Consider the following 57,671-nt stretch of genomic DNA (forward strand, 5'->3'; position numbering starts at 1 on the left):
CGTTGTCGTAGACGGGGAAGTCCGAGCAGTGTCGCCGGCCGGTATGTCTCTCATGCGATCTCTCGGAGCGAGGCCGGGGCACGTGGTCTCTCGTGCCGAACTGTTGGCCGCCCTTCCGGGCAGCGGCGACGACACACACGCCGTCGAAACCGCCGTCGCACGCCTGCGTGCGTGCCTCGGCGCTCCCAAAGCCGTTCAAACCGTTGTGAAGCGAGGTTATCGTCTTGCACTCGATCCCACCGAATACGCAGAGCTCTAGCGACGTCCTGGTTCTGGTAGCGCACGGCACACGAAGTGCGCGGGGCGTGGAAATGATTGCGGCACTGGCCGAAGCGGTCAGTGCCCGGGTAGGTGCAACTCGGGTGGCCTTTGTCGACGTCCTGGGTCCGTCGCCGTCGGAGGTTCTCCGCGACATCCCCGGCCGGGCAGTTCTCGTGCCCGCGTTCCTGGCGTCGGGATATCACGTTCACACCGATGTGCGACGCGAAGTGGAAGGCAGTGGGCACCAGGGCGTCACCGTCACGCCTGCGCTCGGTCCTGATCCCGCGTTGGCCAGTGTCCTGATGCGCCGATTGCGCGACGCCGGTTGGCGCAGCGGCGACGCGATAGTCCTTGCCGCAGCAGGATCTTCCGATTCGCGCGCCCTGCGCGATGTCGAGCGCGCCGCCCTGATGTTGGCGGAGCAGGCCGACACGCGAGTCGATATCGGGTATATCGCAACCGGAACACCCAAGGTGGCGGATGTTGTTGCAGCAGCCCGAGTTCGCGGCGCGCGCCGCGTGTTCATCGCGTCATATCTTCTTGCGCACGGATTGTTTCACGAACGTCTTGGTGCGGCAGGCGCTGACGGCGTCACCGAACCTCTCGGAGTAGATCCCGGTGTCGTGGACCTTGTGGTCGACCGGTATTCGGCGGCTCGCCGCGGCGTGGCGGTGATCTGAGACTGCTCGGGACCAGTGCGCCGTCGACGTCGTACCAGGAATGGTGAGCCTTATCCCAGCAGAACGAGTTCGGCCACGACGTTGTCGGGTGCTGATGCGGGCACAAGCGCAAACGCTGCCTTGCTTATCAAGCCCGCCAGATGTGAGGTGCGAACCGAAGGGTCTGCGTGCCAGCGGCCGTCATCGGTCTGCGTGACCGGAAGTAGTCGCACGGCATCGGAACTGACCTCGGCGGCATTCGCGACAATTCCGAGCAACGGAGGCAACGGAGTTCGCCCGGTGAGCGCACTGACAATGGTGGGCAGCATTGTCAACAGTGTGGTCACTGCTGCATAAGGATTTCCGGGAAGGCCGAGCACCACCTTTCCGGTGGGCAGGACTGCCGTGATCTGTGAACCGCCCGGACGCGACGCGACCCTGCCGACAACGGTGTGGGCGCCGAGACGGTCCAGGGCAGAGCGCATTTCGTCGGCAGCGCCGCCGCCCGTCGCACCGACGATCACGATGAGATCGGCGCCGTCGTCAGCACCGAGAGTGGTCTCGAAACCGTCTGCGGTATCGCGTAAATGGGTGTCGGAGATGCATGCCGCGCCGCATCGCCCGAGAAGAAGCGGGAGGATGCCGCCGATGGAATCGCGTGTCTGGCCTTCGCGCAGTGGCCCGTCTCGTCGGATTTCGTCGCCCGTTGTCACGACCCGCGCACGCACCGGGCCGCGAACCAGGCCTTCGACAACTTCACCGCTGGTGGCCGCGGAGACGAGTACCGGTGTCACCGGTGTACCTGCCGGTGCGATGGTGAAACCGACGGTCCAGTCTTCGCCCTGCGGCCGAGCGTCGTTGCGCTGCGGTGTGTTCGGCAGCAGCGTCAGTAACGTGGGAGTGCCGTCGGCGACCACGTGTTCGTCCCGGATTACTGCGCTTGCGCCGGTGGGGAGGTGTGCGCCCGTCGCGATGCGGATTGCTTCACCGTCTGCCAACTCGAGAGTGGCGTCGGAGCCGGCGACGCGTACTTCCTGGCGAATCCGCCAGGGACCGTCACCCGCAACGGCATAGCCGTCCATCGCGGAGACGGAAGATCGTGGTAGATCGCCCTGTGCAACAAGAGGTTCGGCGAGCGTCGCACCGTAGCTTTCGGCCAGCACTGCTCGCTGGGGGCGCAGGGGTGTGAGCGACTCCGCAATCGCTGCGCGGGCCCCCGCGATTGTCAGTCGAGGTAGCTCCCGCGCCCGTTCGAGATCCTCAGGAGTGTCGCAGTCGGCTGTCCCACTCACGTGGAGCGTCGAGAATCCTTGGGTCAGTAGCTTCTTCATCGGCTGATTGTCGAGACCGGCACTCTCCCGAAGTGTCGCGATGCGCTCACGTAGTTCATGGAATATCCAGGCGGACAACAGAAATTGCGTTCGGTTGTTCTCGTCGACCGCGCACGTCACTGGGCCCAGGTGTGACGTTGAGTCGATCAGGGAGTCGACGACCCCGCGACTGACGTGTGGCAGATCGGCTGCCAGGACGACCACTACTGCGTCGTCGGCTAGTTCAACGGCGTTCAATCCTGCCCAGAGTGCCGAGACCGGCCCACCGCCGATCGGCGACTCCTGGGTTTGCACGACCCCGGTGTCGAGGTCGTCGCGATGCGGTCCGACCACCACCGTCGTGCCTAAATGTGCTGTTGCAGCGAGTGCAATGTCGAGCAGACGGTGACCGTGCACCACAAGTCCGGGTTTGTCGACACCACCCATCCGGGTGCCGCGTCCGCCGGCAAGTATCAGCGCACAGGTAGGCGGATGGGCGTTCATGCGTCCATGCTGCCTTACGGGAAGGTGTGCCGTGCGCGCGCCATGTCGATCCGGCCGTCCTTGATCGGCACGCCCTCCAATTCCAGCTTCGCAATCTGTCGATGCGCCAGGTGAGTTGCGGGTTTCCCGGATGCACCCAGAACCCGATGCCAGGGGAGATCCGAGGAGTCGGTACGCATGATCCACCCGACCGTGCGTGGGCTGGAAAGCCCTACAGCATCGGCAATATCGCCGTAGGTGGCGACACATCCGGCGGGTATGGACGCGACGAGTCGGCGGACTTCTTCGATCTGTTCGTCTGTGGTGGCGGCCATTGTCTGAGTCTCAGAGTAGTTTGCGGATCAGGGCCGCAACCTCGTCGGCGCGCACGTGCGGCACCATGTGGTCGCAGTCGAACTCGACGCTGGTCAGGTTCGGGCCGAGGTGCTCGGTGATTGCCGTGCGGAACTCGTCGGTGACGTACGGCGGTTGCACCTTCATAGCTTGGACGATCACCGTCGGCATGGAACTCGGTGGCAGTACCGATGGCCGAGCGAGTTCTCCCCACGCCGTGACGACGGCGGGAGTGGAGAGTCGCCAGTTGACGCGTCCGTTGTCGAGGTGGATCAGATGCTCTTCGAATTCCTCGTCCAGTACCGCCGTGGGAACTTCTCCCCATGAGCCGTGAACCTTTTCCGAACGCGCCTCGGCTGCATCCGTGTAATCCGGTGAACCGATGGTGAGTTCGGCCACTCGGCCCATGAACTCCGGATCGAGTCCGATAGCAGGATCGAGCAATACCAATCCGCGGACGCGGTCCGGTGCAGTCGCCGCGAGATGCAGCGCCAGAGCGCCGCCGAACGAGTGGGCAACGATCAGGACCGGGCCGGACGCATGCTCGTCCAGGGTATCGATCAGGCTGGCAACATGCGCCTCGATATTCCACGGGGGAGACCAGGTCGAGCGGCCGTGACCACGCAGATCGGGAGCGATCCAGCGAGCGTCGGGGAGCTGATTCTCGGCCATCGACTGCCACCGTCGGCCGTGGCCGGTCAGACCGTGCAACGAGAGTATCTCCGGCGCACCGGCCGGGCCGTACAGATAGGTGTGGAGTGCGGGCACAGGCCAATCTTGCCCGACGCGGGCGATGTGTGCCGTGTCGGTGCCCTCTGATGGAATGCCTGGGTGAGTGAGACGATTGTGGCGCCACCGCCGGCGCGCACCAAGAACACCATCCCGCGGGCGCGGTTGGTGCACCGGGCCGCGCCCTCACTCGTTCCGCGGAAGTGGGACGCCGCCGCTGCGCAATTGTTCGCGGAGCCCGCCGACGATCCGTTCATGCTGGCCTTCGGCGGTGAGCAGTGGAATCCCTGGCAGGTGCTCGGCGGTCCGGGAACCGGCAAGTCGTCACTACTGGTCGATCTGGCGGTTGCCAAGATTTCCGGCGGCGAAGACCCGGAATCCGTTCTGGTCCTCACACAGTCGCGTCGGGCGGCAACAGCGGTGCGCGAACAGATCACCGCGGGCCTGTTCGGGTTCGAACGCGAGCGTGGCCCGCAGGCAACTCGGGAACCGCTGGTCCGCACCGTGCACTCCTACGCGTTTGCGGTGCTGCGGTTGCAGGCAGCAGCGCACGGCAACGCTCCGCCGCGTTTGATCACCGGGGCCGAACAGGACGCGGTGTTGCGTGAGATGTTGCGCGGCGACATCGAGGACGGCGCGCGGTACTGGCCGGAGCGACTGAGGCCGGCACTGGGCATGAACGGGTTTGCCGTCGAACTGCGCGATCTGATGTTGCGCGCCAACGAACGCGGCCTCGGACCGGAAGATCTGATCAAGCTCGGCAAGCGTAAAGGCCGTCCGGAATGGGTGGCTGCCGGACGATTCGCCGAGGTGTACGAGCAGGGAGTTCTGTTGCGCGCGTCCGTGGGAGTCGAAGCCCCGGAGGCGACGGCGCCGGCACTTGATGCCGCCGAGTTGATCGGTGCTGCGCTCACCGCGTTTGCCACGGACCCCGAGTTGTTGCGATCCGAGCGCGCCCGCATCCGTCACCTCCTTGTCGATGATGCTCAACACTTGGATCCGCAAGCCGCGCAATTGGTTCGGCTGATCGGAACCGGAACGGCAACGACGGTGATCGCCGGCGACCCGGATCAGTCCGTGTTCGGATTCCGCGGGGCTGATTCCCGTTTCCTGCTCGACCTGGCGGACAAGGGCGACGAGCGGGCAGTCATCCTGCCCACTACGTACCGCAACAACGCCGACGTCGCGGCCATTGCGGCGAAGGTCGCCGCACGATTGCCCGGCAACCTCGCTCACCGGATTGCGGTACCCGCCGACCTGTCGGGTGACAATCCCGCTCACGCGTCGGTGCGAGTCTTGGGCACCACAGCCAAGGAAGCGGCAGTGGTCGCGGACACCTTGCGGCGCGCGCACCTCCTCGACGGCATTGCGTGGTCCGACATGGCCGTCATCGTGCGTTCGGTTCCGCGAACCTTGGCTCCGCTTCGACGTGCCTTGCTGGCGGCAGGCGTCCCAGTCACCACCGCAGCCACCGAACTCCCACTTGCCCGTCAACACGGAGTGTCCGGGCTTCTCCTGCTACTTCGGGCGCTCGGGCGAGACGGGTTCACCGGCGACGACGCCTTGGCGCTCATGTCCGGCCCCGTCGGCGGCGCCGAACCGGTGACACTGCGGCGGTTGCGGCGCGGTCTGCGCCGCATCGAACTTGCTTCGGGGAAGGATCGCGATTCCGCAGAACTGTTGCGGCTCATCCTGATCGACGAGGACCGAGCGCAATCCAAGCGATTGACCGCAAAGCTGACCGACGTCGAATCTGCCGCGCTGAATCGAGTGCTGTCGGTATTGCGCAAAGCCCGCGTGCCGCTCGATCGTGGACTCGGCGTCGAGGAAGTTCTGTGGGCGGCGTGGCAGGCCACCGGGCTCGAACGCCGCTGGGCGGCCGCGTCGGCGCGCGGCGGTCCGATCGGCTCGCAGGCAGATCGCGACCTCGACGCAGTAGTTGCGCTGTTCGATGCCGCAGCCACTTACGTGGACCGCTTGCCGCGTTCGCAGCTCGCGGGTTTTGTCGACTACCTCACCAGTCAGGAGATCCCCACCGATTCGCGCTCGCGCTCGGTGATCGCGCCGGATGCGGTCACTGTTGTCAGTGCGCACGCAGCGGCCGGACGTGAGTGGGCTGTTGTCGCGGTGGCCGGTGTTCAGGAAGGGCTGTGGCCCAGCTTGCGGGCACGCGGTTCGCTCCTTCGGACGGAGGCGCTGATCGATTTGATCAACGGTGTGTCGGACGGCAGCGATTCCGCCGAAGAGCGGTTGTCGAGAACTGCGCCGCTGCTGGCCGAGGAGCGTCGACTCTTCCTGGTGGCATGTTCTCGCGCACGCCGCCGGTTGTTGGTGACAGCCGTCGAATCCGCCTCGGGTGATACCGATCTGGTGCCGTCACGATTTGTCGACGAGCTTCTGCGCGGCGATCAGTTCGATGACGACGGCGCAGGTGAACCGGCGGTGCCCGCTCCCGAACCCGGTGACACCCGGGTGTTGTCCTTGCCGGCGTTGGTCGCCCAATTGCGCAGTGTGGTCTGCGATCCGGACCTCGCCGCGGGCGATCCCGAGAAGCATGCGCGTGCAGCTCGTCAATTGGCGCGTCTGGCCGCAGCGGGAGTGCGCGGCGCGCACCCCGATCAGTGGTACGGCACCAGCTCGCCCAGCACTGTCGAACCGTTGTGGCAGCCGGAGGACGGCCCGGTGGCGCTCTCGCCGTCCACCATCGAGTTGCTCGAAACATGTCCGCTGCGTTGGGTGTTCGAACGTCATGGCGGTTCCGATGGCGACACCACCCATGCCATCGCGGGCACGCTCGTCCACACTCTCGTTCAGGCACTCGCCGGGCGTATACCACCGGATCAGGTCGAGAAGGCACTCGAAAATGCCTGGGAATCAATCGACTTGGGTTCGCAGTGGTACTCGCGCCGGGAACTCAATCGCACCCGCGAGATGCTGGCCACGTTCACGGCCTGGATGAGTTCCACCCGCGGCGAACTCACCGAAGTCGGTGTGGAGGTCGCGGTCGAGGGCATTCTCGAACCACGGGAGGAGGGGGAACCGGCCGTCAAGCTCCGCGGCCGCATCGATCGACTCGAGCGCGACACCGAGGGGCGTCCCGTCGTTATCGACGTCAAGACTGCGCGAAACCCGGTCAGCAACGACGCGGCGCAGTCCCATGCGCAATTGGCGGCCTATCAGGTGGCGGCAGCGGAAGGGGCGATAGCGGGCGAGCCGGCGACGCAACCCGGTGGGGCCAGGCTGGTATTCGTGGCGAAGTCCAACAAGAAAGACGGTGCGACGCAGCGTGTTCAGCCGCCGCTGACCGCCGAGGCCGTCGAGATGTGGCGTGATGTCATCCACAATGCCGCTGCCGCAACGCAGGGGCCGCAGTATCTGGCCCGGGTCAACGACGGATGCCGCCACTGCCCGGTGCGGTCCAGTTGCCCCGCCCACGACGAAGGACGGCAGGTGAGTTCCTAGATGGCATCCAAGGCGCGGCGACCCAAGATCAGCCCGGTCGATCTTGCGCTCGCTCTCGGCCAGCACCCACCGACGCCGGAACAGGCAGCGGTCATCGCCGCACCACTGGGCCCGACGCTGGTTGTCGCGGGCGCCGGCGCCGGCAAGACCGAAACAATGGCTGCCCGCGTCGTCTGGTTGGTGGCCAACGGATTTGTCGACCCCGAGGCCGTGCTGGGTCTGACGTTTACCCGAAAAGCCGCGCAGCAGCTCACCACTCGCATTCGCAAGCGACTGGCCCGGCTTGCCGGTTCCGATGTTCTGCGCGCCCTCGACCCCACCGGGGGAGTGCGTGCGCGAATCTTGGCCGGCGAACCCGAGGTCAGCACGTATCACGCGTATGCGGGCCGGTTGTTGTCCGAACATGGTCTGCTTCTGCCTATCGAACCGTCGGCGACTCTGCTCTCGGAGACGGAACTGTGGCAGGTCGCGCACCGAGTTGTCAGCGGCTGGGACGGTGATCTCGATACCGACAAGAATCCGGGGTCGATCACCGAAACCGTTCTGGCACTTGCCGGTCAACTGTCCGAGCACCTTGTGGACCCAGATCAACTGCGCGGTGCGCACGCGGAACTCGACGCGTTGATCCACACGTTGCCTGCCGGGCCGAAGCAGCGCGGCGGACCGAGCAAGGAACTGCTCGGATACCTCGAGGTCCAGCACAAGCGTGTCGAACTCCTGCCGCTCGTTGCGAGATTGTCCGAGACGTTGCGGTGGGAAGGAGCCCTCGACTTCGGTAGTCAGATGTCTCTCTCGGCGCGCGTTGCTTCGGGGCACCCCGAAGTGGGAGAAGCAGAACGGAGTCGCTTCCGGGTGGTGCTCCTCGACGAGTATCAGGACACCGGTCACGCTCAGCGTGTGTTGCTGTCCTCGTTGTTCGGCGGCGGCACCGACGCCCGCCTGGCTTTGACAGCCGTCGGCGACCCGATGCAGTCCATCTACGGGTGGCGCGGCGCATCGGCAGCCAACCTCCCACGCTTTGCGACGGATTTCCCACTCGCGAACGGAAACCCGGCTCCGACCCTCGAATTGTTGACAAGCTGGCGCAATCCGCCGGAGGCACTCGAACTTGCCAATCTCTCGTCTGCGCCGCTTCGTCGACGCGGCGTTGCCGTCAGCACCTTGCGAGCCCGGCCTGGGGCAGTTGCCGGCGATGTCCGGCTCGCATTGTTGCCTGACGTCGAGCAGGAACGAGAGTGGGTGGCGCAGAAAATTGCCGAGCAGTACGACGCTGCGCGCGCCGATGATCGACCGCCGCCTACCGCAGCGGTGCTGATCCGTCGCAATGCCGACGCCGCGCCGCTGGCCGAAGCACTGCGAGCAGCCGGCTTGCCGGTCGAGGTGGTCGGCCTCGGTGGACTCCTGCACACACCCGAAGTTGCCGACGTCATTGCGATGCTGCGGGTAGTAGCCGATCCGTTGGCGGGCAGCGCCGCGGTGCGCCTGCTGACGGGGGCGCGCTGGCAGATCGGTGCCAAGGACGTTGCCGCACTGTCGAAGCGATCTCGGGAGCTTGCGATTTCTGCGGGTTACGGTACGGCGGGTGCCGTCACCGATTCGGCTGCGTTGGCCGAGGCCGTGCAGGATTCGCTGCCCGGTGAGCAGGCCGAGCAGGCGGGGCTGGTCGATGCGATCTCGGATCCTGGTCCGGCCGAGAACTATTCGGCGCTCGGCTATGCGCGAATCGGCGCCGTGGCCGGTGAGCTGGCCTCGTTGCGTGAACGCATCGGACAACCGCTCACAGAATTGGTGGCAGAGGTCGAAAGGGTGCTCGGCATCGGAATCGAGGCCGGTGCACGGACGCGACTCGGTGTGCTTGGTACCGCAGGTCGTGAGCACCTCGACGCCTTTGCCGATGTTGTTGCCAACTACGCGACGCGTCCCACCGCCAATCTCACCGGTATGTTGTCGTTCTTCGCAGCCGCCGAACAGATCGAAAAAGGGCTGACGCCCGGCGAAGTGGAGGTGGCGCCGGATCGGGTCCAGATTCTGACGGTGCACTCCGCGAAGGGACTGGAATGGGAAGTTGTTGCCGTTCCGCACGTCAGCGACGGTGTGTTCCCGTCCTCGACGGCGTCCGGTTCGTGGCTGGGTGCGCTTGCAGAATTGCCGCCTTCGCTGCGCGGTGACCGTGCCGTCGACGCAGATTCGGCCGACGGTGTTCCCGTGCTCGACCTCGAGAATGTCTACAACCGCAAGGATCTGCAGAACGCGATCGACGCGCACAAGCAGGCTCTCGGAGATCGCCGACTCGACGAGGACAGGCGCCTGTTCTACGTTGCCCTCACGCGAACCGAACGGGCACTGTTTATTTCGGCGCACCACTGGGCCGAGTCGGGAGCCGATCCCAAAGGACCGTCGGAGTTCCTGGCCGAACTGCACCAGACGGTTACCGAAACCGGGGACATCGGCGTTGTCGAGACCTGGGCGCCCGACCCCGAACCCGACACCGAGAATCCGTTGGCATCCACACCGAGAACTGCTCAGTGGCCACCGGATCCGCTCGGTTCACGGCGCGGCGCGGTGGAGGCCGGCGCAGCCGCTGTACTGGCAGAGCTGGCGAAGCCCACTGAAACCAACCCTGACGACGCTGAAGTCGACCCTGAAGACGACCCGGAGAATTGGGCGTCGGATGTGACGGTGCTCCTGGCAGAACGAGAGGCCCGCGCCAATGCTCGTGCCGAAGTGATTCTCCCGGCACAACTTTCGGTGACACAGTTGGTCGACCTCAAAGCTGATCCCGACGAACTCGCGGCTCGATTGCGTCGGCCTCTTCCGTATCCGCCCAACCCGCTGGCCAGGCGAGGTACGGCATTCCATGCGTGGATCGAGCGACGCTTCGGCGCAACACGGTTGCTGGATCTCGACGAATTGCCGGGCGCCGCCGATACCGGAGCCGGCCCGGAAACCGATCTGATCAAACTGCAGGATGCGTTCCTGCGTTCTCCGTGGGCTAACCGCAGTCCCGTCGAGGTGGAGGTCCCGTTCGAAACCTCCATCGCCGGAACGGTTTTGCGCGGCCGAATCGACGCGGTGTTCGCGGACTCGGACGGCGGCTGGACGGTCATCGACTGGAAGACCGGAGCTGAACCGTCCGCCGCCAACGAAGATGCTGTGGTCATGCAGTTGGCCGCCTACCGCGTGGCGTGGGGCGAATTGATGTCCGCGCGCGCCCGCGCGTCGGGACGGAAGGAAGAGTTTCCACTGCACAAGGTTCGCGCGGCATTCCACTACGTGCGGACCGGCCGCACCATCTCGCCCGAGAACCTGCCGGACGGTGAAGCGCTGGCGCACCTCATCCGCACGGCAGGAGCCCGCGAGGACAGCTCGAGCTAGCCGGCGTTACGACGCGCCTTGAGAGCTTCGGTCACCAAGGGGATTTGCACTGGAAGGCGCGCGATCGAACCGACCTTCTGCGCAGTGGACGTCTTGTTGCTGCGGCACCAGTCCACTGCCATCTGAATGTTGGCGGGGAACACCGCAACAAACAGCGCTGCTGCCAGACCGGCTCCCAATCGGCGAGTTTTCGGAATGGCCAGAGCGGCCCCGATTGCCAATTCTGCGACACCGGATACCTGGGTGTATGTACGGGCTTCGCCGGGGAGTTGGCGGGGGACGGTGCTGTCGAAGAACGATGGCGCAACAAAGTGCATGGTTCCCGCGCCGAGCAGTAGAGCGGAAAGTCGAAGTGCGGCGGCCTGGCTGGATGTCGAACTTTTCGAAGACATTGACCTACCCTGCCTTACAGAGCCTGTGCGTGCCACTACTGTGGTGCGTCTGCGTAGTTACTAGTGAGAGAGTTGCAAGTATGGCCGGAAAGCTCCGGGCGCGTTTTTCCAGGTCGGAATCATTGGCCGACCAGCCTGACTTTGCCCTTGTCGGGGTGCTGCGGATTCCGCAGCTGCAGACCAGTCCTGCCCGCGCTATCTACAAGCGCGTTCTGGTTGCGCTCGGCGCGCTCGCAGCCGCAGTGCTCATCGTGTACATCGATCGTGCGGGGTATCGGGACGCGCAGGACAACGAGCTCTCGCTTCTCGACTGCATCTACTACGCCACAGTGTCGCTCTCGACCACCGGCTACGGCGACATCACGCCGTTCACCCCGTCGGCTCGTCTGGTCAACGTTTTGTTGATCACGCCACTTCGTATCTTCTTCTTGATCGTGTTGGTCGGAACCACACTGTCAGCTCTGACCGAGAGTTCGCGTCAGGCGTTCAAAATTCAGCGTTGGAGGCAGCAAGTGCGTAATCACACCGTCGTCGTCGGATACGGCACCAAGGGGCGCACAGCAATTGAAGCCATGATCGGTGACGGTGTTTCCGCATCCGAGATCGTGGTCGTGGACACGGACCGGGCTGTGCTGGACGCCGCTGAGGCCAAGGGCCTGGTGACCGTATTCGGTTCGGCAACCAAGTCCGACGTTCTTCGTCTCGCCGGGGCGCAACGGGCAAATTCGATCATCGTCGCGACCAACCGCGACGACACAGCGGTGCTCGTGACGCTCACCGCCCGCGAGATTGCGCCGAAGGCAAGAATCGCCGCGGCTATCCGGGAGGCGGACAACGCGCATCTCCTGCGTCAGTCGGGTGCGGACTCCGTGGTCCTCTCGTCGGAAACCGCAGGCCGACTCCTCGGCATCGCCACCACCACGCCAACCGTCGTCGAGATGATCGAAGATCTCCTGACACCCGAGGCTGGATTCGCGATCGCCGAGCGTGCTGTCGAACGTGACGAGGTCGGCGGATCACCGCGTCACCTGTCCGACATCGTGCTGGGCGTTGTTCGCGACGGGCGACTGGTCCGGGTCGGTTCACCGGAGGTCGACGCTGTCGAGGCAGACGATCGCCTGCTGTACATCCGTCGCGTTGTCAGCTGATAGCTGGAACCCGGTATTTCGGCGCCCAGTAATGTCGTCAGCGTGAACGACTTCCAGCTGACCGAAACGCCTCTGCTTTCCCGCTCGAGTGTCGGCCGCGCCGAGGAATTACGGTCCGACGCAGCCGCACTGACCGCGGGGTGGAGTGACGCGTCGCTCTTGCGAGTCAACTCGCGCGGTCAGGTGAAGGTGTCAGGCGGGCAGTTGGTGTTCGGCGAGGCCACCGACCTGGGTGCGGAACCTGTCCGCGGCGCAGTGTTTCTCGGAATTCGTGACAACAAGCATGTATGGGCTGTGCGCGTGTCACTCCTTGCCGGAGAACTGTCGGATCTGCGGATGTTGGGCGGAACGCTCGACGACGCGGACGCAGGTCTTCTGACGGGCGCGATCGCCATTCTCAACTGGCACGACAGTGCCGGATTCAGCTCGATCGACGGGGCTCCGAGTGAGCCGACGATGTCCGGGTGGTCACGCATTTCGACGACCACCGGCCACGAAGAGTTCCCGCGCACCGACCCGGCAGTGATCTGCCTGGTGCACGACGGCGCAGATCGAGTACTGCTGGCTCGCCAGCCGACGTGGCCGCCGCGACGATTCTCGATCCTGGCAGGCTTCGTCGAAGCTGGGGAGTCACTCGAGACGTGTGTGGTGCGCGAGATCAAGGAAGAAGTGGGCGTCGACGTCCACAGCGTCCGGTATCTGGGTAGTCAGCCGTGGCCGTTCCCGCGTTCGGTGATGCTGGGATTCACGGCGATCGGCGACCCCGCCGATCCGCTGGTGTTCGCGGACGGCGAGATCGCCGAGGGAGCGTGGTTCACCAAGGAAGAGGTGCGATCTGCTCTCGAACTGGGGGACTGGGCGTCCGACGCCGACGCGCCGTTGCTCCTACCCGGTTCCATCTCGATTGCGCGAGGAATGCTCGAGAGCTGGGTCAAATAGAGCCCTACAGTCCGAGGGCCTGCTTCACCTGATTGAGCGACGGGTTGGTCGCGACACTTCCGTCAGCGTACTTCACCGTCGGGACGATGTGATTGCCGTCGTTGACGCTGCCGACAAATTCGGCTGCCGACGGATCGTTCTCGATGTCGATTTCGGTGTACTCGATGCCCGACGCGTTGAGCTGGGTCTTGAGGCGGCGGCAGTAGCCGCACCACGTGGTCGAGTAGATGGTGAGGGCAGGAGCTTTTTCGGAAGTAGTCACGGCGCATATAACACCACGAGTTCGGTTGTTGTTCCGTAACCGGCCGTGTTCGCTTGCCCACATACGCTCGGGCACGCGGCGGCGCTGTCGGTACGTCCTGCCATGATGGTGCTCATGCCTGCGGACACCGGACTGGACCCGGAACAATCAGCCGCCGTGCTCGCTCCACGCGGCCCGGTATGTGTACTCGCGGGTGCCGGAACAGGCAAGACACGCACGATTACCCGGCGAATCGCCCACCTGGTTGCCGACGGTCATGTGCAGGCCGGGCAGGTCCTGGCGGTCACGTTCACCGCGCGCGCAGCCGGTGAAATGCGCGGCCGACTGCGGGAATTGGGTGTTGGTGGCAGCGGCCCCCAGGTACAGGCGCGCACGTTCCACGCTGCTGCGCTGCGGCAACTCAAGTACTTCTGGCCGCAGGTGATCGGCGATACCGAATGGCGTCTGCTGGATCGTAAGTTCGCTGTTGTCAGCAGCGCCGCAGCCCGGGTTGGTTTGCCGACCAGCACCGAAAGCGTGCGCGACCTCGCGAGTGAGATCGAGTGGTCCAAGGCGTCGCTGATCGCGCCCGAGGATTACCCGCGCACCATTGCCAAGTTCCGCCGGGAGGCACCGGCCGATCCGGCAAAGGTGGCGCAGGTTTATGCGGCGTACGAGGAATTGAAGGCGCGCGGCCAGGACGGCATGCTGCTCGATTTCGACGATCTCCTCTTGCACACCGCTGCTGCCCTCGAGGAGCACTCGTCCGTGGCCGACGAGTTCCGTGAGCGCTACCGCTGTTTTGTCGTGGACGAATATCAGGACGTCACGCCGCTGCAGCAGCGGGTTCTCGACGCGTGGCTCGGCGACCGCGACGATCTCACGGTGGTCGGCGACGCCAACCAGACCATCTACTCGTTCACCGGAGCTACACCGAATTACCTGCTCGACTTCTCGCGGAAGTTTCCCGAGGCAACAGTGGTCCGGCTCGAACGTGACTATCGCTCCACACCCGAGGTCGTCTCGCTGGCCAACCGGGTCATCGGCGCTGCCACCGGGCGAATCGCCGGTACCCGATTGCAACTCATCGGACAACGCGCGCCGGGTCCCGAGCCCGAGTTCGCGGAGTTCAACGACGAACCGTCCGAGGCACTCGCGATAGCCCGGTCGGTGAAACGTCTGATCGCCGCAGGCACACCGGCGGCGGAGATCGCGATCCTGTACCGGATCAACGCGCAGTCCGAAGTGCACGAGCAGGCACTCACCAAGCTCGGCATCCCGTTCCAGGTGCGCGGCGGCGAGGGTTTCTTCACTCGTACCGAGGTTCGTCAGGCGGTGACGGCGCTGCGGCAGGCCGGCGGTCGTGACGACCTTCCTGAAGGGGCAGACAGCGGCTCAGGACTTCTCTCGCTGGTCCGGGCGGTACTGGCACCACTCGGACTGACCAACGAGGAACCAGCCGGTACGCAGGCGCGCGAGCGCTGGGCGTCACTGACCGCGCTCGTTGCGCTCACCGAGGAGCAGTTGGTGCACGATCCCGAACTGACGCTTCCCGGTCTCTTGCAGGAGTTGACGGCGCGGGCCGAAGCGCGGCACCCACCGACGGTCCAGGGCGTCACGTTGGCGTCGTTGCATGCCGCCAAGGGCCTCGAATGGGACGCCGTTTTCCTCGTGGGTCTCAACGACGGCACCCTCCCCATCCAGCACGTGCTCGGCGATTCCAACTCCGCCCCCGATGAGGCAGCGGTCGAAGAAGAGCGTCGACTGCTCTATGTCGGTGTCACCCGCGCCCGTGAGCATCTGCACTTGTCCTGGGCGTTGGCGCGCAACGAGGGCGGCCGGAAATCCCGACGCCGCTCACGGTTCCTGAACGGGTTGATCCCCGAGGACTCGCCGGCCTCACGAATTGCCGCGCCCGCGCAGTCTGGCAAGAAGCGTCAGCGTTGCCGTGTCTGCGGAAAACCGCTCATGGGAACGTCGGCCACGATGCTCGGTCGATGCGAGAATTGTCCGTCCAACATCGACGTCGAATTGCTCGAGAACCTGCGTGCGTGGCGTCTCGACAAGTCACGCGAGAAAAAGGTGCCTGCCTACGTCGTGTTCAGCGACAACACGCTGACTGCGATCGCCGAGCAACGACCACAGGACGCTCGGGGCCTGGTGGCCATCAATGGAATCGGACCGAAGAAACTCGAGGACTACGGCGAAGACGTCCTCATTATTTGCAAAACTGCAGGTCAAAAATAGGTTGTGCAGTTTCCGAGAATTCTCTAGTCTGGTTTCCAGTGCTACGGGGAGACTCGTGCGCTGAAAATTATCCGGACCGATCAGAAATGGAGGTGGCAAAAATGACGAACATGATTTCGTACCCCGTGCGTGAACAGTTCGCTGTTGCCGCCGCCCAGCTGCACCCAGCAGCAATCAGGTCCGTGTCTCTAAGCCATCGAGAAAATCCTCGATAGGACACATCCGTTCACTTACGGCCACGGACCCCGCATTACGCGGACCGTGGCCTTTGTGTTGGATCCCGTGCTTTCCGGTTTCCCGCTCGGTTGTGGTTCGCACCCATCGAACCCATTTTTTGCGACACGCCTGTCGCATCCAAGCTAGGAGAGACGAGTTGTCTACCCAGACATGTCGAGCCGTCACATTCATCGAGATCGCTTCCACCCGCCACGACCTGCCGTGCCGCGTATCCGATCCCGATCTGTGGTTCGCGGAGTCCCCGGCAGAACTCGAAAAAGCCAAGGCGCTCTGCGCGCAGTGCCCCATCCGCTCCCTCTGCCTGGGTGCAGCTCTCGACCGCGAAGAGCCGTGGGGAGTGTGGGGCGGAGAAATCCTCGACCACGGTGCCGTCATAGCAACCAAGAGGCCGAGGGGCAGACCACGTAAGCAACTCGTGTGCGCCTGAGGAGCCGGTTACACCTGTTACACCTGTGGCTCCGCAAATCCCGGCAGCCACCGGGTCAGGATCTCCATGTACGGGGCGTACGCGTCCAACTGGGCACAGATGCCCACCGAGCCGAGGAGGACTCGGAAGATCATCAGGTACTCGGGCGGCAAGTTGAGTGCCCGGGCCGTCCGGAACTGCGCGCTGTTGAAATCGGTCGCAGTTCCGGCGGCTCGTTGAAGCCAGGTTCGAGTGAAGTGAAACGACTCGGTCTGAATCGGATCGGTGAACGGACGTAGGTAGTCGGCGATTTCCTGTTCGGTGACGGTGCGGCCTGGAATGACAAAACCGTTGGCGCGCAACAGTTCCGTCAGTTCGTCGAATCGTTCGTCGACCGCCAGTCTGACCATTGTTCCCAAGACGGTGGGTAGCCCGCCCGGGAACGGGGCCGCCGCACCGAAATCGATGACACCCAACCGGCCGTCGTCGAGCAACATGAAATTCCCGGGGTGCGGATCGCAATGCAGCAGGCCGACGCGCGCCGGTGATGCGAAGTGGAACTCGGCGAGCAGCGCACCGGCTGCATTGCGCTGGTTCGGCGTTCCGCTCTCGATGATCCTGGTCAACGGCGTTGCCGTCATCCATTCGGTGACAACAACTTTCGGTGCGCTGGCAACAACGCGCGGGATGAGGAACTGGGGATCGCCCTCGAATTCCGCGGCGAATGCGCGCTGGTTGTCAGCTTCGATCCGGTAGTCGAGTTCTTCCTCGGTTCGCGCGGTGAACTCCTCGATGACCGGACGCACGTCGACGCCGGGCATCACCGATCCGAACAGTCCCGCAAACCGAGCGAGAGTTTTGAGGTCGGCACGCAGGGCTTCGTCGGCGCCGGGGTACTGCACCTTGACGGCCACGTCGCGTCCGTCGGACCACACGGCCCGATGGACCTGCCCGAGGCTGGCCGATGCGGTGGGGGTGTCGTCGAAGGATTGGAACCGATCACGCCACTTGGTTCCCAGTTGCTGATCCAACATCTTGTGGACCTGCTTGACGGGCAACGGCGGCGCGGCGGCCTGGAGCTTGTTCAGGGACTCGCGATACGGCTCCGCGAATTCCTCCGGAATGGCCGCTTCCATGACGCTGAGCGCCTGGCCCAGCTTCATGGCGCCGCCCTTGAGTTCACCCAAAACCGAGAACAACTGCTCCGCGGCCCTGGCGCTGAGCTGGGCGTCGATCTGGTCCTTGTCACCACCGGCGAGCTTGCGTCCGAAGCCCATTGCGGCCCGCCCGGCCATCCCAATCGGAATGCTTGCGAGTTTGGCAGTACGGGCAGAGCTTTTGCGCGGGATGTCGGACACCCCACCATCATGTCTGACGGATGCCACCGGCGCCCGTCACGGGTGCGAGGTAATGGCAACTGCACGACGTTTGTCGAGGCCAGCGACGTGTCGTGATGCGATATGGGACAAGATCGATCTCGAGGGTAGAGAACAAGCTGACCGGCGCCGTCGCTTCGGACGCACTGATCGCCGACTCGATCTCGGACAGAGCGAGCGCGGTGGTCGCATGAATCATCGCGGGATCGGCGTAACCGGCGCTACCGAGCAACTGCGCCGCCAGGTGCAGCCAGTCCGGATCATGGGCCGCCCGGGTGATGTCGGCGCATCGCAGACAACTCGAGTGCCCGGGCAGCACCAATGGCCCGACAACGCCGCAGCCGTCGCGCAGGTGAACGGCAAGGTGGGGTATGCCGTACCGGACGAGGTCGGCACATAGACGAGGATCGGTGACCACGTCATCGGTCAGGACAACAAGTGCATTCCGCCACCCGGCAACGACGTGGCTGCTTCGGTAGCCGTGTGAGCGATGGACGGAAGAGCTGCCGTGACGCAGAGCCTGGGCTATGGAGTCGGACAGCGGTCCTTGCCCGTGGACGCGAATCGATCCTGTGTCGGCGCGCTCGCCCCGACTTGCCCGGAGGTATCCGCCTGCGGTGAGTTCGGCGAGCAGTTCGGTCATCACTGCGGCGCTGATACCGCGCCCCGTCGCAGTCCACATGATGGTCGCGATACTCGTGTGTCCGTCCATCAAGCGGAGTAGGGCTTGCAGGTCCCTGCCGTCGATTCCGTCAGGGGGAGTCAGGACCACAGCTTTCCCCGGGCGCCATCCGAGTTGAAGCCGGCCGTCCGGGCGCAGAAGAACAACGATCCGTGGATCCCATTCGGGACCCACGGATCGTGTGGTGTTCGGTGTGCTCATTCACCGATAGTGACAGTGAGCTGAGCTCTCCGGATCGCGAAAATCGTAGTTATCCACAGGCTTTCGAAGCGCTGACCTTGCACTTCAGCGTGGATCGCAACTTTTCGGTTTACTTGTCGTCCTGGCCGTCGTCAGCCGGCTTGTCCGATTTCGGCTTGTCTGTTTTTGTCTTGTCCATGGCTTCTTCGGCGGCCCGTTCCTTGGCCAGCAGAGCCTCGAGCTGAGCCATCGGATCGTCGAAATTGCCGGACTCGCCACCACCGGTGACACGTTCGATGAACGAGGTCGGGGCATCGAGGTCGCTGGAATCAGGCAGCAGATCCGGGTGCGACCAGATACCGTCGCGGGCTTCCATTCCGGCTTCGGCAGTCAAGCGCTGCCACAGAGTTGCGGCTTCGCGGACCTTGCGCGGACGCAGTTCGAGTCCGACGAGTGTTGCGAACGTCTGCTCTGCCGGTCCGCCGGTGGCGCGTCGACGGCGAAGCGTCTCGCTCATCGCGGCAACACCGGGCAGGCGTTCACCGAGTCCGGCGGTGACTACCGTCTCCACCCAGCCCTCAACCAGAGCCAACAGCGTTTCGAGGCGCTCGAGAGCGGCCTTCTGCTCCGGAGTGGTCTGCGGTTCGAAGGTGCCCTGTTGCATCAGGGCTTCCAACTTGGCGGGATCGGCCAGAGCCGACGGGTCGAGATCCTTGGCGAACTCCTCCATCGCCGAGAAGTCCATGGTGATCCCGCGGGCATATTCCTCGACGGTGGAGAGCACTCGCTGGCGCAACCACGGCACATGGCTGTACAGGCGATGGTGAGCAGCCTCACGTGCGGCGAGGAACACCAGGATTTCCTGATTGGGCTGTTCCAGCCCGTCACTGAACGACTGAACGGCCGCGGGAAGAAGAGCGGCGGTCCCTGCCGGGCCAAGGGGGAGGCCGATATCAGTGGAGGACAACACTTCCTTGGACAACTGGCCGAGAGCTTGGCCGAGCTGTGAACCGAATGCGAGTCCGCCCATCTGCGTGAGCATTCCCATCATCGGGCCGGCCATCTGAGCGGCCTCGGGCGGCAGGCCCTGAGCCCACATCCCCGACACCTTCTCGGCGACCGGATCGCACAGGCGCTTCCAGGTGTCGATGGTGTTGTCGAGCCAGTCGTTAGCTGTCCACGCAACGGTCTTGGTGGCGCCGGCGGGCAGCGTCGTTGCAGCGTCCAGCCACAGTTCCGCAAGGTGGGCCGCGTCGGCGATGGCCTTGACGTTGCCCTCGGTGATCGGTGTGACAGAACCGATCTGCTGGCGCGCGAGTTTCTTCGCGACGTCGTAATTGACAGGACCCGATCCGCCGGAACCCATCGACGAACCCATGCCACTGAGCATCTGGCCGAATTGCGTCAGCATCTGCCCGAGTTGTGCGGGGTCGAAACCTTCACCGCCCGCACCGAATCCGAACGGCATGTCACCACCCCCGAACGGATTGCCACCGGCCGCGTTCTTGTCACGGTCGGGATCGTCGTCGGAGTTGGAGAAGCCGAACGGCATGTTGCTCATACCTCAACGGTACAAGGGTTGGAGGCCTCGAGTAATGCGCGCTGTCACGCTGATGGCGAACAGCGGAGGCAATGGCTCTACCCTGGACAAGGTGAATCGACGGATCGTGACTCTCCTGGCCGCCCTAGCTCCCATCGTCGTCTTGGGCATCGTCGGATCGCTCGTCACCGTTCCGTACGTCGCGCTCGGGCCGGGACCGACGTTCAACACGCTGGGCACAGTCGACACCACCGTCGACGGCAAGCAGGTCACGAAATCCGTGGTCGACATCGAGGGCACCGAACTCGATCCGACAACCGGCAACCTCAATATGACCACCGTCTCCGTTCGTGACGGCCTCAATCTCTTCGAGGCTTTTGGTCTCTGGGCCAGCGGCGAGCACGGATTGGTTCCCCGCGCCGAGGTGTATCCGCCGAGTAAGACGAAGGAAGAAATTCAGCAGGCCAACACAGCTGACTTCCAGCAGTCCGAGAACAGCGCGGAACTCGCGGCACTCAACTTCCTGGGCAAGCCAGTCGCGTTGACCGTCACGAAGGTCACTCCCGACGGTCCCGCCAGTGGTGCATTGGCCGAAGGTGACACGCTGGTGAAGATCGGTGATACCCCCGTCGACACCGTCGGTGCGGTGCAAGAAACCGTTGCGGCGATAGCGCCGGGCACGCAGGTGCCGGTCACCGTGATTCGCGGCGGTGCCGAAACGACAGTGCCCGTGACTGTCGGAGCCCGGCCGAACCAACCCGAACTCGGATACCTCGGCATCACGCCGGAAGAGGTTCCCGACGTTCCGTTCGACGTGACGTTCAACCTTGCCGACATCGGTGGACCGTCAGCCGGCCTGATGTTCACCCTCGCGCTGTTGGACAAGCTGACGCCAGGTGAACTCAACGGAGGTCAGTTCGTCGCGGGAACCGGAACCATCGATTCGGACGGCAGCGTGGGGCCCATCGGAGGAATCCGCTTCAAGCTCATCGCAGCCGCGGACGCCGGTGCTTCGACGTTCCTCGTCCCTGCGCAGAACTGCGACGAGGCAAAACAGAACGCGCCGGACGGGCTTCGACTGGTGAAGGTCGACAACCTGTCCGGCGCGGTTGACGCACTCGACAGCCTAAACTCGGGCGGCGAAGCACCCAGCTGCTAGTCCTCTGCTAGTCGTCTTCGACTTCGTCCAGCGTCGCGTACAACGCATGAACGATGTGAGGAGCCAAACCGTCGTACGTCAGAAGCGCCGGCTCGGCGTAGGGATCTGCGTCCTCGTCCGGGCGCATCTGCAACAGCGACAGGGACGGGCCGTCGCGGAGGACGCCGACAAACAGGCGTGCCGCTCGTCGGTCCGGGTGCGCGTCGGCCGTCAGTCGGGCAATTTCGTCAGCCGCGTGTTCGTCGGTCAAGACCGGCTCGACGGCATGGTCGAGATCCGATTCCGCGGCGGGCGGCAGAACCACGATTTCCTGCACGAGGATGCAACCCTCGACGGAGTCGGGCCAATTGGTCGTGGCCAGGAACTCGTCGAGTGCGCGTGATCCGCCGATGATGTCGTCGGGGAGTGGCTCCTGTTCGATCGGGGTGTATTCGGCCCCGTCCTCGAGTTGGTCGAGCAGGCCCGGTTCGGCTGCGGCAAGCAGCTCGGTGGGTACCAGGGCATACAACTTGGGTGGCTGATCCCAGCCTTCGGCGTCGATGTGGTCGACAACTTCATGAACGCACCGGGCTAGTGCCTTCGGTGACCTGTTCGGATTTTCTTCACTCACCCGTTCATCCTTGCACCTCGTGTTGTCACGCCGTGACTGTTGTTACGTAGAGTGGTCCGAAACGGCCAAGTCCACTCGGACATGGCTGCACTGATCGATGCACTCGGTTGCGGCGCCTCGGCGTCGCCGAATCTTGGAGCGTGGCACGTGGGCATGCGGCCCCCCGCAGGTTTACCCTCTCTGTCCAGACGCAGTCGAATCCTGTTGGGGGTAGCCGTAATTGTTGCGGTACTCCTGCTGATCGGTCCGCGACTGATCGGCATGTACACCGATTGGTTGTGGTTCGGCGAAGTCAATTTCCGAGGTGTTTTCACCAAGGTTCTCCTGACCCGCGCGCTGCTCTTCCTCGTCGTGGGTGTTGTGGTCGGTGCCATCGTGTGGTTGGCGATGATGCTCGCGTACCGCTCGCGTCCCGTTTTTGTTCCGGTGTCCGGTCCGAATGATCCGATCGCGCGCTACCGCACCACCGTCATGTCGCGTCTGCGTCTGTTCGGTGTGATCATCCCGATCGCAATCGGACTGCTGTCCGGGTTGATCGCGCAGGCCAACTGGGTCACGGTCCAGTTGTTCTTCAACGGTGGTTCGTTCGGGATCTCCGATCCGCAGTTCAACCTCGACGTCGGTTTCTACACGTTCGATCTGCCGTTCTACCGCTTCGTGCTGAACTGGCTGTTTGTCGCGGTTCTCCTGGCGTTCGTAGCGAACCTTCTCACGCACTACATCTTCGGCGGCATCAAACTCGCCGGTCGCGCGGGAACGTTCACCACGGCTGCTCGCATCCAATTGGCAGTCTTGGCAGGAACTTTCGTTCTGCTCAAGGCAGTTGCGTACTGGTTCGACCGGTACTCGCTGCTCTCGAGCGATCGTAAGGAGCCAACGTTCACAGGCCCCGGTTACACCGACATCAACGCGGTGCTGCCGGCCAAGCTGATCCTGCTGTCCATCGCAGTGATCTGTGCGCTGGCGTTTTTCGCGGCCATCTTCACGCGGGATCTCCGCATTCCGGCGATGGCTGTCGCTCTGCTCGTGCTGTCGTCGGTTCTGGTCGGTGCCGTGTGGCCGATGATCGTCGAACAGTTCTCGGTCAAGCCGAACGCCGCAGACAAGGAAAGCGCATACATCGAGCGGAACATCGCCGCCACCAGGCAGGCGTACGGCATCACGGACGACAAGGTGACCTATCAGCCGTATTCGGGTGACGGCACCGCAATTCCGCGCGACGTTCCGGCGGACGTCACGACCATTGCAAACGCACGCTTGCTGGATCCCAACATTCTTTCGCCCACGTTCACACAGCAGCAGCAGCGTCAGAACTTCTACGGATTCCCGCCGTCGCTCGACATCGACCGCTACGAGGTCGCGGGCGAAATGCAGGACTACATCGTTGCGGCGCGTGAACTCTCGCCCAACAACCTGCAGGGCAACCAGACGGACTGGATCAACAAGCACACCGTCTACACACACGGCGACGGCTTGGTGGCAGCGCCGGCCAACAGGATCACCGCTCCGGTCCTCGATCCGACCAAGGAAGCAGCCAACAACAACGCGGGTTACCCGATCTACACGGTAAGCGACATCGCGTCGTTGGCCGCAGGAACGCAGGTCATTCCGGTCGATCAGCCACGCGTTTACTACGGCGAGGTCATCGCTCAGGGCACCGCGGACTATGCGATCGTCGGTGGGGCGAGCGGCTCCGAACCGCGTGAGTACGACACCGAGCAGACCAAGTACACGTACACCGGATCCGGTGGTGTCGATATCGGAAACTGGTTCAATCGGTTGGCGTTTGCCGCCAAGTACACCGAGCGCAACATCCTGTTCTCCGGTGCGGTCGGCTCCGATTCCAAGATCATCTACAACCGTGACCCACGCGATCGCGTCGGCCAGGTTGCTCCGTGGCTGACAATGGACGGCGACGCCTACCCGGCTGCTGTCGACGGCAAGATCGTCTGGATCGTCGACGCGTACACAACGCTCGAGAACTACCCGTACGCGCAGCGCAGTTCGCTCGAGGGCCTGGTGGCCGACAGTGTCGACGCCACCACTGGCCGACTCCTCCCGAAGAAGGAGGTGTCGTACATCCGTAACTCGGTGAAGGCCACCGTCGACGCTTACGACGGCACGGTCACGCTGTACCAGGTCGATGACAACGATCCCGTCCTCAATGCGTGGAAGGGTGTGTTCCCGAACACCGTCCAGCCGCAGAGCGCGATTTCCGACGACCTGCGTGCGCACTTCCGGTACCCGGAGGATCTGTTCAAGGTCCAGCGCGAGATGTTGGCGAAGTACCACGTCGACAACCCGACCGAGTTCTTCACCAACAACGCGTTCTGGTCGGTACCCAACGAGCCGACGGTCGAAGGTTCCAACCAGAACGAGCCGCCGTTCTACGTGATGGTCGGTGATCAGGAGACCGGTGAGCCGGCGTTCCGCCTCATCAGCCCGATGGTCGGCTTCCGTCGTGAGTTCCTCTCGGCTCACATTTCGGTGGATTCGGATCCAAAGAACTACGGCAAGATCACCGTCCTGCAGTTGCCGACGGACAAACAGACGCAGGGTCCGTCGCAGTCTCAGAACTCGATGATCTCGGATCCGCGAGTGGGTTCGGAGAAATCGATCCTCGAGAGAACCAACACCATTCGATACGGCAACCAGTTGGCGTTGCCGATCGCAAAGGGCGGCATTCTCTACGTCGAGCCGATGTACACCGAACGCAGTAACGCCAGCACGTCGTTCCCGCAGCTCTCTCGCGTCCTGGCCAGTTACCAGGAACCGGGTGTGTCCGGGCGTGTTCGGGTTGGCTACGCGTCGACGCTGGCCGAGGCTCTCGGTCAGATCTTCGACAACGGCGGTGCTGCCGGTGTGGCAACGGCTCCGGGCGGAACGGCCGAGACCGCCCCGACTCCGGATACGAGCACGGAAACCAATCCGACGCCCGGCGCCCCGGCCCCGGCTCCGACCGACACCGCGGCGGTTGTCGCGGAACTCGATGCAGCGCTGGTAAATCTGCGAGCTACCCAGCAGAGCGGCGACTTCGCTGCATACGGTGCGGCGTTGGATCGTCTGCAGAAGGCAGTTGACGCCTACCAGGCGCTGCCGAAGTAAGGGTTGTCGTAGCAGAACGCGAAGGCCCACCATCGAAATCGGATGGTGGGCCTTCGCGTTTGTGCGTTGTACGCCGGTATCAGCGCAGTGCTGCGAGCACCTGCGGGTTGGTGTCGGCGAGCTGCTGGAACTGCGCGCCGAAACCGTACTGGTCGGCAAGCGCGCGAGCGGAGTCGTAGGCCTGCTGTGCTGCGGGCTTGACCTCGGCCGGGATCTGGATTGCGGTGATGGGTGCTTCGACGACGGCCGGTGCTTCTTCGACGACCGGTGCGGGCGCCGGAGCCTGCTCCTCGGATGCGACGGTCAGGTGCCTGCCGCAGCTGGGCCATGCGCCCGGGCCCTGGGACTGCAGGGTGTTCTCGGCAACGCGGATCTGCTCTTCCTTCGACGCGTTTGCGGGGGAGCCGGAGCCGCCGTTGGCGGTCCAGGTGCTCTGCGAGAACTGAAGTCCGCCGTAGTAGCCGTTTCCGGTGTTGATGTTCCAGTTTCCGCCGCTCTCGCACGCTGCGACGCCGTCCCAGTTGTGGGTGGCTGCGGATGCGGTGCCGGTGGAGATGGTGAGGGGTACTGCAACGAGGGCGCCGGCTACGGCCAATGTGCCTACTGCACGCTTGCTGATGCTGGTGTAAGACATGGGGTAAATCCTCTCCGCGCTCGCTGACAACGGCGGGCCTGCGGGTCGAGGTGATGCTTTCGTCCCGGGCGCTTCTCTCTCCGTGTCTCTGCCCCTCGAAGGTTTCGGGGGTTCCGATCCCGCGGGGCAGAGTCAGGCAGCGGCGGGTCGGCGTTCGCCCGGTTGATTCGGGCCGGGATCGACCGTACGGGAGTTGCTTTCAAGGTTCACTTCACGGTTTTGCGAGCTGACTGTTCGGTATCGGTTCGAAAAATCCGGACAATCGCCAGGTCAGATCCCGGCGATGCGGATTCGAGGTGTCTCCGTTACACGTCTGTTATGTGTTGATGGTCACGGTGAAATTGTGAAGCCGGTCACCGAAAATCGTGGTTCGGGGCTCGGATGTGACTCTGGCGCAGGCGATTTGCATTCTGTTCACCGGCTCGTGTAGTTTTATCCATGCATCGCGGGGTGGAGCAGCTCGGTAGCTCGCTGGGCTCATAACCCAGAGGTCGCAGGTTCAAATCCTGTCCCCGCTACTAAAGAAAGAACCGCCGCACTGGAATCCAGTGCGGCGGTTCTTTTTTGTCAGTGTGTGTTGGTGTGTGTCGGTGTTCAGCAGCGCGTCGTACGGACGAGTAGTCCGGCGACGTGAGCGCTCGCGGCGGCGCGGGCAGCAACAGCGTCACCGGTCTCGATGGCCGAGACGATCCGGGCATGCTCGGCCACGGCGAGCCGCCGGTTCAGATCCGAACCCCACATGTCCGTCCGAAACAGATGCGATTGACCATCCAGGCGGTGCAGAGCGTCACGGAGTGGGTCGTTGGCCGCTGTTTCCCGAATCAGATTGTGGAACTCGAGGTCCAACGCGGAATCGCGACGCCGATCCGGTGCGGTGTTCAACAATTCACGTTGTTCCTCGACCATCTTGTTCAGTTGGGAGACGACGTCGTGAGTGGCGCGGGTTGTAGCGCTGAAAGCCGCAAGGCCGTCCAGGACCTCCCGGACCTCGAACACCGCGCGCAGTGAGTCCGCATCGAGCGATTCGACCTTCGCACCGGCGTTGCGGGTGTGTACCGCGATGCCTTCGTAGATCAATTGCTGAACGGCCTCGCGAACCGGCGTTCTACTGACATTCAACTTGGATGCGAGTGCGGGGACACTGAGCGGCGTGCCTGGGGCGAGTTCGCCGGAGAAGATGAGCTCTCGCAGAGTCTCGTGTACCGACTCGGTCAGCGGTGCACGTTCGGTTGTGGTCATGATTTCTTCTTCGTCATGGATTTCGTGGTCCCCTTGCACAGTGCTGACATTACCCGGCCGCGCGTACTCGTTCGGCTTCTCGCAAGTCCCCACCCGGGGCAATCCCACCTTTCAATCCTGCGACCTTGGCCGCGATGTTCTCGGCAATCGTGATCGGCGGATACCCGACCTCGCCGGGCTGCAGTGTTCCCGGTAGCGCCTCGATGACGGCGTCGTAGTTTCCGTCGAAAAAGAATGCGGCAGAACGCCGTCTGATGATCCGACCGTCGACGATCGGCGGATCGACGCGGTGAATCGTGGACCGCCAGCGGTCGTTGGTCCAGCGAGCCATCGCGTCGCCGAGATTGATCAGCAGGGCGTTGTCCGCTGGTTGGGCGTCATGCCAGAGATTGTCGGCGCCCAGGATCTGAAGGCCGGGCACCTGATCTGCCCAGAGGATGGTCAGAATCCCGAAGTCGGTGTGAGCGCCCATACCGGTCATTTCCCCGGGCATCGCGATCTCGCTTTCGGGGAGCGCGTAATTGTTCATTTTCAACGCATTGATCGAGTGGTCGAGCATGGAGTCGAAATATCCTTGCTCCAATCCCAGCGCATCGGTGAACGCGCGCATCAGGATTGCAGCCAAAGTCTGTGCGTGGGAGAAGTATTGCTCGACAGCAGGCCTGAATCCAGGTGCCGCATCCGGCCAGGTGTTGGCGGCGTAACTGAATTCGGGGAGGTCGAGGTCCGGGTAGTCGGCGGCCTCGGTTCCGACGACGACGGCTTCGTAGAAATCGTTCATCATATTCGCGGACGCGACACCCAGGCTCATGCTCAACGACTCCGACTTCGGCGGAGAGTATCCACGGTTCTCGGACGACGAGCGGGCGTACGTCTTCTTCACGTCCAGGGGCAGGGCGAAGAACTCGTCCAGCGCGCCGGCCAGTCCGTCGATCGATTCGCGTGGAATTCCATGTCCCACAATCTGAATGAAGCCGACTTCGCGGCAAGCCCGGTCCAGGTCGGTAGCGACGGCAGCGCAGGCAGCGTCGTAGCGCTCGGCCGGCGAGTTCATGACGTATGGGCTCATGACGTAGGGGCTGATGTCGATGGTGGGAATCTCGAAGCTCATGTCAGTAGGTCCTTGTTTCGATGGGGAGTAGGTCGATCAGCGGCCGGACGTGTGCCACTTACCGACCAGAATGCGGGAGAGGTATCCGAAAGCGGAGAAGACCAGGACACCGAACAGTGAAGCAATGACGATCGCGCCGATCAGATCCTCGGACTGAAGTCGGCTGCGGTAGACGTCGAGAAGGGTGCCGATGCCGGGTTGTCCTTTTGCGAAGAACATGTCGCCGATAATGGCACCGACCACAACAAGTCCGGACGCGGTGCGGATGCCGGTGAGAATGGCAGGCATCGCCGCTCGCAGTTCGAGCTTTACCAGCCGATCCCAGCGCGATGCGCGTCCGAGGGTGAAGAGTTCATGCAGTCCCCGGTCCACGGACTGCAAACCGAAGTGGGTGTTGGTGATGATGGGGAACGCCGCGATCAGTACACACACCAAGGTGCGGGCAGTCATGCCGTAGCCGAACCACAGGCCGATCAACGGGACTATCGCGAGAATGGGAATGACCTGAAGCACAACGGCATACGGGTAGACGATCCGCTCGATCCACTTGGCCTGACTCATCAGTACACCCGTTCCGACGCCGATTGCAACGGCGACGACAAATCCCACCGCCGCGACCTGCGCGGTGACGGCCAGCGCTTCGAGCATCGGACCGAGGTGTTTCCAGTCGAGTAGCGACTGGGTGAGCACCCGACTTGGGGGCGGCAGCATGAACTGGCGTTCGGGTGAGAGGACCAGGTTGCTCACTATCGACCAGAGCGCGAGAGCGCCGGCCAACGAGAGAAGGGGAAACGCGATCATGCTCCCGATCCTCTTCAGGCGTTGCTTCCAGAGCTGCGTGGGTAGGGAAGTTGCTGTGGTGCTTACTACTTCGCGGCGAAGTGTCAGTGCTTCGGTCATCGGAGGCTCCCGTGCAGACTGGCCGAAATTTCGGCGACGTATTCGGTGAAACGGGCGTCGTACCGCAGTTCCGGGCTGCGTGGGTAACCGAAGCCGATGTCGACGACAGAATGGATGCGACCAGGTCGCGCGGTCATGATGACAACCTTGTTGGCGAGATACACCGCCTCGGACACCGAATGCGTGATGAACATAGCGGTGAATCCCTTGTCCGCGTATAGCCGTTGAAGTTCGACCTGCATGTCGAGGCGCGTCATTTCGTCGAGAGCACCGAACGGCTCGTCCAGGAGCATGACCTCCGGAGCCAAGGTCAGAGCCCGCGCGAGAGACACTCGCATCTTCATGCCGCCGGACAGTGCATTGGGCAATTGCCCCGAGAAGTCTCGTAGACCGACAGCGTTGATGGCTTCGCCGGCGCGTTCACGACGGAGGGCTTTGGACACGCCGCCCAACTCGGCTGACAACTCGACATTGGATTGTACTGTTCGCCAAGGTAACAGCGTCGGCTCCTGGAAGATGAAGCCTACCGATTCGGTGTCGAGGGCAACGGATCCGCTGGTAGGACGCTCGAGGCCGGCTGCCATGCGCAATAGTGTCGACTTGCCGCAGCCGGACGGGCCGACCACGGCCACGAAGTCGCCACGGCGCACATCGAGATTGATGCCGTCCAGTGCCACCGTGCCGGTGTCGAATTTCTTCACTACATCGGTGAAGGCCATCTGCATGGACGTGGTCAGTCTGCGTGCGTCGGTGTCCTGCATCGTGTTTGCGAGTTTCATCCGTGCCTCCGGATCGTGTGATGCATGCAAAATATCTGCGTTCTGATGGGATTGAGTGTGGATTGCATGTATGTCGGGCGGATTTCTCAGTGTTAATTGATTGTGACATTGCAGGTGAATCGGTTATCTCGAATGATTAACCTGCGAGAAACAAAGCGGCATCTGCATGTAATCGAAGTGCTACAGACTCTGCTCATCCCCAATCTGCATGCCAGTCAGAGTCACTGCAGTCAGAGTCCCTTCATTTCGAGGAGAACCCGTGAATTCCAAACGCACAACCGTGGGAACCGCCAGTATTGCCCTCGCATTGCTCGCTGCATTCGGGTTGAGTGCATGCAGTTCGAGTGACGCCGACACGGCGGTTGCGTCGGAAGCGCTCGAGCCCGCTGCGGATGCGCAGACACTAGCCGGCGTGTGTCCGGAAAACGTTGTAGTGCAGCTGCAATGGCAGCCGCAGTCGGATATGGGTGCGCTGTTCGAGATGCTCGGGCCGGGATACACCGTCGACACAGACGACAAGTCGGTCAGTGGCACTCTGGTCGCGGGCGGCAAGGATACCGGCGTCGATCTCACGCTTCGGGCAGGTGGCCCGGCGATCGGGTTCCAGTCCGTCAGTTCTCAGATGTACGTGGATGATTCGATCACGCTGGGTCTGATCCATGGTGACCAGGTGATCGCCGCGTCGGCGAGTCAGCCCGTCATGGCGGTGACTCCACTACTCAAGTACAGTCCGGCAATCGTGATGTGGGACCCTGCGTCGCACCCTGATTGGAAGAGTGTTGCCGACATCGGCAAGACCGATGCAAGCGTCGTGGTGTCCAAGGAACAGTTGTTCCCGCAGTGGCTGGTTGCGAAGGGGTTGTTGAAGCAGTCTCAGCTCGACACGAGTTACGACGGCGCACCGTCGCGCTTCGTCGGCGACCCGACCATTGCGCAGCAGGGATTCGCGAATTCCGAACCGTACACGTACGAGAACGAGACGCCGGCCTGGGACAAGCCGGTTTCCTTTGACCTGCTGAAGGATTCAGGCTTCGACATCTATGCGTCCAATGTGTCGGTCCGCGCTGACAAAGTAGAATCGCTCTCGTCCTGCCTGACCAAATTGGTTCCGATCATCCAGCAAGCGAGTGCCGACTACATCACCGATCCGGCTGCGGCCAACAGCGCGATCGTCGACGTTGTCTCCCAGGATATTTCGTTCAGTCCCTACACCGAGGGCGAGGCTGCCTTCAGTGCTCAGATGTTGAAAGACGAAGGGCTGATTGCAAACGAGGCTGACGGTTCGGTAGGAACCTATGACATGGCCAGAGTCACCCGAAACGTCGCTGACCTGACGCCCGATCTGGTGGCCGGCGGTGCAGCGATTCCGGATTCACTGACCGCAGAACAGATCTACACCAACAAGTTCACCAACCCGTCCATCGGAATCCGCTGATCAGGAGACTGGAAAAATCATGACGTACGAGATGACCGAACTCAACCGTGAGAGCCGTATGGGCGGCCTCGGTACCGAAACAACCGATCGCGAAGTGCGACGGATCGATCTGTCCGACTTCGAGAACCGCCGCAGCGAGATAGCGGACGAGTTATGGTCGGCTGCAACCGATATCGGATTCTTTCAGGTTGTCAACCACGGAATCGACATCGGTGAGGTTCGCAAGGCGTTCGCTGCCACGGAGAACTTCTTTGCGCTACCAGATGAGGTCAAGGCCCGGTATCCACTCAAGAAGGGATTCAATTCCGGCTGGGAGAGCATGTCGCAAGTGCGGCCGTCGATCGGGACGCCCGATCAGAAGGAGTCCTACCAGGTAACCCGCCCCCACATGGGTGACCTGTGGCCCACCGACGACGAACTCGAGGGCTTCCGCGAAACGATTCTCGATTTCGAGGCACGGTGCTGGGGCGTCGCGATGGCCCTGCTCTCGTGTTTCGCAGACAAACTCGGATTCGAGCGGGACTTCTTTGCGAAAGCCCACGATCCGTCGGTGACCAGTTACCAGAGCACCCTCCGGTTGCTGCACTACTTCCCGCTCGCTCCCGATGCCGATGTCGCAGGAATGTGGCGCGCGGGCGCGCACACCGATTTCGACTGCCTGACCTTGCTCTTTCAGCGCGACGGTCAGGGCGGGCTGCAGTTGTGCCCTGGTAAGGAGATGGAGGCCCAGGAATGGACGTCGGTGGAACCCGCCGAGGAAGCGATCACCTGCAACATCGGTGACATGCTGATGCGATGGAGCGACGATGTGCTGCCGTCGAACTTTCATCGCGTCAAGAGCCCAGGCCTGAACGACTACCGGGGCCCTCGATACAGCCTGGCTTTCTTCGCGCAGGCAAACCGCGACATCATGATCGAAGGTCCGGCCGGGAAGTATCCGCCGATCACCGCCGAGGATTATCTCTACCAGCGCGTGAATGCCAATTTCGCCCGCTGAGCCGACCGAAGATGCCGACCGAAGACACGGAGAAAACGATGAATACCGCACCCGCCAGCATCACCATCACCGACGTCACCGTCTACAGCGGCAGGCAATGGCTCGAAGGTCGAGACGTCGTGGTGACGGACGGAATTGTCACCGCGATCGATGCGTCGCGCGGTACGTCGGCTCTCGGTGACCCGAAGGCCGGAAGTGTTGACGGATCCGGCGCTTACTTGATTCCCGGATTCGTCAACACGCACACGCACATTCAGCAGTCGCTGATGCGGGGGATCGCGGAGGGAACTCCACTACTCGAATGGCTGCTTGCCGTTGCCGAGGAATCCGTGCTGATCACCCCGGAAAAGGCGTACACCGCAACAGTTGCGGCCAGCCTTGAGGCCTTGCGGAGCGGTACCACCACATTGGTGGAACACATGTGGCCGCACCCGTCGAGCGAGGTACACGACGCTGTCATCCGGGGATTGCACGACACCGGGATTCGCGCCCTGCTGGGGCGTGGGGTGGGGGATCGATCGGACCCGACGCGTAAGTGGGGCTTCGATCCGCGGCTTTTGCAGCCATTGGGCGACGTCCTCGATCACACCGATCAGATCATGCGAGACGTTGCCGGATCGCGCATCGATGCGGCTGTGGCAGTGCCGAATCCGAGATCGCTGACTCCGGAGGGAATGGCGCAGGTGCGTGAATTCGCTCAGGCGCGCGGACTGACCGTATCGATACACCTGCTCGAGACACAGACCGACAATATGATGTGTACCGAACATACGGGGATGGGTGCGGTCGACTTTCTCGACGCGAACGATTTCCTGTGGGATCGAGTTCTCGCGGTTCACTGCGTCGAACTCGATGATCGTGGTCAGAAAGTGCTGGCAGAGAGAGGAGTTGGCGTCTCCTACAACCCGGTGAGCAACATGCGACTCGGTAGCGGGGTCGCACCGGTGCCGAGCTTCCTGGAAGCCGGCCTCGCAGTGGGGCTGGGGGTGGACGGCGCCGCCAGCAACGACACGCAGGACATGCTCGAGACCTTGCGTACCGGTGCCTACGTGCAGCGGGCCACCCGAGCGCGTGCGGACCTACTCGGTTTTGGTGCCATGATCGATATCGCCACCGGCGGCGCCAACAGTGCTCTCGGCTTGCCGCCGAGATCAGGCGGTGTGTCTGTCGGAGATGTTGCTGATCTCACCATGATTCGGTTCGAGCGAGACTTCGGATGCCTGCCGGTGCGCGACCCGGGTGCATCCATTCTCACGACCGGCACCCGGCAGATCGTCGACACCGTTCTGGTTGCCGGCGAGGTTGTCATCCGGGACGGGCACTCGACGCGGGTGGACGAGGCTGAGCTGATCAGTGCACTGTCGGCCTAAGTCTTGTCGACGTCCATCTCGATCAGTACTCGGCGCAACAGCTTTCCCGTTGCGTTGCGGGGGAGTTCGTCGATGAACAGGACTTCACGGGGTACCTTGTATCGCGCCAAGTTGGAGCGGACGTGAGATTTCAGATCTTCGGCGTTCTTGTCTGCACCGGGGGCGATCACAACGAAGGCGCGCAGCCGATGCCCGAAATCCGCGTCCTCCACTCCGATCACCGCAGCTTCCAGCACGTCCGCATGATTAGCTAGGAGGTTCTCCACTTCGAGGGGATATACATTTTCACCGCCCGAGACGATCATGTCGTCGTCGCGGCCGTCGACGAACAGCAGGCCGTTGGCGTCGAAGTGCCCGACGTCGCCGGTGGAGAGGAGTCCGTTGATGCGCTCCTTGTCGCGGCCGTCGGTGTAGCCCTCGAAGCTGAGGCCGCTCGAGACGAAGATTCGTCCGATCGTGTGGGGGGAGTTGATCTTCTGATTGTTGTCGTCGAACAGTTCGACGTGGCACGTGACGGGCGCCCGGCCGGCAGTACCCGGCGCGATGGTGAGATCTTCGGGTGTGGCGACAGTGGCGACCGCTACTTCGGTGGAGCCGTAAAGGTTGTAGAGGACGTAACCGAATGCCTCCGTCACTCGTTTGCAGAGATCAGGTGAGAGGGACGACCCTGCGGAGAAAATGATCTTCAGCTGTGAGGTGTCGTATTTCGACAGCACTTCGGGGCCGAGATCGATGATGCGGGTCAGCATGGTCGGAACCACGACAAGGCTGTCGCACTTGTGTTGCGCCACAAGCTTGACCGTGTTCTCGGGATCGAATTTCCGGTGCATCACGACGGTTTGTCCCAAGCCGAGGGCGAGCGCGAACTGGGAGACACCGGTGCCGTGGAAGGCCGGCGCCGCCATCATCATTGTCTGCCCGCGGCGCAGTGGTACCCGGTCGAGGAACTGCGCTGACGCCAACGGCGAGGTGTGGCTGCGCGGCGCGCCTTTCGGGGTTCCGGTGGTTCCGCTGGTCAGAAGTACGAACCCGCCACTGCGTTCCGGCGCCGGCACTGCGGAGGTTCCTCGTCCCGCAATGACGTCGTCGAGTGTGCGGATGGTGGTGTTTTCGCGCTCTGCCCACGCCCGGTATCGCCTTGTGTCCGGGGGGAGGGCGTCGGCGACTTCGGTGAACTCGTCGTCGTAGACAAAGGCCGCGACATTTTCACGGGCCGCGACGTCGACCAGTTGAGGGCGCGCAAATCCCGTGTTCATGAGGACAAGTTTGGTGCCGTTCTTGGCTGCCGCGAGCATGGTCAGAACCAGGCCACGATGGTTTCGGCACATAGCGCCCATCACCGAATCGGATGTGATGCCATCGGCCTGCCAGGCCCGTACCAGTGCGTTGCTCTGCCGTTCCAGTTCGGCGTACGTGATGGGTCCACGTTCGTCGATGATGGCTACCGCATCGAGGCCGTTCTCGGCATGCGCGTGGACGGGACCGGCAAATGGTCCGTACTTGTCCACAGCTGCAATGGATTTCAGACCCTTGTCGAGGCGGGGAAACGGAATCAGTCCCGCTCGTGTCATGACTCCCACGGCGCCGATGGTGTCTGTGATCTTGGTGACCAATCCGGGCATGGGTAAACCTCTTCCGAGCGTCGGTGAAAGGACCGGATCTCAGCCTAATCGAAACCGGACGCTTTCACCGACGATCTCGGTGCCGTGTTTTTACTTCAGTTCGGCAGACGTCTTTCCCAAGAGACGACGGGCAATGATCAGCTGCTGAATCTGCTGAGTGCCCTCGAAAATGTCGAGAATCTTCGAATCCCGACCCCACTTCTCCAGCAGTGGACGCTGGGAGTAGCCGTACGTTCCGGCGAGTTCCACTGCCTTGAGGGTGATGTCGGTGCCCGTGCGGCCCGCCTTGGCCTTGGACATCGACGCCTCGAGGGAGTTCGGCTTCTTGTTGTCCGCCATCCAGGCTGCGCGCAATGCGAGCAGGTAGGCGGCTTCCCAATCAGCTTCCATCCGAAGGAACTCGGCCGCCGCGGCATGCTGGTTGTAGGCCGGTGTGTCGTACGAGATCTCGACGCCGGCTTCCGTCAGGATAGTGCGCAGTTCTTCGAGTGCGGCGCGGCCGACGCCGATAGCCATGGCGGCGACCATCGGGCGGGTGTTGTCGAACGTCTGCATGACGCCGGCAAAGCCCTTCTCCACGTTGACCTCTGCGCTGCCGAGGATGTTGTCCGCGGGGATGCGGCAGTCCTGGAGCAAGAGTACGGCGGTGTCGGACGCTTTGATGCCCAGCTTGTGCTCGAGGCGGGCGACGCTCAGGCCCGGCGCGTCGCGCGGCACGACAAACGACTTGATTGCCGCTCGGCCCTTGGATTTGTCGACCGATGCCCAGACGACGATGTGGGTGGAACGCTCACCGGCGGTGACAAAGATCTTCTCGCCGTTGAGAACCCACTCGTCGCCGTCCAGAACTGCTGTGGTGGTGACTGCAGCCGAGTCGGATCCGAAGCTGGGCTCGGTGATGGCCATCGAGGCCCACACCTTGCCGAACCGTTCGAGTTGCTCGTCGGTGGATACGGCTGCAATCGCGGCGTTGCCGAGGCCCTGGTAGGGGATCGAGAGCATGAGACCCACGTCGCCCCACGAGGTTTCGAGGGAGTTGAGCAGTGCCGACATGTTTCCACCGTTTGCATTGCCGGTCTTGCCGGAGTCAGCTCGGCCGCCGGCAGCGCCGCCGATGTCGCCACCCGAGTCGGACAGACCCTCGACCATGGCGGCCATCGTGTCGAGTTCGACCGGGTATTCGTGTTCGGCCAGATCGTATTTGCGTGAGATGGGTCGGAAGATCTGAGCTGCGACCTGATGCGCCTGGTTCGCGGATGCTTTGAGCTTCTTGGGAAGTTCGAGATTGATCATCGTGGTTCTCCTGGAAAGTCAGCGGCGTCAGATGAGGACAATGCCCTCGGCAACGCCGATGGCTCGAAGGTCGCGGTACCAGCGCTCGACCGGGTGTTCCTTGGTGAATCCATGCCCACCGAGGAGTTGCACGCCGTCGAGGCCGATCTGCATGCCCTTCTCGGAAGCTAGCTTCCGGGCGAGGGCCGATTCACGAGCAAAGGACAATCCCTGCTCGGCACGCGAAGCGCCACGCAGCGTGACCAGGCGCATTCCGTCCAGTTCGATGGCGATGTTGGCCACCATGAACGCAACTGCCTGGCGATGGCTGATCGGCTCGCCGAATGCTTCGCGCTCGTTCACGTACGGAATCACGTAGTCCAGCACGGCCTGGCTGGTGCCCACCGCCATCGACGCCCAACCGAGGCGCGCGAGGCGGATTGCGTCGGCGTACTCGGCCTTGCGCTGATCGGCGTCGCCGTCGCCGAGAAGTGCGGATTCGGGAACCGAGACATCGGTGAGGATCAGGCGACCGAGCGATGCGGCCCGCAGTCCCATGCTGGGGTCAGCTTCGACGACAAGGCCTTTGGTGTCCGACTCGACGATGAAGAACGACGGCTTGCCGTCGAGTTCCGCGGCGATGACAAAAAGTTCCGACGTTGCAGCGGCCGGTACCAGGCTCTTGACGCCGTTGAGGCGGTATCCGCTGGGGGAGCGAACGGCCTTGGTCTGCAGTGCGAAGGGATCGAACAGCGCGCGAGGCTCGTTGACTACCACTGCGGCACCGGGAACCTGCTCACCGGTGAATGCGGGGAGATACGTCTTCTGCTGCGCGTCGGTGCCCCACTGAGTAAGGGCGACAGCTACGCCGCTGGGAGCGAGGATCGGCAGTGCCAGCCCCATGTCTCCGTGTGAGAGCGCCTCGGCGACAAGCGAGTTGGTGACCGCGCCGCGATCGGATGCGGCGCCGTCGAGTTCCTCGGGGACGTTGATCAAGGTGATCCCGAGTTCGGCCGCCCGCTTCGTCAGATCGGCAGGAGCGTCGGCGGCCGCATCGGCATCGTGTGCTGCGGTGCGCAGGATTTCCGATGCAAAGTCGCGCACGGTTTCGACGATCATCTTCTGGTCGTCGTCGGGCGTGAGGTCGAAGTAGTCCGAGTTTTTGGCGGGGTTGTCCGGCAGTCGCTTGGGCGCGTCGTTGCCGGCCACCTTCTTGAAACCGCGCGTAGCGGCGCCGAGAGTCTTGAAGCCGGTCTTGGTGCCCTCGTAGGTAACCCGGTCGATGGTCTGGCGCAGGTTGAACTTTTCTGCGAATTCAGAACCGGTGATCTTGGTCAGCACGCGCATGGCGGTACCCATCGCATCGCGCTTGACGGGGTTGAGGCCGACTGCGGACGTGTCGCGGGGGTGCGCCGTGGCATGGCTCTTGCTCGGGGCCACACTGTCTTGCTTGGTCATGATCACCAGGGGTTTCTCGGTGTCGGGGCGTTGGACTCCCTTATCTTACTCAGGAGTAAGGTCGGATGTCGAGCATCCCTCGAAATGACGCGAGTCACGTCTACTCCTCCCTGAGTAGGAGGTGCCACGACCCCGAGCGTCATAGGCTCGACAGGTGAACCGGACAGAGGTGCCAGATCGGATTCAGCGGTATGTGCGCTACTCGCCGCTGGTATTGATTCCGTGCTTACTGATTGCCAGCACGTATCCCGGGGAGTATCGGGTCCCCGTCGGCTATTGGATCGTCTCGATGCTGTCGGCGATCATCTTCGTGGCTGGTCGCCGGTGGCCGGTACTTGCTTCGTTGGTCATCTCGGCACTTGCGGTTCCGATGTTCGTCGCCGACGCGTGGGGTCTGTCCGAGCTCGTGCCGTATCTCGGAGCGGTAGCCGTTGTCGATGTCACGATGCGGGCCGAGCGCCGGGAACTGGTTGCCGTATCTGTAATCGGATGGTGCGGTTCCGTACTGGCAGGGATCTGGTTCGAATCTCACGAAGCATTCTTCTCTGTCACCACTGCCGTGAAAGTGCTTGCGTACGTGGGCTTACCGCTGCTGCTCGGACTATATCTGCGTTCGCAGCGTGAATTGGCCGCGAACAATCTCGCGCACACCCGAGCTGCGGAACGAAGCGCTCTGGCCCGTGAGCTGCACGACCTTGTTGCACACCACATGGCGTCGATCGTCCTGCGGATCGGAGTCGCTCAACACGTATTGGCACCGCAGGACGAGGCCGTGCGGGAAGTCCTCGCCGACGTGCGCGCGACGGCGTCGGATGCGCTGACCGATATTCGCCGTCTTCTCGTCGCATTGCGCGATCCCTCGCTCGGCGAGGTTGCTCTGGTCGAACCGGACGCCGTCGCCGCGGAGATCGAGGCTGCGCTCGATCGTGTGCGTGCAGCCGGCTTCCAGGTCAAGGCGCACGTCGAGTCGGGCGCAGGTGACCTCGACGCCATCGGCCGGTTGACGCTGTTACGGGTAATTCAGGAGTCGCTGACCAACGTCATGAAGCACGGAGACAGGAAGGGGCCCGTCTCGGTATCTGTTCGTCGCAACGCCGGTCGGGTCGACGTCAAGGTGATCAACAATGTCGAGGGGTCGGCGAAGGGCGCCGGACACGGCCTCGTCGGAATGCGGGAGCGTGCAGAGTTGGCCGGCGGTGAGATGACCGCAGGTACGCTCGGTGACGGAAGGTGGGAGGTGCACGTGAGTATTCCGCTGTTGGCCCATCCGCTGTCGGTCAAGGGTGACGACTCGTGATCGCAGTGTTGGTTGTCGACGACCAGCGGCTGGTGCGAGCAGGTCTGCGGATGCTGTGCACTGCGGCCGAGGACATGACCGTATCCGGTGAGGCGTCGAACGGCGTCGAGGCGGTAGCGCTTGCCGCCGAACTGGATCCCGACGTAATCCTGATGGACTTGAGGATGCCCGGCCTCGACGGGATCGGTGCCACGCGGCAGATCGTCAAGTCCGGGCGGCGCGCACGCATTCTCGTACTCACCACCTTCGACGACGACGATCATCTGTATCCCGCGCTTGCTGCCGGCGCTTCGGGGTTTCTCGTCAAGGACACCGAACCCGCCGAGTTGCTCGGTGCCATTCGCCGGACAGCCGAGGGCGACATGGTGTTTTCCCCGGAACTGCTCCGCCGCGTCGTGGATCGGGCGGTGATCGGCGCCGCCGCGGGCACTGCTGTGACAGAGGCGGTTTCGCTGACCGAGCGCGAATCGCAGGTTCTCGCCCTGGTTGCGGAAGGGAAGAGCAATCAGGAAATCGCGGACGCGTTGCATTTGGGTGTGACCACGGTCAAGACTCACGTGGCGAACCTGATGTCGAAGACGGGTTGCGACAATCGGGTTCGCCTCGCCGTGTACCACTTGCAGAACTTTCAGTGACCGGAGTGCGAACCAGGCGAAGGCATCGGCATGTCCATCTGCATCGGAGCCGCCTTCTGTCCCGGTTCGAGGACGAGGAATTGGCCCATCATCCCTTGATCCTCGTGCATCAGCAGGTGGCAGTGGAACATGTAAGGGAACGTGGGATCGGTGTACTCGGACCACTGCAGTGCGACGCGAACCCTGCTGCCCGGCGGTGTGTAGACGGTGTCCTTGAGGCCGCGCAGGTGCGGCGGGGGAGTGCGACCGTCGACGTCGAGGATCTGGAACTGCACGTCGTGGACATGGAAATTGTGTGGCCAGTTGTCCTTGTTGGTGATCGTCCACACCTCGGTCGCGCCGACCTCGGCCTCGAAGTCGATGCGGTTCATGTCCATTCGTTGCCCGTTGATCATGTACCACTGCAGATCGAAGGTTCGGGAAACGCTTGCCTTCGACGGATCGAGATGCGGCAGGGCGCCCAACTGCGCCGGGAGAGTCGACCGTGACGCGCGGCTGGCAACCCCTCGCAACTCGATGATGTCGAAGCGGTCGTTCATGCCGAAGTTCTCGGCGTCGGAGGAACTCACGCCACCGCCGTCCTCGATCGGGAACGACACCAGTGTGGTCGTCGCACCGGGGTCGACGCGAACCACGATCTCGGCTCGTTCGCCGGGGCTGAGCTGAATCCGCTTGATCGCAATCGGTGATTCGAGCAGTCCACCGTCGGTGGCAATCAGATCGAACGTGCGGTCGTCGGGGAACCCCAGGTTGTAGAGACGGCCGGAAGAGCCGTTCAGGATGCGCAGTCGCACAACGCCGGTAGTGACGTCGAGGTAGGCATCGGCGATGCCGTTGGCGACGATCGTGTCGCCGAGCAAGCCGACGTCGGTGGGGTCGGTCTCGTCGAAACTGCCGTCCGCGGTGAATCGGCGATCCTGGATGATCAGTGGAATATCATCCACTCCATAGGTTTTCGGGAGGTCCAGCGTATCGGTGTCGGCGTCGTCGATCAGGAACAGTCCGGCGAGTCCGCGCTGTACGTGCCGCTCGGTGGATCCATGCGGATGTGGGTGATACCAGAGCGTAGACGCCGCTTGGTCGATGGTCCACGCCGGTTCCCACCGCCCGCCGGCTTCGATGGTCTGGTGCGGTCCGCCGTCGAACCTGGCGGGTAGATGCATGCCGTGCCAGTGGACGGTCGTGGGCTCTGCCAGTGCGTTGTCGATCGTGAATGCGACAGATTCTCCGCGTCGGGCTCGGACCGTCGGACCGAGGATAGAGCCGTTGAAACCCCAAGTGTCAGTGATCTTTCCCGCGACTATCTCGGTGGTTCCGGCGCCGGCGCGGAGGGTGAAATGGCGGACGCCGGAGTCGTCGACCGTGGATGCAGCCAGCGGCGGAATCGGTAACGGACGTGAAGACCCTGCTGCTGCCGTAGGCCGCGAGGCGCCTGCGGAGTCGGCGGAGTCGGCGCCGCAGCCCACCGCAAGTCCGAGGGGCGCGGCAGCCAGACCGAACAGTATCGAGCGCCGGGAAATCCGGTTCATCATTCTCCTGAAGTAGTGCGTGATCGACTACTCCAAGTCAACGTGCCCGGATGCCGCGCCGAATCCTGCCGACGGGCCTGCCGGGACTCCTCCCTCAGGCCGTTGCGGCGAGTGGGGAGTTCTGCTACCTGGCCGGCTACCTCAGGCGAGCAAGAACATCTTCGTGCAGCAAGCCGTTGGTGGCAACGGCACTGCCACCGTGCGGGCCACTCCCGCCGGCCAAGTCGGTGAAGGTTCCGCCGGCTTCGCGGATCAGCACGTCCAGAGCGGCGAGGTCCCACAGGGAAACCTCGGGTTCGGCAGCGATATCGACTGCACCTTCGGCGACGAGGCAGTACGAGAAGAAGTCTCCGTACCCGCGTACGCGCCACACGTGATCCGTGAGATCGATGAACTGATCGCGGATTCCGCGGTCCTTCCAGCCGGACAAGCTCGAAAAACTCAGGCTTGCGGATTCACTGCGGTCGACGGCGGACACCTCGATGCGTCGGGCGTCGCCGCCGTTGCAGGAGGTGAAGGCGCCCAAACCTGTTGCCGCCCACCAACGGCGGTTCAGTGCGGGCGCGCTGACGACACCGACGACGGGTACGCCGTCCTCGAGCAAACTGATCAGGGTCGCCCAGACCGGCACGTTGCGCACGAAGTTCTTGGTGCCGTCGATCGGATCGACCACCCACTGCCGTCCCTCGAATACCGCGTCGCCGCCGAACTCTTCGCCCAGCACCGAGTCGCCCGGTCGAGCCTCGGACAAGCTCGCGCGCACGGCGCGTTCGACGGCGAGGTCGGCGTCGGAGACCGGGGTGAGGTCGGGTTTGTCGTCCACTCGCAGATCGAGAGCGCCGAAGCGGGCGCGAGTGATCGCGTCGGCCTCGTCGGCGAGACGCAGGGCCAGAACAAGGTCGGAAGCGAGGTCGGTCACGGGTAGACAACTTACCGTCTTGCCCGCCCTGTCCCATCTACGCGCCCATCTGTGCGCCTACCTACGCGGGCAGAACTTCGTTCAGCTTTCCGGTCGCCACATCGAAGACAAATCCGCGCAGTGAGGTCGTTGCAGTGATGAACGGACTGCTCTCGATTCGGCGTAGCGATTGCCGTACGTCTTCGTCGACGTCGGGGAACGATTCGGGCGACCAGGACGGTTTGACGCCGATCTCGTCCTGGATGGAGCGCTTGAAATCGTCGTCCGTGAACGTCAGCATTCCGCAGTCCGTGTGGTGGATGAGGATGATCTCGGTGGTGCCGAGGAGGCGCTGGCTGATGGCAAGCGACCGGATCTCGTCGTCGGTGACCACACCGCCGGCGTTGCGAATGACGTGTGATTCGCCTTCCTTGATGCCGAGGGCACGGTAGACGTCCAGACGGGCATCCATGCAGGCGAGAACGGCAACGTGTTTGCTCGGCGGCAGGGGGAGCGGTCCGGAGAATTGCTCGGCGTATGCGGCGTTGTTCTGTAGATATTCGTCGGTGACGGTCATGGATACACCTTTCTGGTTCGGGTCCTGATTCGAGTCGCGGTTATTGCAGGGTTTGGCACCCGGTAGCCTTGAGAACCGTGCATCCTGACGTAATTGCAGACCTGAACGCGCTCGACACCACCCTTCGCACCTGCGAGTCGGTCGTGGACGTCGAAGAGCTGCGTCGACGCATCGACGAGCTCGAACATCAGGCTGCCGATCCCGGCTTGTGGAACGACCAGGATCACGCTCAGCAAGTAACCAGCCAGCTGTCGCATGCCCAATCGGAGCTTCGTCGAATCGTGGCGCTGCGAGAGAGGCTCGACGAGATGCCGATTCTCTACGAATTGGCCGAGGACGAAGGCCCTGACGCGATTGCCGACGCCGACGCCGAACGTGCCAGCCTGCGCGAGGACATCGCGGCGATGGAAGTCAAGACCATGCTGTCCGGCGAGTACGACGAGCGTGACGCGCTGATCAACATCCGCTCCGGCGCAGGCGGCGTCGACGCAGCGGACTGGGCCGAGATGCTAATGCGTATGTACATCCGTTGGGCGGAAAAGCACGACTACGGCGTCGAGGTCTACGACACGTCGTACGCCGAAGAAGCGGGACTCAAGAGCGCGACGTTCGCGATCAAGGGGCCGTACACCTACGGCACGCTGTCTGTGGAAATGGGCACGCACCGCCTGGTCCGGATCAGCCCGTTCGACAACCAGGGCCGCCGTCAGACGTCGTTTGCCGAGGTCGAGGTTCTGCCGGTCGTCGAGACTACCGACCACATCGAGATCAACGAGAACGACATCCGCGTCGATGTCTACCGTTCGTCCGGTCCGGGTGGTCAGTCCGTCAACACCACGGACTCCGCGGTTCGCCTTACACACATCCCGACGGGCATCGTCGTGACGTGCCAGAACGAGAAGTCGCAGCTCCAGAACAAGGTGTCGGCGATGCGCGTCCTGCAGGCAAAGCTGCTGGCGGTCAAGCGTCTGGAAGAGCGAGCCGAGATGGATGCGCTCAAGGGCGACAGCGGAAGCTCCTGGGGCAACCAGATGCGTTCGTACGTCCTGCACCCGTACCAGATGGTCAAGGACCTGCGCACCGAGTACGAGGTCAACAACCCGTCCGCAGTGCTCGACGGTGACATCGACGGTTTCCTCGAGGCCGGCATTCGCTGGCGCATGAGCGAGAACCAGTCCGCATAAGCGGCAACCGAAAGGCACGATGACTTTTCTCAGACCTGGGCAGAACCTGCTCGATTGGCTCCAGAACCCTGGATTGTCGGTCCTCATGACCGTGCTCGGAGCGATGATCCTTGCTCGTTTGGTCAGTTGGGGCGGCAACAAGGTCACCGACCAGATCGACGCCAACTATCAGTTAGGTGACGCTCTGGTGCGGTCGGAGGCGACCAAGCATCGTCACTCGGTCGCGCAGGTCATCACATGGGTGATCATCACGTTCATCTACGTGATCGCGACACTCAAGGTTCTCGACCAACTGAACCTGCCGATCGGCAGTTTGGTCGCACCGGCAACGGTGCTCGGCGCGGCACTGGGCTTTGGTGCGCAGCGCGTCGTGCAAGACATTCTGGCGGGCTTCTTCATCATCACCGAACGCCAGTACGGATTCGGCGACACCGTGCGACTGGCGATCACTGGCTCGTCCGACGACGCCGAAGGTGTCATCGAGGACGTGACGTTGCGAGTCACGCGAATGCGGAACGCCGACGGTGAAGTGATCACCGTTCCCAATGGTCAGATCGTGAAAGCGACCAACCTGTCCAAGGATTGGGCACGTGCGGTCATCGACGTTCCGGTTCCCGCCACTGCCGATCTCAACCGCGTCAACGAGGTCTTGCGTCAGGTCGGCGTCGATGCAATGTCCGACCGTGGACTCAAGAAGCTTCTCCTGGACGAGCCGACGGTCATGGGCATCGAAAGCCTCGAAGTGGATCAAGTCAGCATTCGGATGGTGGCGCGCACGCTACCCGGCAAACAGTTCCAAGTCGGCCGGGCACTGCGTGTGCGAGTTGCCGCGGCACTGCGTCGACAAGGAATCACCGTCACGCCGGGACTTCATACGGGCGACATCGAGGAGGCGAGCGAATGACCGAGCAGGAACCCCGGCGCGGTCTCGACCGGCTCATCCATCTCGACTGGATGCCGTCCCGCTTGTTCGGTGGCCGGATGCGGACGTCGACATTCATCTTGGTCGTGGCCTGGATCCTCGCCTACGTCGCCAACGCGTATCTCAACCCGGCGGAGCCAACCGTGGCCACGCCCGCGCCGGCCGCAGGATCGTCGGTGACGGAGCCGTACACGCAGCCTCCGGTGGCGACAACGACAACAGCTGTCCCGGAATCTTCGACGCCTCCGTCCTCGGAATCGGTGCCGTCGACGACTGTGGTTCCCGGTTCAGCAACTCCCGGTTCAGCTCAGAGCGGTGTTTCGACGACGGTGACGACGACAGCACCGCCTCCAGGCCCTCCGGTCGGTAACTCCGGCAACGAAAATTCCAACTCGGGCAATTCCAACAGCACAGTCACGACAATTCCGAGCACAACAGCCGCGACAACCAGTGGAGCCGGGTAATACGGGCGCACTCGCCGCGCGTTGCTCCAAGGTCACTGTTCGATAACGGCTAGACTGGCTTGTTGTGATCAGCATGAAGAACGTGTCGAAGTCCTACAAGGCCTCCACCAGGCCGGCGCTCGACAATGTCAGTGTGGAGGTGGAAAAGGGGGAGTTCGTCTTCCTCATCGGCCCCTCCGGCTCTGGCAAGTCGACCTTCATGCGTCTGCTGCTGAAAATGGAGTCGCCGACGTCCGGTGACATCGAGGTCGCGGATTTCCACGTCAACAAGTTGTCGGCCCGTCGAGTTCCGAAGCTGCGGCAGGCCATGGGTTGCGTTTTCCAGGACTTCCGACTGCTGCAGCAGAAGACGGTGTCCGAGAATGTCGCGTTTGCGTTGGAAGTGATCGGTAAGCCACGCGACGTGATTGCGCGCACCGTTCCCGAGGTCCTCGACATGGTCGGCCTCGCCGGCAAGGCCGATCGACTTCCGACCGAACTGTCCGGTGGCGAGCAGCAGCGCGTAGCCATCGCGCGCGCTTTCGTGAACCGGCCGCTGGTCCTCCTCGCCGACGAGCCAACCGGCAACCTCGATCCCGAGACCAGCCAGGACATCATGCTGCTGCTCGAGCGCATCAACCGCACCGGCACCACCGTCGTCATGGCCACTCACGACCACCACATCGTCGACTCGATGCGTCGACGAGTCATCGAACTCGATCTCGGCAAGGTCAGCAGAGACGAAGCGCGGGGTGTGTACGGCGTCGGCAGGTAAACGCCGACTGCTCACCACTCGTCCGAACGCCCACCGGTAGCCGCGAAGCCGCCGATCATTCGAGAAGGAATCGGATTCCCCGATGCGTGCCAGTTTTATTTTCAGCGAGGTCCTGACCGGCCTGCGCCGCAACATCACGATGACCATTGCCATGATCTTGACGACCGCCATTTCGCTTGGACTCTTCGGCGGTGGCCTCCTCGTAGTTCAGATGGCCGGTAAGACGCAGCAAATCTTCCTCGAGCGCGTCGAGGTCCAGATCTTCCTGACCGACGACATTTCCGCCGCGGACCCCGGTTGCGAGCAGGAAATCTGCAGCACTCTGCGGCAGGAACTCGAGCAGACACCGTCCGTCGTCGCGGTTCAGTTCCTCAATCGCGACGACGCGGTGAAGGACGCGACCGAGCGAGTCTTCAAGGACCAACCCGAGTTGGCCGCACTGGTCAGCCCGGACAGCTTCCCGGCGTCGTTCAAGGTCAAGCTCAGCGACCCGGAACGATTCGGCGTCATCAACGACACGTTCGGTTCGCGGCCAGGCGTGGAAAGTGTTCTCAATCAGCGCGAGCTCGTCGACCGTCTCTTCAGCGTCCTCGGCGGTGTCCGCAATGCAGCCTTTGCGATCGCCGTCGTGCAGGCCATCGCCGCTATTCTGTTGATCGCCAACATGGTTCAGATCGCGGCATTCACGCGTCGTACCGAGGTCAGCATCATGCGACTGGTGGGCGCAACACGCTGGTACACACAGCTTCCGTTCTTGCTCGAGGCAATTGTTGCAGCCTTGATCGGCGCGGTTCTGGCGATCGCCGGTCTCTTCACAGCAAAGAACCTTTTCATCGACGGAGTGCTGGCCGACGTCTACGAAGCCAACATCGTCGCCCGTATTTCGAACAGCGACATCCTGTTCGTCTCACCGTTCCTGGTCCTCGCAGGCGTGGGAATGGCAGCGATCACCTCGTATGTCACGCTTCGTTTGTACGTGCGCGAGTAATTGGTTTGCACGGCCTTCTATGCTGAGAGCAAGAGTTGTTTGCATTATTGGGTAAGACAGCGGACTGAGAGGCCCGGACAGTGAAGGAAAAGGGCCGCAAGGTCATTGCGACCAATCGCAAAGCGCGTCACAACTACACGATCATCGACACCTACGAAGCGGGAATCGCGCTCGTGGGCACCGAGGTCAAGAGTTTGCGCGAAGGTAAGGCGTCACTCGTGGACGCGTTCGCAACCGTCGACAACGGTGAGGTGTGGCTTCGATCGCTGCACATTCCGGAATACACGCAGGGCTCGTGGACCAACCACTCGCCGCGTCGGACCCGGAAGCTGTTGCTGCACAAGCGCGAGATCGAACACCTCGTAGGCAAGACCCGCGAGGGCAACCAGACGCTGGTTCCGTTGTCGATGTACTTCTCCGACGGCAAGGTCAAGGTCGAACTTGCTCTCGCGAAGGGTAAGCAGGACTACGACAAGCGTCAGGACATGGCCAAGCGCACCGCCGAGCGTGAGGTGACCCGCGAGCTGGGGCGTCGGATCAAGGGCATGCGCGGGTAGTAGTCGGCCTGATCTCAGCCGCGGCGGTCGGCCGGCGCAGCGCGTAGGTGTACTCGTTCACCTTGCTTGCCGAACAGGCTGATCACCTCGGCCGGGCGGCCGTCTGCGGCGCTGAATCGGTGGGGGATATGAGTGTCGAACTCGGCGGCTTCACCCGCGCCCATGACAAAATCGCGATCACCGAGCTGTAGCCGGACCCGGCCCGACAGCACGTACAGCCACTCGTACCCTTCGTGAGTACCCGGCTCGCGGATGTCCTCGGTGGGCGCGAGGATCATCTTGTAGGCCTGGAGGTTTCCCGGCTGGCTGGTCAACGGAATGATCGTCATCGATCCGACCTTTTGCGGTTCTTCCCGCACCCGGGGGTCTGCGATCTTGCTGTTGACGACGTCGTCGAGCGGGACGCCGTGCGCTTTCGCAATCGGCAGCAGCAACTCCAAGTTGGCTCGGCGAGTTCCGGATTCGAGCCGCGACAGCGTGCTGACGTTGATGCCTGTCGCCTCGGAGAGATCGGTCAACGTCATATCGGATTGCTGGCGCAGTGTGCGCAGACGCGGGCCGATTCCCGCGAGGACGGCGTCGAACGATGATTCGGTCATTCTTCCATTTTGCCAAATCAGCAATCATGTTTGTCAAGTTGGTGTTGCGATGCAATCCTGAATTCATGACACAGACCTCTTACGACGCAGCAGACACCTACGACGTGGCAGTGATAGGAGGCGGCGCTGCCGGACTCAACGCCGCGATCATCCTCGGTCAAGCCCGCAGATCCGTTGTGGTTTTCGACAACGGCGCTCCGCGCAACGCAGCGGCAGATCACATGAACGGATTCCTCTCTCGCGACAGGATGAATCCAGCCGAACTCCTCGCCATCGGACGCGACGAAGTCCGGAAATACGGTGGAGAGTTCCATGACGGGACCGTCGTGGCGGTCGAACGAGATGAAGCCTCCCGTGGGAGTGGATTCGCGATCACCCTTGCTGACGGCGCTCGAATCTCGGTGCGCAAAGTCCTGGTGGCGACAGGATTGACCGACAGGTTGCCGGATGAACTCAGTGCCTTCGGTGAGCGGTGGGGCCGCGACGTCCTGCACTGCCCGTACTGCCATGGATACGACGTGCGTGATCAACCGTTGGGTGTCATTGCCAAGAGTGTCGAGTTCGCGATGCATCAGGCCCCGATGATCCGTCAATGGTCGGACGATGTGGTGCTGTTCCTCCATCGGATCGAGAATCTCAGCGCCGAGGACCGGGAAAAGCTTGCAGCGCTCAATATTTCGATCGTCGAAGGCGAGGTGGCAGCGCCAGTACTCGAGGATGATCGTCTCGTTGGAGTGCAACTGGCCGACGGCAGAACTGTTGCGCGGTCGGCCATCTTTGTCGGAGGCGCAGTCACGATGGATCCGAACGATTTGATTCTGCGGTCTTTCGGCGCAGCGACGGCGGCGACGATGATGGGTGAGTTCGTCACCGTCGACATGATGGGTGCCACAAGCGTGTCCGGCGTCTTCGCGGCAGGCAACGTTGTCGATCCGGGTGCGCAGGTCATCATGGCCGCAGCAGCAGGCGCGAAGGCAGGAGCCGGAATCAACATGGCGCTTACGGCCGATGATCTGGAGGCGGCGTTGGCGCTCCGAGGTTCGATTTCTGCGTAGCAGTTGGTTTTCTGCGTAGCGTGGTGTGATGGATACGGTGCGAGTGTTGATCACAGGAGCTACCGGCTACATCGGCGGGCGTCTGGCTCCCAGGTTGGTTACAGCGGGGCATCACGTCCGGGTGCTGGTACGCAGTCCTGAGAAGTTGCGCGATGTGCCGTGGCGCGAGTCCGTCGAGGTAGTTAAAGCTGACCTGAGTGACAAGGCATCCCTTGCAGGCGCTTTCGACGATATCGATGTTGTCTATTACCTTGTCCACGCCATGGGCGGTGGTGGCTCGTTTTCCGATGTCGACAAGCGCAGCGCGGTGAATGTGGCCGAAGCGGCTGCGGCCGCTGGTGTTCGCAGAATCGTCTACCTCGGCGGACTGCATCCATCAAACGCAGAACTGTCGACGCATTTGAAGTCTCGGCTGGAAGTCGGCCGGATCCTGCTGGACTCTGCCGTTCCGACAGTCGTGTTCCAGGCCGGCGTGGTGATCGGTTCAGGTTCGGCCTCTTTCGAGATGGTTCGCCACCTGACCAATCGCCTGCCGGTGATGACCACACCGAAATGGGTGCACAACAAGATTCAGCCGATTGCCGTGCGCGATGTACTCCATTACCTGGTGGCTGCAGCGGCCACGACCCCGGAGATCAACCGCCCATTCGATATCGGCGGACCCGACATCATGCAGTACGGCGAGATGATGAACGCCTACGCCGATGTTGCGGGGTTGGTGCGTCGGCGCATTGTCGTTTTGCCGGTCCTGACCCCGAGGCTCGCCGGTCTCTGGGTGGGGTTGGTCACGCCGATTCCACACGGGCTCGCAAGGCCGCTGATCGAGTCACTGCAGAACGATGCCGTTATGCACGATCACGACATCGACGGTTTCATCCCGCCGCCCGAAAGCGGGCTCACCACGTATCGCGAAGCGGTACGGCTGGCTCTGCGCAAGATCGAGAACGGAGAGGTCGAGACTTCATGGTCGGGTGCGACCATCGCCGGTGCACCGTCGGATCCTCTACCGTCTGATCCGGATTGGGCCGGTGAAACGGTGTACGTCGACCATCGTGAACGTGATTGTGCCGCGGACCCGGAGACCTTGTGGAAGGTGGTCGAATCCATCGGCGGCGAGAACGGTTGGTACTCATTCCCTTTGGCCTGGGCAATTCGAGGATGGATGGACCGAGCGGTGGGCGGCGTCGGGTTGCGACGGGGTCGGCGTGATCCGCGTCACCTCAATACCGGTGAAGCCCTGGACTTCTGGCGGGTCGAAGAAATCGACAGAGGAAAGTTGCTGCGACTGCGGGCCGAAATGAAAGTCCCCGGTGGGGCGTGGTTGGAGCTGAGAGTTTCGGAGGGGCAGCGCGTCTCCGAAGGGCAAGGTGGTGGATCGCGTCTGGAGCAGCGCGCTGTATTTTTCCCGCGAGGCTTGGCTGGGCGACTGTACTGGTACTCGATCCTGCCGTTCCATGGCGTCGTTTTCGAGGGCATGATCACCAACATCACCAGCACAGCAGAACGCTCGATTTAATTGGTATGACTTCCGTGCGGCAGCGCGTTATAGTAGGTAGCCCCACGAAAGACGCGGGGCACACACGGGGCTGAACGGTTTCGACTGCGTGTGTTGAGTTAGGGGAAGCGTGTCGGTGCAGGCAAGAGACCACCGTAAGCGTCGCTGCAAACCTATAAGCGCCGATTCCAATCAGCGCGACTACGCTCTCGCTGCCTAAGTAGCGAAGCGTGTCTGTCAGCCCGGGGTTGCCCTCGACCCGGATCCTGGCATCAGCTAGAGGGCTTTACTGTTCGGCTCGGTCACGGAGTTGGATGGGACATCAAACAGTGACTGGGATCGTCATCCTGGCTTGTTCGCGAGACTGGGAGATCCAAGTAGAGACTTAGCGAACTGCACACGGAGAAGCCCTAGCGATTCAACGTAGGACCCGGGTTCAATTCCCGGCAGCTCCACAAAGAGGCAGGTCAGACACTCGGAAGCGGGTGTAGGGCCTGCCTCATTTTTATGCCCGACAATGGCCCGATCAACACTTAGGTATGCACCCTGCCCGTCACGCTTTATGCTGCCCAGCCATCGAGGAGCACACTGACTGCGTGGTCCAGGTGCAGGGGGTCTCCGCCCCAGTTCGGAATGATCGCATTGTCCGGGATGTCGCCGCGCAGGAGTTGATCGGCCAAACCGCTGATCGGAGGGGCCGGATCGATGACATCGCCGTTGAGCGTCCGGAACTCGAACTGTTGATCGCCAAGAGCAGTGATGGTGAACTGGCCACGATGTAGCGCTCGGTGGCAGGTCCCGCACAGCAGGATCAGGTTGTCGAGGTTGGTTTGTCCGCCGCGGCCCCAGAATTGCACGTGATGAGCGTGTAGGAATCTGGTTCGACCGCATCCTGGTGTCCGGCAGCTTCCGTCACGGTAATTCAACGCCAACATTTGTTTGTGACTGGTGACGCGGGTCTTCCGGCCTAGATTGAGCACGCATTGCTTCTTGGTTTTCGCCAAGCGGAGGTGGGCGTTACAGAGGACTTCCTCGGAATCGTTGTCTGGCAGTGCAGGTCCGCCAGGAACCCGGAGGTTGTCGTGTTCGTGGAAAAACACCACTTCGGCCGAGTTGCTGACGCCGCTCGCGTTGTTTGTCGGGGCTGTGGCAGCTATTTCGGCCATCGCGAGGAGCGCCGGTCCGATGTCGCCGGGTGGTTTTTTCGTAGCATTCTGCTGAGTGATCGGCTCGTCCGATAACGCGGTGGCGTCATCGTCATTGTCGATCTTGGGCTCGTTGTCGGGTGACGGCATTGCTGTCTGTGTTCGTTCACGTTCTGCCGAGGTGAGTGCGGCGAGGATACGGGCGCCGTCCTGTGCAGCGAGGCGACCTTTGATGACAAAATCGCCCGTGTCGGGGTCCCAATTCCAGCGGACTTGAAAGCGTTCAGGCGCTTTACTTTTGCCGGATTCGTTGTCGGCGACTTTGCGTAACCCGGCAGTCAGACGGTCGATCTGTGCGGCAGGTGCTTCGCGGCCGAGTCGGACCATCTGCTTCTCGTTTGAGGGAGTTGTGACTCGGGTAAGTGCGCGAACTTTCGAGTAGGACAAATTGCCTTGTTCGAACGCTTTCCGCATCGCAGGCAAAGGGCGGAGTGCTTTGGCGACACGAACGTATTCGCGTCCGGTGTGCAGGCTCATGCCACATTTCCAGGAGAGCCAGTGAGCGCATGAATGTAGGCCGGGACCGGCCCAGCCTCGTTGTTCGTCGAAGTCGGCGAGCAGCGTGAGGAATCGAGCGGTCGCTGCGGCGATTTGTCCAGCTAGTGCGCAGATTTCCACGCCGATGTTGTCGACGGCTTCACGCTTGGCCGCGAAGCCCATGACGTGATCGGTATCTCTGTTGGTATCTCTGTCGAGCTTGTCTGTGTCCATGCCAACCCCCCCGGTTCGAATGTTCATTCGACAGTAGATCGAGGCACCGACAGATTTCGAAAAGCGTCCCCGCGGGGACGCTTCCGATCAAGAGAAGAAATCTCGCTAAGCCCCAATCCGCCAGGCTTTCGGTGCCGAATGCCCTATATGACGCTTCAGCATCGGACGCAGTATCGGGACGATCGCCACCTCACAGTGATGGTTCTGCCTGGTGGGAAGGTTTCGAGTCACCGCCGTTCGCGATTCTGGCATCTGTCGAACCTCCGGATGCGCCCGTTCTCGGCTGCGATTCGGCAACGTGGATTCGATGTCGTGGCGGTCAGGTATCGAACACGTGGGTGGAACGGTCGGGAGCAGAGCCCGGTTGCAGATGCGCGGCAGGTACTCGATCGGATCAAGGCACAAAACTCTGACGCGCAGGTCATTCTGCTCGGACATTCGATGGGTGGCCGGGTAGCCGCCGCTCTGTCGGGTGACGCGGCAGTCGTAGGAGTCGTCGCGCTGGCGCCATGGTGGCCGGCAGGGACGGGCATCGGGCTGCGACAGGGTTGCCTGCTGCGGGTAGTGCACGGCACGGTTGACCGCTGGACCGACCCGGATCTTTCCCAAGCGGCGGTCGAGCGAGCGCGTAGATCCGGTCTCGACGCCGAGTGGATCGGCGTCGAAGGCGCGGGGCACTTCATGCTGCGGCGGCCATCACTGTGGCACCGACTGGCAGCAGATGCGGTCTCGGAAATCGCAATGGTCTCGCAGAGCGCAGAGAAAACTACCGAAGCGAAGGCAGGCGAGCGACGATGAATTCGGGCGGACGGAGTTCGGTGAAGCGGAGTTCTCACAAGCGCAAGGTTGCAGTCGTCGGCAGCGGGGTCGCAGGTCTTACAGCGGCGTGGGTGCTGAGTAAGGACAGTGACGTCACGCTCTACGAAGCGGATTCGCGGCTCGGCGGCCACGCCGATACTCATGCGGTGACCGATCCTGAAGGTCGCAACTTCGCCGTCGATACAGGCTTCATCGTGCATAACGACCGCACCTATCCGACACTGTTGAGATTGTTTGCCGAACTTGGTGTCGTGACGCAGGAATCGGACATGAGCATGTCGGTCCGCTGCGAGGGCTGTGGCCTCGAGTATTCCGGCGGGCAGGGGCTGCGCGGGGTCCTGCCAACGCCGGGATTACTGGTGAACGGCAGCTTTCTGTCGATGTTGATGGAGGTCAAGCGGTTTCATCGACGAGCGCGTGCACTGCTCGAGCAGCCCGAGGACTCGACTGCCTCGGCTGCCTCGACGCTCGATCAGACGCTCGGCGCATTCTTGCGAAACGGCAGATTCTCGGACTACTTCACCGCGCACTTCATGACCCCGCTGGTATCCGCGGTGTGGTCGTGTGACCCGTCGGCCGCTCTCGAGTATCCGGCGCGGTACCTCTTCGCGTTCCTCGATCACCACGGCATGCTTACTATCTCCGGTTCGCCGACCTGGCGGACGGTAACCGGTGGTTCGGTCGAGTACGTGAAAGCTGTGGCACAGAGCATCAGTGCCGTTCGCCTGAACACGCCGGTTCACGCGGTGTACCGGCACGGTGATTCAGTCGAGATTCGTGGGGGAGATGATCGGCTCGAGACATACGACGCGGTGGTAATCGCGACGCATCCGCAGCAAGCGCTGAAGATTCTCGCCGATCCTACGGCCACGGAGCACGAGGTTCTCGGGGCTATGCCGTATTCGATCAATCACACCCAATTGCACACAGACGAGACTGTGCTGCCCGACAATTCGAATGCGCGGGCGTCGTGGAACTACTACCTGCCGCATTGCGATGCGAGGCCAGATCACGTGCTCGTCAGCTACGACATGACCCGGTTACAGCGTCTACCGGAGACCGGTCGACGGTACATCGTGACTCTCGGTGGCAAGGACATGATCGCCGCGGATTCCGTCATCGACCAGATGACCTACGAGCATCCGCAATACACGCCGGCTTCCGTTGCAGCGCAAAGCCGGCTTCCCGAGTTGGACTCGGATGTGCTTGCTTTTGCAGGCGCGTACCACGGGTGGGGTTTCCACGAGGACGGTGCATTGTCGGGTTTACGTGCCGCGGAGCGGGTCGGAGGTCGGTGGCAGTGACCGGGCCGATTACACCGTCCATCGTCTACACGAGTATTCGCCACGTGCGAACAGAACCGCTGCACAACACATTCGAGTACAAGAGCTACAGCTGGCTGGTCGATGTGGACAAGTTGCCGCATCTGCCGAAAGCATTGCGTCCCTTGGCGAGGTTCACGGCTGCAGATCATCTCGGCGATCCCACCTTATCGATTCGCGCAAACGTCGAGTCGTTCTTGCGGGCCAACGGAATCGAGTTCGGCGGCGGCCGGATCCTCATGCTCGCGAATGCGCGTGTACTCGGCTATGTGTTCAACCCGCTGAGTGTGTTCTGGTGCCTGAATGACGATGGCGCCGTGCGGTGTGTGGTGGCTGAAGTTCACAACACCTATGGTGAGCGGCACTGCTACCTGCTCGAGACCAACGACAATGGTGCGGCACGCACGCCGAAGGAGTTCTACGTCTCGCCGTTCAATGACGTTTCCGGCGAGTACCGGATGAGGCTACCGCTTCCCAAGGAATCGGTGGAGCTGTCGATAGTGCTTGCCAGACCGGATCAGGCACCCTTTGTCGCCACGGTACGTGGTCGATGTGTTCCGGCCACCGCGGGCGTGATAATTCGGAGCTTTCTCGCGATTCCGACTGCACCACTGAGGGTCTCCGCGCAGATTCGATATCAAGGCATCAGGTTGTGGGCCAGACGATTACCGGTAGTTCCACGGCCGCAACATCAACCGCAGGAGGCAGTGTGATGACAACCGTGATGACAACAATGACTCGTAGCGCTGAGGTCGAACGCTGGCCAGGAGTTGCCACCGTTCCCAGCGGACTCAAGGTGCGGGTGGCGTCGCCGGTTGCACGGGCGCTGTTCCACAAGGCGGTGGCTCGATTGCCGCTGCGCGTGCAGATGCCGGGGGGTGAGTACTCCGGTGGTGAGTTCTCCGGCGGCGGTGGACCCGATTCGCCGTTGATGGTCATTCATCGCCCGGATGACTTTGCTGCTCGGGTGGGCGACAGTGGTCTGATCGGATTCGGTGAGTCGTACATGGCGGGTGACTGGGAAGCCTCCGATCTCACCGCAGTCCTGGAAGTTTTTGCCTCTCGTGTGGCGACACTGATTCCCGACTTCTTGCAGCGGCTACGTGGACTCTACATTCCCAAGCAGCCACGCAGTGAACACAATTCGACGCAGAACACCCGCTCCAACATCTCGCGGCACTACGATCTCTCGAATGAGTTGTTCGAACTATTCCTCGACGACACGATGACCTATTCCAGTGCCTTGTTCGACGACCTGTCAGTAGGGGACTCCCAGTCATGGGACGTGTTCGCAGCCGCCCAGCACCGCAAAATTGATCGGTTGCTGGACGGTGCGGGCGTCGGGCCTGGTTCGCGAGTGCTTGAAATCGGGACTGGGTGGGGGGAATTGGCGATCCGAGCAGCCCAGCGTGGTGCGACGGTGCGTTCGGTGACGCTGTCGGTGGAACAGCAGGAACTGGCAGCCAAGCGGATAAGCGCTGCGGGACTGGCGGATCGCGTTCAGGTCGACCTTCTCGATTACCGGCAGGTGCAGGGGGAGTACGACGCAGTGGTGTCGGTCGAGATGATCGAGGCGGTCGGCCACCAGTACTGGGGAAGTTACTTCCAGAAGATCGACTCCCTGTTGGCGCCCGGTGGGCGTGCCGCGATCCAAGCAATCACGATGCCGCATGATCGGATGTTGGCTACCCGCAACACCTATACATGGGTGCACAAGTACATCTTCCCGGGAGGCTTCCTGCCCTCCATACGGGCGATCGAGGACGTCACCGAACGCATGACCACTCTTCGTGTGCGTGAACGCATGTCGATGGGTGATCACTACGCGCAAACGCTCCGCCTCTGGGATGAGCGGTTCAGTGCCCGCGCGGAGGAAGTCGCAGCGCTCGGATTCGATGACGTATTCACCCGCATGTGGCATTTCTATCTCTGCTATTCCGAGGCGGGTTTCCGTTCCGGATATCTCGATGTGCAGCAAGTGATTCTCGATCGGAGGAACCCGCGATGACCACCACGATAGATCGATCGATACAAGGCGCCGGCGTTGCTGGTCGTCTGTCGGAAATCCTCAGTCCGCTTGTCGGCGGCGAACTTCCGGTTCGGCTGATGGCGTGGGACGGCAGCGCAGCAGGGCCGGTCGATGCGCCGAAAGTGACGCTTCACAGCGCAAACGTGCTGCGACGACTCTTGTGGAATCCCGGAGAGTTGGGTGCGGCGCAGGCGTATGTTCTGGGCGAACTCGACGTCGAAGGCGATCTTGGCGAAGCACTCACGTATGTGTGGAAAGTGTCTGCCGAGCGTGGGCTGGGGTCGATCTCGCCGTCACCGTCGGTTATCCTCGCCGCGGTTAATGCCGCGAGATCCTTGGGGGTGTTCGGGCGCCGGTTGCCACCTCCCGTGTCGCAGGCGCGGGTCAAGGGTCGCTTGCACAGTATGTCGAGGGATCGGGCGGCGATCGGTCATCACTACGACTTGTCGAACGACTTCTATTCGCTGATCCTCGACCAGAACATGGCGTACTCCTCGGGGTACTGGACTTCCGATGCACCGGAATACACTCTCGAAGACTCTCAGAAGGACAAGCTGGACTTGGTATGCCGCAAGATCGGACTCGATCGGGCGCGCGGGCAACGCTTACTCGACGTTGGTTGCGGGTGGGGTTCGCTGAGCGTCCACGCAGCTCGCGAGTACGGTGCCCACGTTGTCGGAGTGACGATCTCGGCGGAGCAGAAGGCGTTTGTCGACGCGAGGGTCCGATCGCTCGGCCTCGAAGATCGGGTCGAGATCCGACTGCAGGACTACCGTGAAATTCCGGACGGACCCTACGACGCCGTCGCGTCGATCGAAATGGGCGAGCATGTCGGCGAGGACAATTACCCGACGTATGTGAAAGCGCTGCACGACAATGTGATCGAGGGTGGTCGCGTGCTGATCCAGCAGATGTCGCG

50 protein-coding genes, 1 tRNA gene and 1 other RNA gene (2 of these 52 cut by a window edge) are annotated in these 57,671 nt (G+C 62.6%); 30 read left to right on the plus strand and 22 right to left on the minus strand.

Translation table 11 applies throughout. The features are described 5' to 3' along the window. A protein-coding gene (locus tag RG2_RS06120; protein WP_033231160.1) for a uroporphyrinogen-III synthase crosses the window boundary here: on the plus strand, positions 1–259 show its final stretch. Its footprint begins 881 nt before the window's first position; 259 of the gene's 1,140 nt are visible here — the last part of the coding sequence; its start codon lies off the left edge, out of view; its stop codon occupies positions 257–259. Then, positions 234–941, plus strand: coding sequence for a sirohydrochlorin chelatase (locus RG2_RS06125; RefSeq protein WP_033231494.1), 708 nt, complete (start codon positions 234–236; stop codon positions 939–941). Before RG2_RS06120 ends, RG2_RS06125 begins: the two co-directional genes overlap by 26 nt. Positions 942–991: 50 nt before the next feature. Here the strand turns inward: RG2_RS06125 and RG2_RS06130 are convergent, their stop codons facing one another. The 3 genes from RG2_RS06130 to RG2_RS06140 are packed head-to-tail and all read right to left on the minus strand — an operon-like array spanning position 992 to position 3,835. Continuing rightward, positions 992–2,734 carry an NTP transferase domain-containing protein gene (locus RG2_RS06130; RefSeq protein ID WP_033231159.1) on the minus strand — a complete coding sequence of 581 codons (1,743 nt, stop codon included), beginning with the start codon at positions 2,732–2,734 and terminating at the stop codon, positions 992–994. A 14-nt stretch (positions 2,735–2,748) separates the two neighbouring features. Beyond that, positions 2,749–3,048, minus strand: a complete 300-nt coding sequence (locus RG2_RS06135; RefSeq protein ID WP_033231158.1) for an MGMT family protein — start codon at positions 3,046–3,048, stop codon at positions 2,749–2,751. A gap of 10 nt (positions 3,049–3,058) precedes the next feature. Continuing rightward, positions 3,059–3,835, minus strand: coding sequence for an alpha/beta fold hydrolase (locus RG2_RS06140; RefSeq protein WP_033231157.1), 777 nt, complete (start codon positions 3,833–3,835; stop codon positions 3,059–3,061). Positions 3,836–3,898: 63 nt separating this feature from the next. Between RG2_RS06140 and RG2_RS06145 the strand changes: the two genes are divergently transcribed. After that, positions 3,899–7,258, plus strand: a complete 3,360-nt coding sequence (locus tag RG2_RS06145; protein ID WP_230589966.1) for an ATP-dependent helicase — start codon at positions 3,899–3,901, stop codon at positions 7,256–7,258. After that, entirely contained in the window at positions 7,259–10,633 is a 3,375-nt protein-coding gene (locus RG2_RS06150) for an ATP-dependent helicase (RefSeq protein WP_033231156.1), read from the plus strand. On the opposite strand, the gene RG2_RS06155 is transcribed toward RG2_RS06150, so the two are convergent. Beyond that, complete coding sequence (locus RG2_RS06155; protein ID WP_033231155.1) at positions 10,630–11,025, minus strand: DoxX family protein; 396 nt, start codon at positions 11,023–11,025, stop codon at positions 10,630–10,632. The genes RG2_RS06150 and RG2_RS06155 overlap by 4 nt on opposite strands. Before the next feature lie 80 nt (positions 11,026–11,105). On the opposite strand from RG2_RS06155, the gene RG2_RS06160 reads away from it, so the two are divergent. Together RG2_RS06160 and nudC are read left to right on the plus strand one after the other, a co-directional pair. Next, positions 11,106–12,173 (plus strand): potassium channel family protein, encoded by a 1,068-nt coding sequence (locus RG2_RS06160; RefSeq protein ID WP_033231154.1) that lies wholly within the window; start codon positions 11,106–11,108, stop codon positions 12,171–12,173. Between the two features lie 42 nt (positions 12,174–12,215). Continuing rightward, a complete protein-coding gene (gene nudC, locus RG2_RS06165) occupies positions 12,216–13,112 on the plus strand; it encodes an NAD(+) diphosphatase (RefSeq protein WP_033231153.1) in 897 nt (298 codons plus the stop codon). A gap of 4 nt (positions 13,113–13,116) precedes the next feature. Here the strand turns inward: nudC and RG2_RS06170 are convergent, their stop codons facing one another. Beyond that, positions 13,117–13,374 (minus strand): mycoredoxin, encoded by a 258-nt coding sequence (locus RG2_RS06170; RefSeq protein ID WP_033231152.1) that lies wholly within the window; start codon positions 13,372–13,374, stop codon positions 13,117–13,119. A gap of 102 nt (positions 13,375–13,476) precedes the next feature. Between RG2_RS06170 and RG2_RS06175 the strand changes: the two genes are divergently transcribed. Together RG2_RS06175 and RG2_RS06180 are read left to right on the plus strand one after the other, a co-directional pair. Then, positions 13,477–15,600, plus strand: coding sequence for an ATP-dependent DNA helicase UvrD2 (locus RG2_RS06175; RefSeq protein WP_033231151.1), 2,124 nt, complete (start codon positions 13,477–13,479; stop codon positions 15,598–15,600). Between the two features lie 373 nt (positions 15,601–15,973). After that, entirely contained in the window at positions 15,974–16,264 is a 291-nt protein-coding gene (locus tag RG2_RS06180; RefSeq protein ID WP_045070502.1) for a WhiB family transcriptional regulator, read from the plus strand. Positions 16,265–16,281: 17 nt separating this feature from the next. Here the strand turns inward: RG2_RS06180 and RG2_RS06185 are convergent, their stop codons facing one another. From RG2_RS06185 to RG2_RS06195, 3 genes are all read right to left on the minus strand, one after another. Continuing rightward, positions 16,282–17,601 carry an ABC1 kinase family protein gene (locus RG2_RS06185; protein ID WP_092801093.1) on the minus strand — a complete coding sequence of 440 codons (1,320 nt, stop codon included), beginning with the start codon at positions 17,599–17,601 and terminating at the stop codon, positions 16,282–16,284. A gap of 7 nt (positions 17,602–17,608) precedes the next feature. Next, positions 17,609–18,502 carry a hypothetical protein gene (locus tag RG2_RS06190; protein ID WP_033231149.1) on the minus strand — a complete coding sequence of 298 codons (894 nt, stop codon included), beginning with the start codon at positions 18,500–18,502 and terminating at the stop codon, positions 17,609–17,611. Between the two features lie 109 nt (positions 18,503–18,611). Then, entirely contained in the window at positions 18,612–20,042 is a 1,431-nt protein-coding gene (locus tag RG2_RS06195) for a zinc-dependent metalloprotease (RefSeq protein ID WP_033231148.1), read from the minus strand. A gap of 91 nt (positions 20,043–20,133) precedes the next feature. Here RG2_RS06195 and RG2_RS06200 point away from each other — a divergent pair, with 91 nt between their 5' ends. Beyond that, complete coding sequence (locus tag RG2_RS06200; protein WP_033231491.1) at positions 20,134–21,180, plus strand: YlbL family protein; 1,047 nt, start codon at positions 20,134–20,136, stop codon at positions 21,178–21,180. Between the two features lie 7 nt (positions 21,181–21,187). Here the strand turns inward: RG2_RS06200 and RG2_RS06205 are convergent, their stop codons facing one another. After that, positions 21,188–21,790 (minus strand): PPA1309 family protein, encoded by a 603-nt coding sequence (locus tag RG2_RS06205; protein ID WP_033231147.1) that lies wholly within the window; start codon positions 21,788–21,790, stop codon positions 21,188–21,190. Positions 21,791–21,937: 147 nt separating this feature from the next. On the opposite strand from RG2_RS06205, the gene RG2_RS06210 reads away from it, so the two are divergent. Then, the gene (locus RG2_RS06210) at positions 21,938–24,895 is read left to right on the plus strand and encodes a UPF0182 family protein (protein ID WP_033231490.1); all 2,958 of its coding nucleotides are present in this window, start codon (positions 21,938–21,940) and stop codon (positions 24,893–24,895) included. Between the two features lie 79 nt (positions 24,896–24,974). Here RG2_RS06210 and RG2_RS06215 read toward each other — a convergent pair whose 3' ends face one another. Beyond that, positions 24,975–25,529: a transglycosylase family protein gene (locus tag RG2_RS06215; protein WP_033231146.1), complete on the minus strand. Its 555-nt coding sequence runs from the start codon at positions 25,527–25,529 to the stop codon at positions 24,975–24,977. Positions 25,530–25,973: 444 nt separating this feature from the next. Here RG2_RS06215 and RG2_RS06220 point away from each other — a divergent pair. Beyond that, positions 25,974–26,047: transfer RNA gene (locus tag RG2_RS06220), tRNA-Met, on the plus strand. Positions 26,048–26,123: 76 nt separating this feature from the next. Here the strand turns inward: RG2_RS06220 and RG2_RS06225 are convergent. The 4 genes from RG2_RS06225 to RG2_RS06240 are packed head-to-tail and all read right to left on the minus strand — an operon-like array spanning position 26,124 to position 29,558. Continuing rightward, positions 26,124–26,768, minus strand: a complete 645-nt coding sequence (locus tag RG2_RS06225; RefSeq protein WP_033231489.1) for a GntR family transcriptional regulator — start codon at positions 26,766–26,768, stop codon at positions 26,124–26,126. 49 nt (positions 26,769–26,817) lie between these two features. Continuing rightward, a complete protein-coding gene (locus RG2_RS06230; RefSeq protein WP_033231145.1) occupies positions 26,818–27,879 on the minus strand; it encodes an isopenicillin N synthase family dioxygenase in 1,062 nt (353 codons plus the stop codon). Between the two features lie 36 nt (positions 27,880–27,915). Next, positions 27,916–28,779 (minus strand): ABC transporter permease, encoded by an 864-nt coding sequence (locus RG2_RS06235; RefSeq protein ID WP_033231144.1) that lies wholly within the window; start codon positions 28,777–28,779, stop codon positions 27,916–27,918. Beyond that, positions 28,776–29,558, minus strand: coding sequence for an ABC transporter ATP-binding protein (locus RG2_RS06240; protein ID WP_033231143.1), 783 nt, complete (start codon positions 29,556–29,558; stop codon positions 28,776–28,778). The genes RG2_RS06235 and RG2_RS06240 overlap by 4 nt, the downstream gene beginning before the upstream one ends. 208 nt (positions 29,559–29,766) lie before the next feature. Here RG2_RS06240 and RG2_RS06245 point away from each other — a divergent pair, with 208 nt between their 5' ends. Genes RG2_RS06245 through RG2_RS06255 form a run of 3 tightly spaced genes read left to right on the plus strand, consistent with a single transcriptional unit; the run spans position 29,767 to position 33,360 of the window. Beyond that, the gene (locus RG2_RS06245; protein ID WP_230589965.1) at positions 29,767–30,993 is read left to right on the plus strand and encodes a nitrate ABC transporter substrate-binding protein; all 1,227 of its coding nucleotides are present in this window, start codon (positions 29,767–29,769) and stop codon (positions 30,991–30,993) included. 19 nt (positions 30,994–31,012) lie between these two features. Beyond that, positions 31,013–31,990 (plus strand): isopenicillin N synthase family dioxygenase, encoded by a 978-nt coding sequence (locus tag RG2_RS06250; protein ID WP_033231141.1) that lies wholly within the window; start codon positions 31,013–31,015, stop codon positions 31,988–31,990. A 38-nt stretch (positions 31,991–32,028) separates the two neighbouring features. Further along, positions 32,029–33,360 (plus strand): amidohydrolase family protein, encoded by a 1,332-nt coding sequence (locus RG2_RS06255; RefSeq protein WP_033231488.1) that lies wholly within the window; start codon positions 32,029–32,031, stop codon positions 33,358–33,360. Here the strand turns inward: RG2_RS06255 and RG2_RS06260 are convergent. From RG2_RS06260 to RG2_RS06270, 3 genes are all read right to left on the minus strand, one after another. Next, positions 33,357–34,982 carry an acyl-CoA synthetase gene (locus tag RG2_RS06260; protein ID WP_033231140.1) on the minus strand — a complete coding sequence of 542 codons (1,626 nt, stop codon included), beginning with the start codon at positions 34,980–34,982 and terminating at the stop codon, positions 33,357–33,359. The genes RG2_RS06255 and RG2_RS06260 overlap by 4 nt on opposite strands. A gap of 90 nt (positions 34,983–35,072) precedes the next feature. After that, positions 35,073–36,275, minus strand: coding sequence for an acyl-CoA dehydrogenase family protein (locus tag RG2_RS06265; protein ID WP_033231139.1), 1,203 nt, complete (start codon positions 36,273–36,275; stop codon positions 35,073–35,075). A gap of 27 nt (positions 36,276–36,302) precedes the next feature. Next, on the minus strand, positions 36,303–37,718 hold the full coding sequence (locus tag RG2_RS06270) for an acyl-CoA dehydrogenase family protein (RefSeq protein WP_033231138.1): 1,416 nt from the start codon (positions 37,716–37,718) through the stop codon (positions 36,303–36,305). 148 nt (positions 37,719–37,866) lie between these two features. On the opposite strand from RG2_RS06270, the gene RG2_RS06275 reads away from it, so the two are divergent. Then, complete coding sequence (locus RG2_RS06275; protein ID WP_230589964.1) at positions 37,867–39,009, plus strand: sensor histidine kinase; 1,143 nt, start codon at positions 37,867–37,869, stop codon at positions 39,007–39,009. Next, positions 39,006–39,644, plus strand: coding sequence for a response regulator (locus RG2_RS06280; RefSeq protein ID WP_033231136.1), 639 nt, complete (start codon positions 39,006–39,008; stop codon positions 39,642–39,644). The genes RG2_RS06275 and RG2_RS06280 overlap by 4 nt, the downstream gene beginning before the upstream one ends. On the opposite strand, the gene RG2_RS06285 is transcribed toward RG2_RS06280, so the two are convergent. From RG2_RS06285 to RG2_RS06295, 3 genes are all read right to left on the minus strand, one after another. Next, positions 39,638–41,173, minus strand: coding sequence for a multicopper oxidase family protein (locus RG2_RS06285; protein WP_033231135.1), 1,536 nt, complete (start codon positions 41,171–41,173; stop codon positions 39,638–39,640). The genes RG2_RS06280 and RG2_RS06285 overlap by 7 nt on opposite strands. Positions 41,174–41,309: 136 nt before the next feature. Continuing rightward, positions 41,310–42,092: a histidinol-phosphatase gene (gene hisN, locus RG2_RS06290; RefSeq protein ID WP_033231134.1), complete on the minus strand. Its 783-nt coding sequence runs from the start codon at positions 42,090–42,092 to the stop codon at positions 41,310–41,312. A 61-nt stretch (positions 42,093–42,153) separates the two neighbouring features. Further along, the gene (locus tag RG2_RS06295; RefSeq protein ID WP_033231133.1) at positions 42,154–42,648 is read right to left on the minus strand and encodes a beta-class carbonic anhydrase; all 495 of its coding nucleotides are present in this window, start codon (positions 42,646–42,648) and stop codon (positions 42,154–42,156) included. Positions 42,649–42,725: 77 nt separating this feature from the next. Here RG2_RS06295 and prfB point away from each other — a divergent pair, with 77 nt between their 5' ends. From prfB to smpB, 6 genes are all read left to right on the plus strand, one after another. After that, positions 42,726–43,832 carry a peptide chain release factor 2 gene (prfB, locus tag RG2_RS06300; protein ID WP_033231132.1) on the plus strand — a complete coding sequence of 369 codons (1,107 nt, stop codon included), beginning with the start codon at positions 42,726–42,728 and terminating at the stop codon, positions 43,830–43,832. Positions 43,833–43,851: 19 nt separating this feature from the next. Then, positions 43,852–44,736 carry a mechanosensitive ion channel family protein gene (locus RG2_RS06305; RefSeq protein WP_033231131.1) on the plus strand — a complete coding sequence of 295 codons (885 nt, stop codon included), beginning with the start codon at positions 43,852–43,854 and terminating at the stop codon, positions 44,734–44,736. Continuing rightward, entirely contained in the window at positions 44,733–45,218 is a 486-nt protein-coding gene (locus RG2_RS32000; protein ID WP_072782331.1) for an Rv3103c transmembrane domain-containing protein, read from the plus strand. Before RG2_RS06305 ends, RG2_RS32000 begins: the two co-directional genes overlap by 4 nt. Before the next feature lie 73 nt (positions 45,219–45,291). After that, complete coding sequence (gene ftsE / locus RG2_RS06315) at positions 45,292–45,972, plus strand: cell division ATP-binding protein FtsE (RefSeq protein ID WP_202025995.1); 681 nt, start codon at positions 45,292–45,294, stop codon at positions 45,970–45,972. An 82-nt stretch (positions 45,973–46,054) separates the two neighbouring features. After that, the gene (gene ftsX / locus RG2_RS06320; RefSeq protein ID WP_033231129.1) at positions 46,055–46,960 is read left to right on the plus strand and encodes a permease-like cell division protein FtsX; all 906 of its coding nucleotides are present in this window, start codon (positions 46,055–46,057) and stop codon (positions 46,958–46,960) included. A gap of 80 nt (positions 46,961–47,040) precedes the next feature. Further along, positions 47,041–47,517, plus strand: a complete 477-nt coding sequence (gene smpB, locus RG2_RS06325) for an SsrA-binding protein SmpB (RefSeq protein WP_033231128.1) — start codon at positions 47,041–47,043, stop codon at positions 47,515–47,517. Between the two features lie 14 nt (positions 47,518–47,531). Here the strand turns inward: smpB and RG2_RS06330 are convergent, their stop codons facing one another. After that, positions 47,532–48,116, minus strand: a complete 585-nt coding sequence (locus RG2_RS06330; protein WP_033231127.1) for a helix-turn-helix domain-containing protein — start codon at positions 48,114–48,116, stop codon at positions 47,532–47,534. A 65-nt stretch (positions 48,117–48,181) separates the two neighbouring features. Between RG2_RS06330 and RG2_RS06335 the strand changes: the two genes are divergently transcribed. From RG2_RS06335 to ssrA, 3 genes are all read left to right on the plus strand, one after another. Next, positions 48,182–49,171 (plus strand): NAD(P)/FAD-dependent oxidoreductase, encoded by a 990-nt coding sequence (locus RG2_RS06335; protein ID WP_033231486.1) that lies wholly within the window; start codon positions 48,182–48,184, stop codon positions 49,169–49,171. Positions 49,172–49,199: 28 nt separating this feature from the next. Continuing rightward, the gene (locus RG2_RS06340; RefSeq protein ID WP_033231126.1) at positions 49,200–50,687 is read left to right on the plus strand and encodes an SDR family oxidoreductase; all 1,488 of its coding nucleotides are present in this window, start codon (positions 49,200–49,202) and stop codon (positions 50,685–50,687) included. 66 nt (positions 50,688–50,753) lie between these two features. Continuing rightward, positions 50,754–51,124: a transfer-messenger RNA gene (gene ssrA / locus RG2_RS06345) on the plus strand. A 102-nt stretch (positions 51,125–51,226) separates the two neighbouring features. On the opposite strand, the gene RG2_RS06350 is transcribed toward ssrA, so the two are convergent. Continuing rightward, positions 51,227–52,582 carry an HNH endonuclease signature motif containing protein gene (locus RG2_RS06350; RefSeq protein ID WP_230589963.1) on the minus strand — a complete coding sequence of 452 codons (1,356 nt, stop codon included), beginning with the start codon at positions 52,580–52,582 and terminating at the stop codon, positions 51,227–51,229. 147 nt (positions 52,583–52,729) lie between these two features. Between RG2_RS06350 and RG2_RS06355 the strand changes: the two genes are divergently transcribed. The 5 genes in view from RG2_RS06355 to RG2_RS06375 are tightly spaced (at most 11 nt apart) and all read left to right on the plus strand, a layout consistent with a single transcriptional unit that may run on beyond the window. Then, on the plus strand, positions 52,730–53,380 hold the full coding sequence (locus tag RG2_RS06355; protein WP_033231125.1) for an alpha/beta hydrolase: 651 nt from the start codon (positions 52,730–52,732) through the stop codon (positions 53,378–53,380). After that, positions 53,377–54,705, plus strand: coding sequence for an NAD(P)/FAD-dependent oxidoreductase (locus tag RG2_RS06360; protein ID WP_051730203.1), 1,329 nt, complete (start codon positions 53,377–53,379; stop codon positions 54,703–54,705). Before RG2_RS06355 ends, RG2_RS06360 begins: the two co-directional genes overlap by 4 nt. After that, positions 54,696–55,436: a DUF1365 domain-containing protein gene (locus RG2_RS06365; protein ID WP_033231124.1), complete on the plus strand. Its 741-nt coding sequence runs from the start codon at positions 54,696–54,698 to the stop codon at positions 55,434–55,436. Before RG2_RS06360 ends, RG2_RS06365 begins: the two co-directional genes overlap by 10 nt. Before the next feature lie 11 nt (positions 55,437–55,447). Then, on the plus strand, positions 55,448–56,731 hold the full coding sequence (locus RG2_RS06370; RefSeq protein WP_033231483.1) for an SAM-dependent methyltransferase: 1,284 nt from the start codon (positions 55,448–55,450) through the stop codon (positions 56,729–56,731). Beyond that, on the plus strand, positions 56,728–57,671 hold the 5' portion of the coding sequence (locus RG2_RS06375; protein ID WP_033231123.1) for an SAM-dependent methyltransferase. 328 nt of this gene lie beyond the right edge of the window; the window shows 944 of its 1,272 coding nt (coding positions 1–944); the start codon lies at positions 56,728–56,730; its stop codon lies off the right edge, out of view. The genes RG2_RS06370 and RG2_RS06375 overlap by 4 nt, the downstream gene beginning before the upstream one ends.

The organism is Rhodococcus globerulus NBRC 14531 (genome assembly GCF_001894805.1).
Classification (GTDB): Bacteria; Actinomycetota; Actinomycetes; order Mycobacteriales; family Mycobacteriaceae; genus Rhodococcus_F; species Rhodococcus_F globerula.

What these genes read in the sequence shown, in the direction of transcription:
- RG2_RS06130 (WP_033231159.1), bottom strand. Translation starts at nt 2,734, where the DNA reads ATGAACGCCCATCCGCCTACCTGTGCGCTGATACTTGCCGGCGGACGC.
- RG2_RS06135 (WP_033231158.1), bottom strand. Translation starts at nt 3,048, where the DNA reads ATGGCCGCCACCACAGACGAACAGATCGAAGAAGTCCGCCGACTCGTC.
- RG2_RS06150 (WP_033231156.1), top strand. Translation starts at nt 7,259, where the DNA reads ATGGCATCCAAGGCGCGGCGACCCAAGATCAGCCCGGTCGATCTTGCG.
- RG2_RS06155 (WP_033231155.1), bottom strand. Translation starts at nt 11,025, where the DNA reads ATGTCTTCGAAAAGTTCGACATCCAGCCAGGCCGCCGCACTTCGACTT.
- RG2_RS06160 (WP_033231154.1), top strand. Translation starts at nt 11,106, where the DNA reads ATGGCCGGAAAGCTCCGGGCGCGTTTTTCCAGGTCGGAATCATTGGCC.
- RG2_RS06175 (WP_033231151.1), top strand. Translation starts at nt 13,477, where the DNA reads ATGATGGTGCTCATGCCTGCGGACACCGGACTGGACCCGGAACAATCA.
- RG2_RS06190 (WP_033231149.1), bottom strand. Translation starts at nt 18,502, where the DNA reads ATGAGCACACCGAACACCACACGATCCGTGGGTCCCGAATGGGATCCA.
- RG2_RS06195 (WP_033231148.1), bottom strand. Translation starts at nt 20,042, where the DNA reads ATGAGCAACATGCCGTTCGGCTTCTCCAACTCCGACGACGATCCCGAC.
- RG2_RS06215 (WP_033231146.1), bottom strand. Translation starts at nt 25,529, where the DNA reads ATGTCTTACACCAGCATCAGCAAGCGTGCAGTAGGCACATTGGCCGTA.
- RG2_RS06225 (WP_033231489.1), bottom strand. Translation starts at nt 26,768, where the DNA reads ATGACCACAACCGAACGTGCACCGCTGACCGAGTCGGTACACGAGACT.
- RG2_RS06230 (WP_033231145.1), bottom strand. Translation starts at nt 27,879, where the DNA reads ATGAGCTTCGAGATTCCCACCATCGACATCAGCCCCTACGTCATGAGC.
- RG2_RS06235 (WP_033231144.1), bottom strand. Translation starts at nt 28,779, where the DNA reads ATGACCGAAGCACTGACACTTCGCCGCGAAGTAGTAAGCACCACAGCA.
- RG2_RS06240 (WP_033231143.1), bottom strand. Translation starts at nt 29,558, where the DNA reads ATGAAACTCGCAAACACGATGCAGGACACCGACGCACGCAGACTGACC.
- RG2_RS06245 (WP_230589965.1), top strand. Translation starts at nt 29,767, where the DNA reads ATGCCAGTCAGAGTCACTGCAGTCAGAGTCCCTTCATTTCGAGGAGAA.
- RG2_RS06250 (WP_033231141.1), top strand. Translation starts at nt 31,013, where the DNA reads ATGACGTACGAGATGACCGAACTCAACCGTGAGAGCCGTATGGGCGGC.
- RG2_RS06255 (WP_033231488.1), top strand. Translation starts at nt 32,029, where the DNA reads ATGAATACCGCACCCGCCAGCATCACCATCACCGACGTCACCGTCTAC.
- RG2_RS06260 (WP_033231140.1), bottom strand. Translation starts at nt 34,982, where the DNA reads ATGCCCGGATTGGTCACCAAGATCACAGACACCATCGGCGCCGTGGGA.
- RG2_RS06265 (WP_033231139.1), bottom strand. Translation starts at nt 36,275, where the DNA reads ATGATCAATCTCGAACTTCCCAAGAAGCTCAAAGCATCCGCGAACCAG.
- RG2_RS06285 (WP_033231135.1), bottom strand. Translation starts at nt 41,173, where the DNA reads ATGAACCGGATTTCCCGGCGCTCGATACTGTTCGGTCTGGCTGCCGCG.
- RG2_RS06295 (WP_033231133.1), bottom strand. Translation starts at nt 42,648, where the DNA reads ATGACCGTCACCGACGAATATCTACAGAACAACGCCGCATACGCCGAG.
- RG2_RS06305 (WP_033231131.1), top strand. Translation starts at nt 43,852, where the DNA reads ATGACTTTTCTCAGACCTGGGCAGAACCTGCTCGATTGGCTCCAGAAC.
- RG2_RS32000 (WP_072782331.1), top strand. Translation starts at nt 44,733, where the DNA reads ATGACCGAGCAGGAACCCCGGCGCGGTCTCGACCGGCTCATCCATCTC.
- ftsE (WP_202025995.1), top strand. Translation starts at nt 45,292, where the DNA reads ATGAAGAACGTGTCGAAGTCCTACAAGGCCTCCACCAGGCCGGCGCTC.
- ftsX (WP_033231129.1), top strand. Translation starts at nt 46,055, where the DNA reads ATGCGTGCCAGTTTTATTTTCAGCGAGGTCCTGACCGGCCTGCGCCGC.
- RG2_RS06330 (WP_033231127.1), bottom strand. Translation starts at nt 48,116, where the DNA reads ATGACCGAATCATCGTTCGACGCCGTCCTCGCGGGAATCGGCCCGCGT.
- RG2_RS06335 (WP_033231486.1), top strand. Translation starts at nt 48,182, where the DNA reads ATGACACAGACCTCTTACGACGCAGCAGACACCTACGACGTGGCAGTG.
- RG2_RS06340 (WP_033231126.1), top strand. Translation starts at nt 49,200, where the DNA reads ATGGATACGGTGCGAGTGTTGATCACAGGAGCTACCGGCTACATCGGC.
- RG2_RS06350 (WP_230589963.1), bottom strand. Translation starts at nt 52,582, where the DNA reads ATGGACACAGACAAGCTCGACAGAGATACCAACAGAGATACCGATCAC.
- RG2_RS06355 (WP_033231125.1), top strand. Translation starts at nt 52,730, where the DNA reads ATGACGCTTCAGCATCGGACGCAGTATCGGGACGATCGCCACCTCACA.
- RG2_RS06360 (WP_051730203.1), top strand. Translation starts at nt 53,377, where the DNA reads ATGAATTCGGGCGGACGGAGTTCGGTGAAGCGGAGTTCTCACAAGCGC.
- RG2_RS06370 (WP_033231483.1), top strand. Translation starts at nt 55,448, where the DNA reads ATGACAACAATGACTCGTAGCGCTGAGGTCGAACGCTGGCCAGGAGTT.